Source organism: Vibrio sp. 661 (assembly GCF_033339315.1).
Lineage (GTDB): Bacteria > Pseudomonadota > Gammaproteobacteria > Enterobacterales > Vibrionaceae > Vibrio > Vibrio alginolyticus.
This window is the reverse complement of record NZ_JAWOUJ010000017.1, coordinates 1-57671: the sequence shown is the minus strand read 5'-3', so window position 1 is coordinate 57671 and position 57671 is coordinate 1. Positions and strand designations below refer to the sequence as shown.

59 protein-coding genes, 1 tRNA gene and 1 other RNA gene are annotated in these 57671 nt (G+C 45.2%); 32 read left to right on the top strand and 29 right to left on the bottom strand.

Annotation, left to right across the window (positions count from 1 at the left end):
* Positions 1-55: 55 nt before the first annotated feature.
* Entirely contained in the window at positions 56-2854 is a 2799-nt protein-coding gene (gene barA / locus R7P69_RS20750; protein ID WP_033907441.1) for a two-component sensor histidine kinase BarA, read from the top strand.
* Positions 2855-2923: 69 nt separating this feature from the next.
* Here barA and acpS read toward each other — a convergent pair whose 3' ends face one another.
* The 11 genes from acpS to rpoE all read right to left on the bottom strand — a co-directional run bounded on the left by acpS (position 2924) and on the right by rpoE (position 12163).
* A complete protein-coding gene (gene acpS / locus R7P69_RS20745; protein ID WP_005380927.1) occupies positions 2924-3304 on the bottom strand; it encodes a holo-ACP synthase in 381 nt (126 codons plus the stop codon).
* A 10-nt stretch (positions 3305-3314) separates the two neighbouring features.
* Positions 3315-4049, bottom strand: a complete 735-nt coding sequence (pdxJ, locus tag R7P69_RS20740; protein WP_005380929.1) for a pyridoxine 5'-phosphate synthase — start codon at positions 4047-4049, stop codon at positions 3315-3317.
* Positions 4046-4777: a DNA repair protein RecO gene (recO, locus tag R7P69_RS20735; protein WP_005384578.1), complete on the bottom strand. Its 732-nt coding sequence runs from the start codon at positions 4775-4777 to the stop codon at positions 4046-4048. The genes pdxJ and recO overlap by 4 nt, the downstream gene beginning before the upstream one ends.
* 115 nt (positions 4778-4892) lie before the next feature.
* Positions 4893-5855, bottom strand: a complete 963-nt coding sequence (era, locus tag R7P69_RS20730; RefSeq protein WP_005380931.1) for a GTPase Era — start codon at positions 5853-5855, stop codon at positions 4893-4895.
* On the bottom strand, positions 5848-6525 hold the full coding sequence (gene rnc / locus R7P69_RS20725) for a ribonuclease III (protein ID WP_005380932.1): 678 nt from the start codon (positions 6523-6525) through the stop codon (positions 5848-5850). The genes era and rnc overlap by 8 nt, the downstream gene beginning before the upstream one ends.
* A 21-nt stretch (positions 6526-6546) precedes the next feature.
* Complete coding sequence (lepB, locus tag R7P69_RS20720; RefSeq protein WP_005380933.1) at positions 6547-7446, bottom strand: signal peptidase I; 900 nt, start codon at positions 7444-7446, stop codon at positions 6547-6549.
* Between the two features lie 104 nt (positions 7447-7550).
* A complete protein-coding gene (gene lepA, locus R7P69_RS20715) occupies positions 7551-9344 on the bottom strand; it encodes a translation elongation factor 4 (protein ID WP_005380934.1) in 1794 nt (597 codons plus the stop codon).
* A gap of 158 nt (positions 9345-9502) precedes the next feature.
* Positions 9503-9973: a SoxR reducing system RseC family protein gene (locus R7P69_RS20710; RefSeq protein WP_005384575.1), complete on the bottom strand. Its 471-nt coding sequence runs from the start codon at positions 9971-9973 to the stop codon at positions 9503-9505.
* Positions 9974-9975: 2 nt separating this feature from the next.
* Positions 9976-10935, bottom strand: coding sequence for a sigma-E factor regulatory protein RseB (gene rseB / locus R7P69_RS20705; RefSeq protein WP_005380941.1), 960 nt, complete (start codon positions 10933-10935; stop codon positions 9976-9978).
* Positions 10932-11558 carry a sigma-E factor negative regulatory protein gene (locus tag R7P69_RS20700; RefSeq protein ID WP_005380944.1) on the bottom strand — a complete coding sequence of 209 codons (627 nt, stop codon included), beginning with the start codon at positions 11556-11558 and terminating at the stop codon, positions 10932-10934. Before R7P69_RS20700 ends, rseB begins: the two co-directional genes overlap by 4 nt.
* A 26-nt stretch (positions 11559-11584) precedes the next feature.
* On the bottom strand, positions 11585-12163 hold the full coding sequence (rpoE, locus tag R7P69_RS20695) for an RNA polymerase sigma factor RpoE (protein ID WP_005380946.1): 579 nt from the start codon (positions 12161-12163) through the stop codon (positions 11585-11587).
* A gap of 554 nt (positions 12164-12717) precedes the next feature.
* Between rpoE and nadB the strand changes: the two genes are divergently transcribed.
* Positions 12718-14331 carry an L-aspartate oxidase gene (nadB, locus tag R7P69_RS20690; protein WP_005380947.1) on the top strand — a complete coding sequence of 538 codons (1614 nt, stop codon included), beginning with the start codon at positions 12718-12720 and terminating at the stop codon, positions 14329-14331.
* Positions 14332-14353: 22 nt separating this feature from the next.
* Here the strand turns inward: nadB and R7P69_RS20685 are convergent, their stop codons facing one another.
* A complete protein-coding gene (locus R7P69_RS20685; protein ID WP_230623489.1) occupies positions 14354-14815 on the bottom strand; it encodes a protein YgfX in 462 nt (153 codons plus the stop codon).
* Entirely contained in the window at positions 14784-15044 is a 261-nt protein-coding gene (locus R7P69_RS20680) for a succinate dehydrogenase assembly factor 2 (protein WP_318121679.1), read from the bottom strand. Before R7P69_RS20680 ends, R7P69_RS20685 begins: the two co-directional genes overlap by 32 nt.
* Before the next feature lie 189 nt (positions 15045-15233).
* Here R7P69_RS20680 and ygfZ point away from each other — a divergent pair, with 189 nt between their 5' ends.
* From ygfZ to R7P69_RS20665, 3 genes are all read left to right on the top strand, one after another.
* On the top strand, positions 15234-16202 hold the full coding sequence (ygfZ, locus tag R7P69_RS20675) for a tRNA-modifying protein YgfZ (RefSeq protein WP_025768842.1): 969 nt from the start codon (positions 15234-15236) through the stop codon (positions 16200-16202).
* Entirely contained in the window at positions 16195-16668 is a 474-nt protein-coding gene (locus R7P69_RS20670) for an aminoacyl-tRNA deacylase (protein WP_005384562.1), read from the top strand. The genes ygfZ and R7P69_RS20670 overlap by 8 nt, the downstream gene beginning before the upstream one ends.
* Positions 16669-17306: 638 nt before the next feature.
* Positions 17307-17513: a DUF1107 domain-containing protein gene (locus R7P69_RS20665; protein ID WP_005380970.1), complete on the top strand. Its 207-nt coding sequence runs from the start codon at positions 17307-17309 to the stop codon at positions 17511-17513.
* Between the two features lie 65 nt (positions 17514-17578).
* On the opposite strand, the gene R7P69_RS20660 is transcribed toward R7P69_RS20665, so the two are convergent.
* The 3 genes from R7P69_RS20660 to R7P69_RS20650 are packed head-to-tail and all read right to left on the bottom strand — an operon-like array spanning position 17579 to position 20599.
* A complete protein-coding gene (locus R7P69_RS20660; protein ID WP_025768841.1) occupies positions 17579-18787 on the bottom strand; it encodes an FAD-dependent 2-octaprenylphenol hydroxylase in 1209 nt (402 codons plus the stop codon).
* Positions 18788-18818: 31 nt separating this feature from the next.
* On the bottom strand, positions 18819-19997 hold the full coding sequence (gene ubiH / locus R7P69_RS20655; RefSeq protein WP_005380974.1) for a 2-octaprenyl-6-methoxyphenyl hydroxylase: 1179 nt from the start codon (positions 19995-19997) through the stop codon (positions 18819-18821).
* A 23-nt stretch (positions 19998-20020) separates the two neighbouring features.
* On the bottom strand, positions 20021-20599 hold the full coding sequence (locus R7P69_RS20650; RefSeq protein ID WP_033907447.1) for a YecA family protein: 579 nt from the start codon (positions 20597-20599) through the stop codon (positions 20021-20023).
* 249 nt (positions 20600-20848) lie between these two features.
* On the opposite strand from R7P69_RS20650, the gene R7P69_RS20645 reads away from it, so the two are divergent.
* The 5 genes from R7P69_RS20645 to serA all read left to right on the top strand — a co-directional run bounded on the left by R7P69_RS20645 (position 20849) and on the right by serA (position 24172).
* Complete coding sequence (locus R7P69_RS20645; protein WP_005384553.1) at positions 20849-21157, top strand: cell division protein ZapA; 309 nt, start codon at positions 20849-20851, stop codon at positions 21155-21157.
* An 8-nt stretch (positions 21158-21165) separates the two neighbouring features.
* A non-coding RNA gene (ssrS, locus tag R7P69_RS20640) (6S RNA) lies at positions 21166-21350 on the top strand.
* Positions 21351-21355: 5 nt separating this feature from the next.
* Positions 21356-21955 (top strand): 5-formyltetrahydrofolate cyclo-ligase, encoded by a 600-nt coding sequence (locus R7P69_RS20635; RefSeq protein WP_213916170.1) that lies wholly within the window; start codon positions 21356-21358, stop codon positions 21953-21955.
* 53 nt (positions 21956-22008) lie between these two features.
* The gene (gene rpiA, locus R7P69_RS20630; RefSeq protein WP_005380982.1) at positions 22009-22665 is read left to right on the top strand and encodes a ribose-5-phosphate isomerase RpiA; all 657 of its coding nucleotides are present in this window, start codon (positions 22009-22011) and stop codon (positions 22663-22665) included.
* Between the two features lie 274 nt (positions 22666-22939).
* Positions 22940-24172 (top strand): phosphoglycerate dehydrogenase, encoded by a 1233-nt coding sequence (serA, locus tag R7P69_RS20625; protein ID WP_017821632.1) that lies wholly within the window; start codon positions 22940-22942, stop codon positions 24170-24172.
* A gap of 71 nt (positions 24173-24243) precedes the next feature.
* On the opposite strand, the gene R7P69_RS20620 is transcribed toward serA, so the two are convergent.
* Entirely contained in the window at positions 24244-24936 is a 693-nt protein-coding gene (locus R7P69_RS20620; RefSeq protein ID WP_005384550.1) for an oxidative stress defense protein, read from the bottom strand.
* A gap of 208 nt (positions 24937-25144) precedes the next feature.
* Positions 25145-26041: a LysR family transcriptional regulator ArgP gene (locus R7P69_RS20615; RefSeq protein WP_238952119.1), complete on the bottom strand. Its 897-nt coding sequence runs from the start codon at positions 26039-26041 to the stop codon at positions 25145-25147.
* 147 nt (positions 26042-26188) lie between these two features.
* Here R7P69_RS20615 and R7P69_RS20610 point away from each other — a divergent pair, with 147 nt between their 5' ends.
* Positions 26189-26818, top strand: a complete 630-nt coding sequence (locus R7P69_RS20610; protein WP_025998531.1) for a LysE/ArgO family amino acid transporter — start codon at positions 26189-26191, stop codon at positions 26816-26818.
* Between the two features lie 26 nt (positions 26819-26844).
* The gene (locus R7P69_RS20605; protein WP_005380994.1) at positions 26845-27327 is read left to right on the top strand and encodes a YbaK/EbsC family protein; all 483 of its coding nucleotides are present in this window, start codon (positions 26845-26847) and stop codon (positions 27325-27327) included.
* 47 nt (positions 27328-27374) lie between these two features.
* Here the strand turns inward: R7P69_RS20605 and mscS are convergent, their stop codons facing one another.
* The 5 genes from mscS to R7P69_RS20580 form a co-directional block, all read right to left on the bottom strand.
* Complete coding sequence (gene mscS / locus R7P69_RS20600) at positions 27375-28241, bottom strand: small-conductance mechanosensitive channel MscS (RefSeq protein WP_005384548.1); 867 nt, start codon at positions 28239-28241, stop codon at positions 27375-27377.
* A gap of 424 nt (positions 28242-28665) precedes the next feature.
* Positions 28666-29742, bottom strand: coding sequence for a class II fructose-bisphosphate aldolase (gene fbaA / locus R7P69_RS20595; RefSeq protein ID WP_005380996.1), 1077 nt, complete (start codon positions 29740-29742; stop codon positions 28666-28668).
* 154 nt (positions 29743-29896) lie between these two features.
* Positions 29897-31057, bottom strand: coding sequence for a phosphoglycerate kinase (locus R7P69_RS20590; protein ID WP_005384547.1), 1161 nt, complete (start codon positions 31055-31057; stop codon positions 29897-29899).
* A 151-nt stretch (positions 31058-31208) separates the two neighbouring features.
* Positions 31209-32246: an erythrose-4-phosphate dehydrogenase gene (epd, locus tag R7P69_RS20585; RefSeq protein WP_053306782.1), complete on the bottom strand. Its 1038-nt coding sequence runs from the start codon at positions 32244-32246 to the stop codon at positions 31209-31211.
* A 135-nt stretch (positions 32247-32381) separates the two neighbouring features.
* On the bottom strand, positions 32382-34340 hold the full coding sequence (locus R7P69_RS20580) for a ligand-gated channel protein (protein WP_053306783.1): 1959 nt from the start codon (positions 34338-34340) through the stop codon (positions 32382-32384).
* Positions 34341-34480: 140 nt separating this feature from the next.
* Here R7P69_RS20580 and R7P69_RS20575 point away from each other — a divergent pair, with 140 nt between their 5' ends.
* Positions 34481-35374: a LysR family transcriptional regulator gene (locus tag R7P69_RS20575; protein ID WP_053306784.1), complete on the top strand. Its 894-nt coding sequence runs from the start codon at positions 34481-34483 to the stop codon at positions 35372-35374.
* Positions 35375-35465: 91 nt separating this feature from the next.
* On the opposite strand, the gene tkt is transcribed toward R7P69_RS20575, so the two are convergent.
* Complete coding sequence (gene tkt / locus R7P69_RS20570; protein ID WP_005381028.1) at positions 35466-37460, bottom strand: transketolase; 1995 nt, start codon at positions 37458-37460, stop codon at positions 35466-35468.
* A gap of 315 nt (positions 37461-37775) precedes the next feature.
* Between tkt and metK the strand changes: the two genes are divergently transcribed.
* The 8 genes from metK (at position 37776) to ruvX (ending at position 44503) form a co-directional block, all read left to right on the top strand.
* Positions 37776-38930 carry a methionine adenosyltransferase gene (metK, locus tag R7P69_RS20565; protein ID WP_005381027.1) on the top strand — a complete coding sequence of 385 codons (1155 nt, stop codon included), beginning with the start codon at positions 37776-37778 and terminating at the stop codon, positions 38928-38930.
* Positions 38931-39331: 401 nt separating this feature from the next.
* On the top strand, positions 39332-40129 hold the full coding sequence (locus R7P69_RS20560; protein ID WP_053306785.1) for a DUF2189 domain-containing protein: 798 nt from the start codon (positions 39332-39334) through the stop codon (positions 40127-40129).
* A 68-nt stretch (positions 40130-40197) separates the two neighbouring features.
* Positions 40198-40695 carry a SprT family zinc-dependent metalloprotease gene (locus tag R7P69_RS20555; protein ID WP_005381025.1) on the top strand — a complete coding sequence of 166 codons (498 nt, stop codon included), beginning with the start codon at positions 40198-40200 and terminating at the stop codon, positions 40693-40695.
* 150 nt (positions 40696-40845) lie between these two features.
* Positions 40846-41541, top strand: coding sequence for a deoxyribonuclease I (endA, locus tag R7P69_RS20550; protein ID WP_053306786.1), 696 nt, complete (start codon positions 40846-40848; stop codon positions 41539-41541).
* 113 nt (positions 41542-41654) lie between these two features.
* A complete protein-coding gene (rsmE, locus tag R7P69_RS20545; RefSeq protein ID WP_053304141.1) occupies positions 41655-42386 on the top strand; it encodes a 16S rRNA (uracil(1498)-N(3))-methyltransferase in 732 nt (243 codons plus the stop codon).
* A 13-nt stretch (positions 42387-42399) separates the two neighbouring features.
* Positions 42400-43350, top strand: coding sequence for a glutathione synthase (gene gshB, locus R7P69_RS20540; protein ID WP_005381021.1), 951 nt, complete (start codon positions 42400-42402; stop codon positions 43348-43350).
* Positions 43351-43478: 128 nt separating this feature from the next.
* Positions 43479-44042 carry a YqgE/AlgH family protein gene (locus R7P69_RS20535; protein WP_005381020.1) on the top strand — a complete coding sequence of 188 codons (564 nt, stop codon included), beginning with the start codon at positions 43479-43481 and terminating at the stop codon, positions 44040-44042.
* 35 nt (positions 44043-44077) lie between these two features.
* Positions 44078-44503: a Holliday junction resolvase RuvX gene (gene ruvX, locus R7P69_RS20530; RefSeq protein ID WP_005381017.1), complete on the top strand. Its 426-nt coding sequence runs from the start codon at positions 44078-44080 to the stop codon at positions 44501-44503.
* A gap of 62 nt (positions 44504-44565) precedes the next feature.
* Here ruvX and R7P69_RS20525 read toward each other — a convergent pair whose 3' ends face one another.
* Positions 44566-45672: a PilT/PilU family type 4a pilus ATPase gene (locus tag R7P69_RS20525; protein WP_005381016.1), complete on the bottom strand. Its 1107-nt coding sequence runs from the start codon at positions 45670-45672 to the stop codon at positions 44566-44568.
* Between the two features lie 30 nt (positions 45673-45702).
* Positions 45703-46743, bottom strand: coding sequence for a type IV pilus twitching motility protein PilT (locus R7P69_RS20520; protein ID WP_005381015.1), 1041 nt, complete (start codon positions 46741-46743; stop codon positions 45703-45705).
* A gap of 28 nt (positions 46744-46771) precedes the next feature.
* Between R7P69_RS20520 and R7P69_RS20515 the strand changes: the two genes are divergently transcribed.
* From R7P69_RS20515 to hemW, 7 genes are all read left to right on the top strand, one after another.
* Complete coding sequence (locus tag R7P69_RS20515; RefSeq protein WP_005384521.1) at positions 46772-47473, top strand: YggS family pyridoxal phosphate-dependent enzyme; 702 nt, start codon at positions 46772-46774, stop codon at positions 47471-47473.
* 159 nt (positions 47474-47632) lie between these two features.
* Positions 47633-48451, top strand: a complete 819-nt coding sequence (gene proC / locus R7P69_RS20510; protein WP_054579062.1) for a pyrroline-5-carboxylate reductase — start codon at positions 47633-47635, stop codon at positions 48449-48451.
* A 52-nt stretch (positions 48452-48503) separates the two neighbouring features.
* A complete protein-coding gene (locus R7P69_RS20505; protein WP_005381012.1) occupies positions 48504-49061 on the top strand; it encodes a YggT family protein in 558 nt (185 codons plus the stop codon).
* Complete coding sequence (yggU, locus tag R7P69_RS20500) at positions 49061-49351, top strand: DUF167 family protein YggU (protein ID WP_005393980.1); 291 nt, start codon at positions 49061-49063, stop codon at positions 49349-49351. Before R7P69_RS20505 ends, yggU begins: the two co-directional genes overlap by 1 nt.
* A 129-nt stretch (positions 49352-49480) precedes the next feature.
* Complete coding sequence (locus tag R7P69_RS20495; RefSeq protein WP_005381010.1) at positions 49481-49912, top strand: DUF4426 domain-containing protein; 432 nt, start codon at positions 49481-49483, stop codon at positions 49910-49912.
* Between the two features lie 118 nt (positions 49913-50030).
* Positions 50031-50633: an XTP/dITP diphosphatase gene (locus tag R7P69_RS20490; RefSeq protein WP_005381009.1), complete on the top strand. Its 603-nt coding sequence runs from the start codon at positions 50031-50033 to the stop codon at positions 50631-50633.
* 18 nt (positions 50634-50651) lie between these two features.
* On the top strand, positions 50652-51830 hold the full coding sequence (hemW, locus tag R7P69_RS20485; protein WP_017635577.1) for a radical SAM family heme chaperone HemW: 1179 nt from the start codon (positions 50652-50654) through the stop codon (positions 51828-51830).
* Positions 51831-51920: 90 nt separating this feature from the next.
* Here the strand turns inward: hemW and glsB are convergent, their stop codons facing one another.
* From glsB to trmB, 3 genes are all read right to left on the bottom strand, one after another.
* A complete protein-coding gene (gene glsB / locus R7P69_RS20480; RefSeq protein ID WP_005381007.1) occupies positions 51921-52841 on the bottom strand; it encodes a glutaminase B in 921 nt (306 codons plus the stop codon).
* Between the two features lie 98 nt (positions 52842-52939).
* Entirely contained in the window at positions 52940-53968 is a 1029-nt protein-coding gene (locus R7P69_RS20475) for a TRM11 family SAM-dependent methyltransferase (protein WP_053304146.1), read from the bottom strand.
* 17 nt (positions 53969-53985) lie between these two features.
* Positions 53986-54705 carry a tRNA (guanosine(46)-N7)-methyltransferase TrmB gene (trmB, locus tag R7P69_RS20470; protein ID WP_238952120.1) on the bottom strand — a complete coding sequence of 240 codons (720 nt, stop codon included), beginning with the start codon at positions 54703-54705 and terminating at the stop codon, positions 53986-53988.
* Between the two features lie 203 nt (positions 54706-54908).
* On the opposite strand from trmB, the gene mutY reads away from it, so the two are divergent.
* From mutY to R7P69_RS20450, 4 genes are all read left to right on the top strand, one after another.
* The gene (mutY, locus tag R7P69_RS20465; RefSeq protein ID WP_213971886.1) at positions 54909-55985 is read left to right on the top strand and encodes an A/G-specific adenine glycosylase; all 1077 of its coding nucleotides are present in this window, start codon (positions 54909-54911) and stop codon (positions 55983-55985) included.
* 19 nt (positions 55986-56004) lie between these two features.
* Positions 56005-56277: an oxidative damage protection protein gene (locus R7P69_RS20460; protein WP_005381002.1), complete on the top strand. Its 273-nt coding sequence runs from the start codon at positions 56005-56007 to the stop codon at positions 56275-56277.
* Positions 56278-56354: 77 nt separating this feature from the next.
* Positions 56355-57494 (top strand): membrane-bound lytic murein transglycosylase MltC, encoded by a 1140-nt coding sequence (mltC, locus tag R7P69_RS20455; RefSeq protein ID WP_005381001.1) that lies wholly within the window; start codon positions 56355-56357, stop codon positions 57492-57494.
* Positions 57495-57594: 100 nt separating this feature from the next.
* Positions 57595-57670 (top strand) — tRNA-Phe (locus R7P69_RS20450).
* The last annotated feature ends 1 nt before the right edge of the window (position 57671 follow it).

Below are 57671 nucleotides of genomic sequence, written 5' to 3'. Positions count from 1 at the left end.
CTTGAGAAATAATGCGTTATTTTCCCATATCCAGACTCCGATGTAATTAGATAACATGACCAGATATGGCTTACGAGCACGTGTAATTACACTAACTCTCGCTCCCACTCTCATTATTGGTTTATTACTGAGCGGCTTTTTCTCATTTAACCGCTACCAAGACCTTGAGAAACAAGTTATCACCACTGGTAACAGCATTATTGAGCCGCTGGCGATTGCCAGTGAAACTCATCTACTATCAGAAAGCCGAGAGGCGGTACGTCGCTTGATAAGCTACGCGCACCGCAAAAACTCCAAACTGGTTCGTAGTATCGCGGTATTTGATGAACATCATGAGCTCTTTGTGACCTCTAACTTTCATCCTAATTTTGAAGCCTTGATGTTTCCCAAAGATAAACCGATCCCGCAACTGGGTAATTCGGAAATCTACGAAAACTCACTGATATTGCGTGTCCCCATTTTGTCAGAAGGTCACTACTTAGCGGAGTTGTCGAACGAAAGCCAAGGCACAAAAGCGATTGGTTACATCGCCGTCGAGTTAGATCTCTCCTCCTTGAGGCTGCAACAGTATCAAGAAGTCTTCTCTGCGTTTTTAGTTCTGGTTCTCGGTCTTGGCTTAGCAAGTGTGTTTGCTTCACGTCTAATGCACGATGTGACCCAACCTATCACCCACATGAAGAACGTTGTTGACCGTATTCGTCGTGGTCACCTTGATGTGCGTATCGAAGGCAAAATGCACGGTGAGTTAGACCAGCTAAAAAATGGCATCAACGCCATGGCGGTATCGTTATCAGAATATCACGTGGAGATGCAGCACAGTATAGACCAAGCCACGTCCGACTTACGTGAAACGCTTGAGCAGCTAGAAATTCAGAACGTTGAGCTGGATATCGCGAAGAAACGCGCGCAAGAAGCGGCCAGGGTTAAGTCAGAGTTCTTGGCGAACATGTCGCACGAGCTGCGTACTCCGCTCAATGGGGTGATTGGCTTTACTCGTCAAATGCTTAAAACGCAGCTTTCTAACAGCCAAACGGATTACCTACAGACGATTGAGAAATCGGCGAACAACTTGCTGAATATCATCAATGACATTCTCGACTTCTCGAAACTTGAAGCGGGTAAGCTGGCGCTAGAAAACATTCCTTTTGATTTCCGAGAAAGTTTAGAAGAGGTAATTAACCTACAAGCCACAAGTGCACATGAGAAAGGGTTAGAAATCACCCTAAAAGTGGACCCTAAAATTCCACCAGGTTTAGTTGGGGATCCACTACGTATCCAGCAAATTTTGACGAACTTAGTCGGTAACTCAATCAAGTTTACCGAGCGAGGCAACATTGATGTTAGCGTAGAAATGCGCTCTCAATCAGGAGACTCCGTCGAACTGCAATTCATGGTGCGTGATACCGGTATTGGTATCTCTGAGCGTCAGCAAGCGCAGTTGTTCCAAGCCTTTAGCCAAGCAGATGCAAGTATTTCACGTCGTTACGGCGGTACTGGTCTTGGTCTGGTTATCACTCAGAAACTGGTGAGCCAGATGGGCGGCGAAATCAGTTTAACCAGCCGTCTACACCAAGGTTCAACCTTCTGGTTTACGGTGCGCTTGCACTCAACCGAGATGCCAATGAGCGAACTGATTGAAGTGGAACTTCTGACTGGGAAGCAGTTACTGCTGATTGAACCAAACATGCAAGCCGCATCCGTAACCCAACAGATTCTAAGTCAGGAGGGTATTTTAGTAACCTACCGCTCTTCGCTACCAAACAACGAAGAACAATATGATTATGTACTGTTGAATTTAGCGGCCAACCAGACTCACGATGCGGAAGTTATTACACCTTGGATAGAACAAGCGAAACGCATGGCTCCGAGTGTTCTCCTAGGGACACCGAGCACCGAATTGGCGCTTGCGGACCAAATAATGACAGAGCATCACGTCCAGTGCCTGACGAAGCCATTGTCTCGCCGTAAATTGCTACAAAGCCTGATTAGCGAACATGTAGAATCGCCACCGGTATTAAGCGCTCCAATTACGCCAAGCGAAGGGGACCGTTTACCTCTCACTGTACTAGCAGTGGATGACAACCCTGCAAACTTGAAGCTGATCTCTGCACTGCTCCGCGAACGAGTAGAAACCGTCACAGCCTGTAGCAATGGCCAGCAAGCGGTGAACCTGGCGACAGAGAAAAAGTACGATTTAATCTTCATGGATATCCAAATGCCACAAATGGATGGTGTGACCGCTTGTAAGCACATTAAAGAGTTGGAGCTAAATAAAGACACGCCAGTGATTGCGGTAACGGCGCATGCCATGGCAGGGGAACGAGACCGCTTGCTCTCGGCAGGAATGGATGACTACTTGACCAAACCTATTGAAGAGCATGTGCTACAACAGGTTTTGGTTCACTGGAACCCAAATGCTTGTACAGAGAGCATTGGCAAAGTCGCCCCTTCATACGTTGATGAACCTGAAGGAAGCGCACCACAATCCGTCTCTTCACCTCAACAGGATGTAATTATTGATTGGCAAGCGGCCTTGAAACAGAGCGCGAATAAAGAGGATCTCGCCAAAGATATGCTGCGCATGTTGATTGAGTTCATCCCTGAAGTAGAAGCAGTCGTTGACCAAGCTCTGGAGCAAGAAGATATCTCTCGTGATGACCTAATTCATGTCATCCATAAGCTGCACGGCAGTAGTTCATATTGTGGCGTTCCAAGGCTGAAGTCACTCTGTGCGACGCTTGAGCAAGCACTGCGCTCAGGGATCAGTCTTGAGGAGGTTGAGCCTGAAATGTTCGAGCTGCAAGATGAAATGATTAAAGTAACAACAACCGCAAAGTTATACCTTGAACAGTGATCTATTGAAGAGAAACAAAAGCCAGAGCAAATGCTCTGGCTTTTTAGTATTTTGTTTAAGACTTACAAGCTAGGATTCAAAAATGACCGTCGCCACAGCGTAATGACGCTCATCGGAAATGGACAGGTGAATGTGGTTAACACCCATCGCATCCGCTATTTGCTTGGCTGTGCCCGTCAATGCGAGTACTGGTTTTCCAAGCTCATCGTTCGAGATGGAAAAGTCGTGAAACGTGACCCCTTTTGCGATCCCTGTCCCCAATGCTTTTGAGGCCGCTTCTTTAACAGCAAAGCGCTTAGCAAGATAACGACCTTGCAGCTTAAGCTGTGAGAATTTGGCCATTTCTTCTTCTGAAAGAATCCGCTGAGCAAAAGGTTCACCACTACGAGCTAACGCTTTTTCAATACGCTCAATTTCTGCAATGTCGGTCCCTAACCCTATAATCGCCATCTAGATAGCCCTATGACTGGCGAGCCTCAATCATCAGTGCTTTCATGTCAGCAACCGCTTTATTTAAACCATCAAATACCGCGCGACCAATGATTGAGTGACCAATGTTGAGTTCGTAAATTTCTGGTAATGCAGCAATTGGTGCGACATTGTGATAAGTCAGACCATGCCCGGCATTAACAATAATACCTAGATCATGTGCATAACTCGCACCAGCGGCAATCTTCTTCAGTTCAGCTTGTTGTTCGTCTTCTGTCGTCGCATCTGCATAGTGGCCAGTATGTAGCTCAATAAACGGAGCACCACACTTTTTCGCAGCTTCAATCTGTTGACGGTCAGCATCAATAAAGAGCGAAACTTTAATTCCCGCATCTGTCAGCTTTTTCGTCGCAGCTTTAATTTTTTCAAGCTGCCCTACTACATCTAAGCCACCTTCCGTCGTCAGTTCTTCACGCTTTTCAGGCACTAGACACACAAACTCTGGTTTAGTTTGCAGCGCAATCTCAATCATTTCGTCAGTCACTGCCATCTCTAGATTCATACGCGTTTGAATGGTTTCACGCAGAATACGTACATCACGATCCAAAATATGGCGACGGTCTTCACGTAAGTGGATAGTGATACCGTCCGCGCCTGCACGCTCTGCAATTTCAGCAGCGTGAACAGGATCCGGGTATTTTGTACCACGTGCATTACGTAGAGTGGCAATATGGTCGATATTGACGCCTAAATAAATTGAGCTCATTTTCCGTTACTCCGTGCTCTGGGGGTCTGAATGAAAAATTCACGACTTTTTAAAGGTTTGCCGCCAAGATACGGCTTTAAGGCTATACGTGTAAAGCGTTTTGCCGCTTTTAGCTGCTCTTTAGTGACGAACCGCCGCTCACTGATAGCAATCAGTTCATTCCCTAAAAACGTGAGGTTATCGCGCCTAACCGAAGCAATAAACCCTTTCTGTTCCCGGTAACGATAGGTCATTTCTGGATCGACGGGCTCGCCGGTACCTGCACAATGCAAAAAATCCACGCCATACCCCATCGCAGACAGCAAGGCTAACTCAAAACGACGCAGTGCAGGCTCAGGGTTCTCGTTGTGCGCCAACTCGGTTAACGCATGCAAATAATCATGAAATAGTGCTGGCATCGGCACTTCAGCCATCAAAATACGGCCAATCAGTTCATTGACGTACATGGCTGAGTAGAGATTAATGCCCGTTAACGGCAAACCTAGACTTATCGGCTCGGCTTGACGCAAAGTTTTCATTGAGCCTTTCCCCGACCATTTAAGTAATAGCGGGGTAAAAGGTTGCAATGCGCCTTTTAAGTTCGAACGCTTACTGCGCGCGCCTTTGGCCATTAAAGTCATTCGGCCATATTCCTCACTAAATACATCAAGGATTAAGCTCGATTCACTGTAAGGGCGTCGGTGCAATACAAAACAGCGCTGTAAACCTTCGGAAGACAGATTACTCATCTAAGTCATTGTGCCTAAAAAGTGTGAAATAAAAAATAAGGAGCCGAGCGGCTCCTTATTTTAATCGATACTGATTTTTCATCGATGTTGGAGCGAAGCACCTTCGCAGCCAAGATTATAAATCGTCTATATAACCCAACGAACGCAACGCTCGTTCGTCGTCTGCCCAGCCAGATTTCACTTTTACCCAGGTTTCTAGGTAAACTTTACGACCGAACAATTCTTCCATATCCAAACGCGCTTCGCGACCAATGGTTTTAATCTTCTCGCCGCCTTTGCCAATCACCATTTTCTTCTGACCATTACGCTCAACAAGAATCAAGGCATTGATGTGGAAACCGTCGGTTTCGGGGTTGTAATCAAAACGTTCAATTTCAACCGTTACTGAGTATGGCAGCTCTTCACCAGTAAAGCGCATCAGCTTTTCACGCACAATCTCAGACGCCATAAAACGCTGAGAACGGTCAGTCACGTATTCTTCTGGGAAGTGATGCGTTGCTTTAGGTAAGTGATTACGCACGTGCTTACGTAGTACGTCAATGTTCTTACCTTGCTTGGCAGAGATTGGCACAACATCCACGAAGTCCATCTTCTTCGACATCTCCGCCATGTGTAGCATCACGTCGTTACGATCTTGTACGTTGTCGACTTTGTTTACACAAAGCACAACTGGGAAGTTCGATTTTTGAAGTTTGGTCAGTACCATCTCATCGTCTTTAGTCCAATGCGTACCATCGACTAAGAAGAACACAAGGTTTACATCACTCAATGACGAGTTAGCAGCACGGTTCATCAAACGGTTGATCGCACGCTTTTCTTCAATGTGAAGTCCAGGCGTGTCGACGTAAATCGCTTGGTAATCGCCGTCCGTATCCACACCCATAATACGGTGGCGTGTCGTTTGCGGCTTACGAGAGGTGATCGAAATCTTCTGACCCAAAATCTTGTTCAAAAGTGTCGACTTACCTACGTTTGGACGACCAACAATAGCAATAAAGCCACAGTGTTGGTTTTCTGGCGAGCTTGGCTCACCTTGTGATGCGAAAAACGCATCGATATCGAATTCGTTATCAGCCATTTGTTAATTGCTCAAGTGCTGTTTCAGCAGCCGCTTGTTCTGCCTTGCGGCGGCTGGTGCCTTTACCGATTACAGGCTTATCCACACCTGCTACTTCGCACTCAACCGTGAACTCTTGGTTGTGCGCTTCACCTTTAATATTAGTCACTGTGTAGACAGGCAGCGGTTTTCTTCTGCCTTGTAGGAACTCTTGTAGGCGAGTTTTCGGATCTTTCTGTGAAACGCCTGGTTTAATGGCTTCAAGGCGTGACTGATACCAACTCAGTACAATGCCTCGCACAACTTCAAGATCACTGTCTAGGTAAATTGCGCCAATAATGGCTTCAACCGCATCGGCTAAAATAGAGTCTCGGCGAAAACCGCCACTCTTCAATTCACCTGGACCTAATTTTAAATAATCTCCTAGATCGAATTCACGACCCAGTTCCGCCAATGTATGTCCGCGAACCAAAGTAGCACGCATGCGGCTCATGTCACCTTCGTTCACTTTTGGGAAACGATGGTACAGATCATCAGCGATGACAAAACTTAAAATTGAATCGCCCAGAAACTCAAGACGTTCATTGTGCTTACTGTTGGCGCTGCGGTGCGTCAGCGCCAAATTGATAAGCCCGGCATCTTGAAACTGGTAGCCGAGCTTTCTCTCTAGTTTATCAATTGGAGAATTCATACTCTCTCGATATTTGAATGGTTAGTGAATGCCACCGATGCGGTTAAAACGCACACCAGTTGGAATCCATGAAGGTAGAACACTATCTGCGCCACGATCAAACTCGAAGCTGATCCAGATCGCGACAGCTTTACCGACTAAGTTTGCTTCTGGAACAAAGCCCCAGTAACGGCTGTCAGCACTGTTGTCACGGTTATCACCCATCACAAAATACTGACCTTGTGGTACAACCCACTCTGTCGTGCCGCTGCGTGGGAAATATTGCTCCACGCGGTTACGCACAAGAGGGTTAACCAAAATATTGTGCTCAACGTTACCCAATTTTTCATCCAGTTGGATCATTGGAATACCGTTCGAGCTAAACTGACTTTCTTCAACATTGCTCAGTTTAACTGGCTTACATGCCGATTCGCCTTGGCTTTGCACGCAAAGCTGCTTATCACTTGAATAACGCACGATATCACCAGGTAAACCAACTACACGCTTAATGTAGTCCACACTTGGTTGTGGTGGGTATTTGAATACCACGATATCACCACGCTCAGGCTTACCAGTTTCCACTAGCTGAGTACGCCATACTGGGTCTTTTAGACCGTACGCGTACTTCTCAACTAAAATGAAATCGCCAACCAGCAAGGTAGGCATCATTGAGCCTGATGGGATTTGAAATGGTTCGTAGATAAAAGAACGTAATACTAAAACGAACGCGATCACAGGAAAAATAGAGACGCTATTTTCAACCCACCAAGGCTGACGCTCAACTTTTTGCAAGGTCACTGCATCCAAACCATTAGACGTCTGAGCTTGAATCTCAGCCAGTTTTTCCTGACGCTTTTTCGCGAAAACCAGCTTTTCCAATAGCCAAACCACGCCAGTTACCAAAGTCGCAATAACCAACATCAGTGAGAATGTATTCGCCATTAAATTCCCTTATCTAAAAATACGAAAGTGAAAGAGCCGAAACCCTTTCACTTATTTTAATATCTAACGTCTTAAGACCGACAAGTGTGAGACAAAGTTCAACTTTAGTCTTTACCTACGTGAAGGATGGCTAGGAACGCTTCTTGAGGCAGCTCAACGTTACCGATCTGCTTCATGCGTTTCTTACCTTCTTTCTGTTTCTTCAGAAGTTTCTTCTTACGACTTACGTCACCGCCGTAACATTTCGCAATAACGTTCTTACGCAACTGTTTTACCGTTGAACGAGCGATAATGTGGTTACCAATTGCCGCTTGGATTGCGATATCAAACATTTGGCGAGGGATGAATTCTTTCATCTTCTCTACCAACTGACGACCGCGAGTCTGAGACTGATCTTTGTGTGTGATCATCGCCAATGCATCAACAGTGTCACCGTTAAGAAGAACGTCTACACGTACCATGTTCGAAGCTTCAAAACGCTGGAAGTTGTAATCCAAAGATGCGTAACCGCGTGATGTTGATTTCAGACGATCGAAGAAGTCCAGTACCACTTCAGCCATTGGAATATCGTAAGTCACAGCGACTTGGTTACCGTGATAAACCATATCAACTTGACTGCCTCGCTTTTCAACACACAGGGTGATTACGTTACCTAGGTACTCTGAAGGCACAAGGATATTACAACGTGCAATCGGTTCACGAATTTCTTCAATATCATTGATCGCTGGTAGTTTTGCTGGGCTATCAACATACAGCAGATCGCCATCCGTCTTCTCAACTTCGTAAACTACCGTTGGTGCTGTGGTGATAAGATCCAAGTCGTATTCACGCTCTAGACGCTCTTGGATGATTTCCATGTGCAACATGCCAAGGAAACCACAACGGAAACCAAAGCCAAGTGCCGCAGAGTTTTCTGGCTCGTAGAATAGCGATGCGTCGTTAAGGCTTAGTTTGCCTAGTGCGTCACGGAAGTTCTCGTAATCGTCAGAAGATACAGGGAACAGACCTGCGTAAACCTGAGGTTTAACTTTCTTAAAGCCTGGTAGCGGTTTATCACAACCATTCTTCGCTAGAGTCAGCGTATCACCAACAGGGGCACCAAGAATGTCTTTGATGCCACAAACAACCCAACCTACTTCACCAGTACGAAGGGTATCGGTATCTACTTGTTTTGGCGTAAAGATACCAAGGCGGTCTACACCCCAAACTTGGCCCGTACTCATCACTTTGATCTTATCGTTCTTCTTCAGTTCGCCGTTTTTAATACGCACTAGAGAAACAACGCCAAGGTAGTTATCAAACCATGAGTCAATGATCAGCGCTTGTAGTGGCGCATCTGGATCACCTTCCGGTGCTGGAATCGCTGACACAATGTTCTCTAGAACGTCGTCAACACCGATGCCTGTCTTCGCAGAACAGCGAGTTGCTTCCATTGCATCGATACCAACGATTTCTTCAATTTCTTCCGCTACACGCTCAGGATCAGCTGCAGGTAGGTCAATCTTGTTTAAGATTGGCACAACCTCTAGATCCATTTCGATCGCGGTGTAACAGTTAGCCAGTGTTTGAGCTTCAACACCTTGACCCGCATCCACAACCAATAGCGCACCTTCACAAGCCGCTAGAGAACGTGATACTTCATATGCAAAGTCAACGTGCCCCGGAGTATCGATGAAGTTCAGCTGATACGTCTCACCGTCTTTAGCGGTGTAGTTTAGCGTCACACTCTGAGATTTGATGGTGATGCCACGCTCACGTTCAAGATCCATAGAATCCAGAACCTGTGCGGCCATTTCACGATCGGTTAACCCGCCACAAACTTGGATTAGACGGTCTGATAGGGTCGACTTACCATGGTCGATGTGGGCGATAATCGAAAAGTTACGAATGTGCTTCATAGATTTAGGGTGACTAACTCTTTACAAATAGGGACAGTAAGAAACGCCATCTACTGACGGCATTTCAATCAAGTTGGCAGATTCTACCGAATTTCGTTAACGGGCGCACGTAATTTAAAGTACATACCCAAATAACCTTTAGTGGAGGGGGACAACACTTACTGGATTGGCTCTCCAAGTACCCTAACGAGGGTAACTTGGCGCTTAGATTCATCTTCTAACGGACGAGAAACACGTTTTGCGATCCACATTCCACCAGCGGCAAACAATACCGATGCCAATATGATGATGCCTTCCCCGCCGGCTGTCAGCGGCGCTAATAGGAAGTGACCAAACATCGCACCGATAATCAAACCAAACAATGGCAGTAAATAAACCGCCATTGCTGATTTTATTAGGCTCGACTCAGGAAAACCAATCTCGACGACTTGACCTATTTTCACCGATTTATCCGTGCGCAGGTGCCAAGATAAACTCTTGTTACCAATGGCTTTAGTAACAACGCCCGTTCCACAGCTTTTCTGTGAAGAGCAACTACTGCAACTGGTCTGCTGTTCGCAACTTAAATCAATTTCGTATTGCTTGCCGCGACGATGCACGTCTGTCACGGTAGCCAACGCGGTCATCATTGTTATTTACTCTTTGTTACATTAAATGTGACTGATTGGGCGATACGCTGTGCTGTGGTCGGTGGAATGTCTCCTACAACAGAGATTTCATGTTGACCGCTCACAAAACTGTGTAGCGTTCTTCTGCCTTGGCGAACCAACTGCCCTTTTAACGAATGCTCATCCTTGTTTGCTACGTAAACAGAGAAGCTAAACAGACCATCAGAATACAGCTGGCTCTCCACCATTTGGTTAGTAACGGCCATACGATAGCGGTTGAGCTCGTTCGGCTCGAAACCCTCAGGGATCCAACCAACCTGCCAATTACTGGTCCCAATATCGCCTTTTGGCATGGTGAGAACAGCAGGTAATTGAACATCTTGCAGGCCACTCATTAACTCTGCGATTTTTGGGTTTACCGTGTAAGAAATAGTGCGATATTGTTCAAGCATTTCACCATCGCGGTCCACAAGGTCGGCACGCAACGGCAATTTACTCTTTTCATCGATCCATAGTACGTATGAATAGCGCAGACCGTCTTTAGGAACAATACGCAGCACTTGTGTTGCCACACCAGCTTCACGAGCTCTACCCACTTTTACATAGTCGTAATACAAGTTTAGCTCATCGATATTGGTGTTGAGCATAGGCATAGTCGGAGCGACCATTTTACCTGACTCAATGGTGAACGGTTCTAAACCCGTTTCGATATAACTTACTTCAGTTCCGCGACGAATCACTTCACGCACAGGGCCACTTAAGTAGACAAGATGAGCATATTGATCGTCACCATGCGTGGCATGACGATACAGCAACGGCTCAATGCTGTTCTTTTTGATAAGGATATAAGAGAGTTCGTAACTTAAATTCTTACTCGCCTCGCTCATTTGATGCAATAAAGCCTCCGCTGGCTTGTCACCAGCAAAGGCTTGAGAAGACATCATACTGAACAGAGCGCAAGCGCTGATCAGAAATTTTTTCATTCAATATCCGGATTCAGATTTGCATCTTGTTGAGATGCATCACTGTTAATTCGTAACTGCAATTCGTAGTCTCGCAGCATAGCATGAACACGCTTGCGCTGCTCTTGCATATTTGCCTCGCCTACAGAACGTTCTACAGACTCACGAGTCAAACTCACTGGTTCTGCGCTGCCAGCAAACGGAACCGTCTGCAATACAGGTAATTGATCTGTTTGCGGCGACATTGAATCGCTACCACCGTACTGCTGTACACCTAAAATAACAACAAGCGATACACATGCAGCAACAGCAACTTGACCAAACTGCGTCAACCAACCTGGCAACTGACGTTTTGCTTTTTGCGGTTCTGGTTGCGACTCTTTTGGCGTATCCGCAATTGAGATAACATTTGCACTGTGCGAATCAAACGCACGGTGTGCAGGTTCATCTTCTAACGCTAACGCCACGCTTTCAGCAATATTCCACTCAGGTTTTGCTGGCGCTTCGCCTCGCATCACATCACCAATCAGGTGATAGTTCTGCCAAGCATCACGGCTCTCTTGGTCTTGCTCTAACTCTTGAATTAAAGCCTTATCGACCAATTCTCCATCCATGAGAGCTGAAAGTTTTTCTTTGTCAGCCATTATTTTCACCATAGTTATTACTTGTACTAGCGTTGCAAAAGAGGTCTGATTTTCTTTTCCACCGCCTCACGAGCACGGAAGATACGCGATCGTACCGTTCCTACCGGGCAATCCATCACTTCTGCAATTTCTTCATAACTCAAGCCATCGAGCTCTCGTAATGTCATTGCGGTTTTTAAATCTTCAGGTAAAGCTTCGATTGCACTGAACACCACCCGTTGCAATTCTTTGGACAACGTTAAGTTCTCAGGGTTCGATATTTCTTTAAGTGCACTACCTGTTTCGTAAAATTCAGCATCTTCAGCATCGACATCTGTCGCTGGAGGTCTACGCCCTTGAGCAACAATGTGATTTTTCGCAGTATTCACTGCAATGCGATACAGCCACGTATAAAACGCACTTTCCCCACGAAAGCTAGGGATAGCTCGGTAAGCTTTAATAAACGCTTCTTGTGCTACATCTGGTACATCGCCAGGATTACTAACGTATCTGGAAATAAGATTACATACCTTATTCTGGTACTTTGTTACCAACAGGTTGAATGCTTGCTTATCGCCATTCTGAACTCGCTCAATCAATACTTGATCGGTCAGCTGCTCGTTCATTCGAGCGGATACTCCTATTTGTTATGCCCCTACTCTTCTCAGATATGGGTACTAATTATGCAAAACGTAGTATTGACACCACTGCTTACTTGAGCACTATTGTGACCCTAACGTGAATGAGAAAGTTCCATGGTTTCTCAAGTTTTTTGTCATTGTTTTTTCACAATGTGATGTCTGTACCCAAATGACCACCGCTGCCTGACTTTAGTCTAAGTTTGACAAGCGAGCATCTTGGAGGGAAATGGGTATAATGAATGATCTCTGTCCCAGATTGTGCTGGGTCGGGCATGGAAAAGCAATGGCATTGACAAACTATTACTTTTCATTTGCATGGCTAATGGCTATCTGAACACCGCGTTACAAATTATAACTTAGGAAGCATGCTAATGCTCTGCATGAAAAAGAAGAGTGGCTCAGTCACCGCCGTAACACGGACGTCGATAGGTCTCCCAACTTAGCCCTTAGCGACAGATGTCGCGATAATGGAATGCACATGGTGTGCAAATAATACACAAGGTAACTTTGTTACCTTAGCTTGGGATTATAAAAGTTATATGAACACAAATCGTGAACATGAGTGTGATGTATTAGTGGTAGGGAGTGGCGCGGCAGGTTTGTCGTTGGCTTTGCGCGTTGCTAACCACTGTAAGGTGATGGTGCTGAGTAAAGGACCACGCAGCGAAGGGGCGACCTACTATGCTCAAGGCGGTATCGCTGCCGTATTTGATGAGTCAGACACCATTGATTCACACGTTGAAGACACGCAAATCGCCGGGGATGGTATTTGCGATGAGGAGACCGTAAGGTTCATTGCTGAGCATTCAAAAGAGTGTGTACAGTGGTTGATTGACGGTGGTGTCCCATTTGATCGTGAAGAAGATGACTCTGACGATGAACCTCGCTACCACTTAACTCGTGAAGGTGGTCATAGCCGTCGTCGTATTCTTCACGCGGCAGATGCGACAGGTATGGCGATGCAAACCTCCCTGCAAGATAACGCTCATAACCATCCAAACATTCATGTTCTCGAACGTCACAATGCTCTGGACTTAATCACCGAAGACAAAATTGGCGGTGATAAAAACAAAGTTATCGGTGCTTATATTTGGAACCGCAACGAAGAGCATGTCGAAACCGTGCGAGCCAAATTTGTGGTTCTCGCTACAGGTGGTGCTTCAAAGGTTTATCAATACACCTCTAACCCAGATGTGTCGTCTGGTGATGGTATTGCGATTGCTTGGCGTGCAGGGTGTCGTGTGGCTAATATGGAATTTAACCAGTTCCATCCGACGTGTTTATATCACCCAGAAGCACGTAACTTCTTGCTAACTGAAGCGTTACGTGGCGAAGGTGCTTACCTGCGTCGTCCAGATGGTTCTCGCTTTATGCCAGATTTCGATGAACGTAAAGAGCTTGCTCCGCGTGACGTCGTGGCTCGTGCTATCGACTTCGAAATGAAGCGTTTAGGTGCCGACTGTATGTATCTCGACATCAGCCATAAGCCTGCTGACTTTATTACGAAACACTTCCCAACCATTTATTCTCGTTTGATGGACTTGGGCATTGACATGACTAAAGAGCCAATCCCAATCGTACCTGCTGCACACTACACTTGTGGCGGTGTCATGGTGGATAGAAATGGCTGCACCGATCTGAAAAATTTGTATGCGATTGGTGAAGTTAGCTACACCGGGCTGCATGGTGCTAACCGCATGGCATCAAACTCACTTCTCGAATGCGTGGTTTATGCTTGGTCTGCGGCAAAAGATATTCTAAAACATCACACTAACGTTGAGCTACCTTCACAGGTGCCATGTTGGGATGAAAGCAAAGTAACCAATAGTGATGAAGAAGTGATCATTCAGCACAACTGGCACGAGCTTCGTCTGTTTATGTGGGACTACATGGGCATTGTGCGAACTGACAAGCGTTTAGAGCGCGCCTTACGCCGTATCCAACTGTTGCAACAAGAAACACACGAGTACTACAGCAATTTCCGAGTGTCGAACAACTTATTAGAACTGCGTAACCTTTTACAAGTAGCAGAGTTGATGGTTCGTTGTGCGATGCAGCGTAAAGAGAGTCGAGGTTTGCACTACACGCTTGATTATCCGAACCAACTGGAAAACAGCGGACCAACGATTTTGGTTCCAGCTAAACAGCTTTAACTCTACCGAGTAAACTATTCCATCAGCAGGGAGCATTAGCTCCCTGTTTCATTTCCCATTGGCGTAATACCAAAGATAGTTGACGATACTGCTCATCGTCACAGCTATCACGCCAAATCGTAACACTACGGCCAGATTGCAATTGGAATGTTATCTTGAATGGTGATGCCGATGTATCGACTCGCTGTAAATGACCCTTTTCGGACTCAATATCTTCCGAGTATTCGCCATATTCAAGGGCATCAAACCTAACCGAGCCATCGCAGTGCACATACCAATGCCCATGACTTGTAGGTTGAACAAGGCCTTGGCTTGAGAGAGCCTTAACAATCAGTAATAACAAATAAGTCGATAATACGAGCGGAATGCTAGAGAAGATAACAGCCCAAGTCATCAATAAGAAAAGTACAACATTGAGGACTCGGGCAGTCAGAGAGGGAGAAGCAGTAAAATTAACGAACTTTGCTGAGGTTATGGGCGACAATTTTATCAACCATTGCTGCATGACCTAAATTTTCGCTACGGCCATGCCCCATTAGCCAAGTAAACAGATCAGGATCATCGCATTCAAGTAAAGAAACAAAGTCACGCTGCTCTTGTTCACTCAGAGTATCAAAGCACTCTTCAAAAAACGGCATAATTACTACGTCAAGCTCAAGCATGCCTCGACGACAAGCCCATTTAATACGCGCTTTTTCTTCCGGAGTGTACATTCACTATTCCTTCATAGATGTCTTGTTGTTAGTGCGGAGTGTAACAAGGGATGTGCTACGTCACTAGTGTGCGGGTCACAATACGATAGTGAAAGCAGACAAATGTTGATTCGTAAATCGCTCCCCTAGTATCTCAAGGTTATTTGGGTATAACATAGCGGAAAAATATCTTCAAAAGGCATTGTAATTATGGAATGGCAAACTCGTTTTTCAGCATTACCTCTCTCAACTCAAGACGCACTTCCAGAGTTATCTATCTCACTGCTGGATAACTTCGGCATGATCACCATGATCGGTGACGATAAAAAATCATACTTACAAGGTCAGGTTACCTGCGATGTTGTTTCTTTAGAACAAGACCAATCAACACTGGGCGCACATTGTGATGCGAAAGGCAAAGTGTGGAGCGTGTTCCGCCTTTTCCATCATCATGATGGCTACGGCATGATCCAACCAAAATCGGCGATTGACGTAGAACTTAGTGAAATAAAGAAATACGCCATTTTCTCTAAAGTAACGATTGAAGCTTCTGATGACGTTATCTTAGGTGTCGCTGGCGTCAAAGCCGATGAATTCATTTCAACAATGAGCAAGACAACTGGCAGCGTTCGCCCAGTTGACGGTGGCACAGCAGTGCAAGTTGCACAAGATCGCTGGTTACTGATATTAAGTGCGCCAGAAGCACAGCAAATCGTTGAAACTACCGACGCTGTCTTTACGACAAATGAGCTTTGGAATCGTTTCGATATTGAGGCAGGTTTACCATTTGTCTCTGCATCCGCGCAGAATGCTCACATTCCACAAGCACTTAACGTGCAAGCTTTAGGAGGCATAAGCTTCACAAAGGGCTGCTACACGGGACAAGAAACGGTAGCACGAGCGAAGTATCGCGGTACCAATAAACGTGCGATGTATATCGTAAAAGGTGCAACTTCTGCTCCATTCAGTGACGAACCAATTGAGCTCGAACGCAGCGTAGGTGAAAACTGGCGTTCAGTAGGTGCTTTATTAAATCACTACCAGTTCAGTGACAATCACGCGATTGGCCTGATCGTGCTGCCTAATAATCTCGATGAGGACACTCGTCTTCGTTTGGTTGCGCAACCAGAATGTGAATGGACAATCGAATCACTGCCTTACAGTCTTGATGATGAGTAATACAATCAATACTCCTTTGATGCAATTTCTCACAGACCAACACATTCCGTTTCGTCTGTTACCGCATCAAAGACCAGCAACCACCATTGAGGATGCCGCGCACCAACGCGGCATTCGCCCCTCTCAAATGGTGAAAGCAATCTTGCTACGAGACATGGGTAATCAATATGCACTCGCCTGTGCGCCAGGTGATCGTAGCGTTGATCCCAAAAAAGTGCGCTCGTTACTGAAATGTCGCCGGATGACTTGTGTTGATCAAGCCGATGTTGAGTCCATCACTGGTTACAAAATTGGTACTGTCACTCCTCTGCTACTAAAACGTCATATGCCAATCGTGTTCGACCCTAGCTTACTAGAAGAACAGGAAGTCACGATCAGCAGTGGCGATCGCATGGCTGGACTGGCGCTTTCTATCCAAGATCTTATCCAATTGTGTCAGCCGACCGTAGCTGAGATCTGTCGTTAATCGTCTAAAAACAATGTAATGACACGTAGTGTTTCTATCACTGCGTGATCTCGCTCATATCTACAAAAATAGACATGAGAATTTTTAATCACATATAAAACATAAATAGTCACAAAGATAAAACTCGTATATGCTGAATTTGTTGGTTAAGTTTCAAACAAGCACTTAACCAATATAAAGTGAGTCAGCTAGCTGAGTGACAGCATTCATGCAGTTAGTTATCCACTTTTGTGTAATGCATCTGTGACTATTCGCCCGCTGAAGCGGGCTTTTTTTTACGTGGAACTTTTTCTCTTTCATTTCCTCTAATCGTTAGAACGTAAAGTGTGTTACGCGAAGCACGACCTTAATAGAAACAACTAGCAAACAACCGTTTTCGTTCTATTCTTAATTCTGTAACAAAACTATTGCTTAATGCGTCACGTAAAAAGGAGTGTATTGGGTAAGGGTTCCTTTAGAGAGGTTATTTTTGGGGTAATCCTCACGCTATTTAAGAGATGACACTGTCAAATTGTCTAAGACAACACAATTCTCTGACGCAACACCCTACATCTGTATTTAATACTATTGCTGTCACAATAATTTTCGCGTCCAGAACGTAGAATACCTAGGCTAGGTTAGATAAAAGGAAAGTAAATATGAGACTGTTTAAGCGCTATACACCAAGTATGATTGCTAAACATATAAGTCGTCTTTTTAAAGGAAGAATTTATATTTACGGGGTCGGTAGATTCGAGTTTGATAACGGTAAGTTAATACTGCCGGAGAAAGCAGAGCAACGCCATTTCCGAGCGGTCAAAGAGATCAATCAAGAAATAATGAAACTCCGATGCGCATATGCTTAGCAAAATGTTGATAAAACAAAGGCTGGATTAACCAGCCTTTTGTGTATTTGAAGTTCGCTTTGCACTTACTGACGCGCCAGATCCGGCAAGTGTCCCTTTAAACCAAGCGCGCGCTTCATGATCTCATCTTTCGCTCCCGGCAGTTGCCCCGCTAAACTTAAGCCAATGCCACGAACGAGCTTCTTAGCTGGGTTCTCGCCAGAGAACAAATCTCGAAACCCTTGCATAGTAGCGATCATCTTTGCCGCTTCCGCTTTTCGCCAACGCTCGTAGCTTCTTAGGTTGCGTTTACTGCCGATATCTTGACCCTGCTTCCAAAGTGCTAATACTTCTTGAGCAAGACTGGCCGCATCTAATAAACCTAAATTCACACCCTGCCCCGCTAATGGGTGAATGGTATGGGCCGCATCACCAACCAGCGCGACTCGCTCGACAACAAAATCTCGCGCATAGCGCATTTTCAAAGGAAACGCAGCACGCTCTCCCACTACTTCACATAGACCAAGTCGAGCATCAAACTCACTCGTCAACGCTTTATTGAAATCATGTTCACTCATCGCCACTAACTGCTCTGCTCGATTTGGCTCCGTGGACCAAACAATAGAGCACATATCTGGTTGCGACATTGGCAAAAATGCCAACGGTCCGTGAGGAGTAAATATCTGGCGCGCAATGCTGTTGTGTGGCATGGCAGTTTTGACATTCGCGACCAAAGCATGATGACCATAGTCCCAATGCGTTAATGGAATATCCATTTGATGGCGAAGCCACGAATTCGCCCCATCGGCTCCGACCACTAATTTAGCGGTCATGGCTTGGCCATTATCGAGCGTCAGCCAGCTTTCTTGCTCACCGACCGCGAGAGTCGCGCAACGTGCAGGCATAAACATAGTGACGTTATCGAGCTTTTGGACTTGTTCAAGCAGCGCAAGTTGAATCACACGATTCTCAACAATATGTCCTAAATCAGGTTGTGCCATACTTTGTGCATTAAATTCAATGCTGGCAAAGCTATCTTGTTCCCATACTTCCATGCCATGGTAAGGCGAAGCTCGGCGCTGTTCTATGCCCTGCCAAGCACCAAGTTTACGCAAAATCGTCTCACTAGAGCGGCTCAACGCAGACACACGAACATCGGGTAATTCTTTCAACGAATCATCTGGCACTTTACCTTCAATAATGGCGACACGCAGATCACTGTCTTTGAACGCGGCAGCAAGTGCCAACCCAACCATCCCTCCGCCGATGATGGCGATATCTACACTTTGCATCATTGCTTTTTATTACCTAATTCAGTGCGGCCGTTCATCGTTTTACCAAGCCAAGAGTATGGCGTAGTAGCGGCTGCTTAAAAATAGAAAGGTTATCCATCGCTGCTAAGGCAGTATTTCGGCCAATTCGCATCGCGGGTAAATCATTTGAAAAAACATGCACCAAGGCACTGGTTAGCCAAATAGTTTCGCTTCGATCTGCTTCTCTACGTTGACTAAAGCGCATCAGGCCTTGATAAAGACCCACATCCTCACTTTGCTGCACAATTTCTTCTGCTAGTGAGACTACATCGCGAATACCGAGATTAAAGCCTTGTCCAGCTATCGGGTGCAGCGTTTGCGCCGCATTTCCAACAATCGCAAAGCGATGTGAAATATTTTGCTTTCGATGGCGAAGAAGCAATGGGTAACTTGCACGGCGACCCACTTTTTTCATCGCGCCTAAACGCCAACCAAAATCGTTCTGTAAACGCTGGAGAAATGCTTGATCAGATAACTCAAGAACGGCTTGGGCTTCTTCAGGGTGCAAACACCAAACTAAGGACATTCGATTGTCACTCATTGGCAATAAAGCAACAGGGCCATTTTCAGTAAAACGTTCAAAGGCTCTACCTTGATGAGGTTCTTGAGTCACAATATTGGCAATGACAGCCACTTGTTCAAAATCTTGCTCAGAAAGTTCTAGACCAATTTTCTGACAACAGGTCGAAACAGCACCATCTGCAGCTACCAACAGTTTTGCTTCAAGTTGCTCACCACTTTTCAACGTCACATGGGTACAGTTTTGCTCGCGCTCGATATCGGTAACGGAGTCAGGACAAAACAGCGTAATTGATTCGCTGCTGTCTAATAATTCTTGATATACACGCCCAACATCGGCTAATTCTACAACATACCCTAGAGCTTCAACCCCAACCTCTTGCTTGGTAATCTCCGTCATCCCAGCATGAGAACGGTCAGAAACGTGGATATGTTCAATGGGGGTGACAAACGGTTCTACTGACGTCCAGAGCTGTAGTTGACGCAACAGATTGACAGTACCGTAAGACAATGCGATTGAGCGAGAGTCAAAACCAGGGTGCATATCTGATTGTGCTTTAAAAGGCTCAACGACTGCAATGCGGAGCTTTCCCTGAGACAAATGGTCAATCGCCAATGCTAACGTTGCACCAGCCATGGCACCACCAGCAATGACTACATCATATTGCTTCATACTAACCTCTGGACAGTCTACGATTAGTGAATAGTAGGTTTTTTGTCGCTGCTTTCAGGACGAACACCAAATTCAGCATGAATTGTTAGTACGCAAGCTTTGATGTGCTCAATCACTTGCTCTAGCAATTGCGCTTGTTCACCAAGATCGTCATCTTCATCGATGCCTAATTTGGCAATCTCTTCTAAGTCAGCCAGTGCTTCTTTAGCGTCATCAGATGCTTTATTAAGAGCAACGCCTGCTAGACCTAACCCAGAAATAAAGTGGTTTACAAAGTCGGACACACTGTCGGCTAATGCGAATAAGCCTTCTTCGCCCGGCTCATCTGGCAATAATAAAGACAGCTCCATCGACGTGCCAGTTAGTTCATTGACAGTAACAGTGAATACGCTTTGAGCAAAAGCTAGCGCGGTAGAAGGCCAACCCATACCATCATTGGTGTAGTCAAACAGAATAGGCTGCCAAGTTTGATCATTAATCGCCAATCCACCACTTAACATGCCGACAAATAAGCCATGTAACTCCGCCGGTGTTACTGCTAGGCTTGCAGATTGCAGTTCAGCAGCAATAGATTGGTATTCAGGAAGGGTGATTTCACTCATAACTTGGCTCATTCTTGCGTAATAATGTATTGGTATATCCTACCATCAAGGTTAGTGGTCTGAAACGGCTATCAAATTCAATTTTGGACAGCATTTGTTCAATTTGCCCAATTCCTGTGTGATCTCGTCATCATTTCTCTTTCTGTGATGGGAAATGCTTGAATCTTAATAGCGGTTTTCCTATAGTTTGCTCCTCGGTAGTTGTATGAAGCAACACCTTAGATAGCGCGAATATAGAGTTTATTCATCATGAGCAATCAAGCGATCGACGTTGAAATATTAGGCAAACTTACACGAGTGAATTGTCCGACAGGACAAGAAGAGTCTCTTGTTGCAGCGGCAAAAGATCTGGATCGCCGATTGAAAGAAATGAGCGAACGTACTAAGGTAACCAATGAAATCCAACTGCTGACCTTTGCTGCATTGAATATTTGCTATGAGTTGCACACCAAGTCATACGAATCCAATGGTCAACAGCAAGAAATTACTGAGCGAATGGAAAAGCTCACCGCGTCTTTAGAGAACGCACTAAGCAAAGTTACGCAAGGACAGCAGTAAATACAAAATTTACCCTGGGGTGTGCGTCAGCAGGATTTAAGTCCCTGAGCCGATAAGCAATACCTAAGGGTTAGTATTTGGTAACTATTGAGCAAGCTCGGCATGCACCGAGAAGCCTACGGTTGTCATTGCTGATCCGCCTTGAACCAGCTGGTTCAAGGGCCACAATCCTCAACGGCACCCTGGGGTATTCTCTCTATGTCAGACCTCTCTCGACAAGACTTCCGCAAACTGATTCGTGAAAAGCGCAACGCTCTGTGCTGTGATACACAATACCAAGCGGGAATCGACCTTATTACTCAATTTTCCCAACTTCCTGAAATCGATCAGGCGCAACATATTGCCATCTACCTTTCTGCAGACGGTGAGCTTGATACTAAACCGCTCATTGAATGGTTATGGCAACAGGGAAAATCGGTTTATCTGCCCGTCATCCATCCCTTTTCTAAAGGTCAGTTACTGTTTCTTCAGTATATAAGTGATGAACAGCTCGTCTACAACAAGTACGGCATCTTAGAGCCCAAGCTCGATATCAGACACCTCAAACCCGTTCGCCAGCTTGATTTAATCTGCACGCCTTTAGTTGGGTTCGACAGTATCGGACACCGCTTAGGCATGGGCGGGGGGTACTACGATCGTACTCTGTCACGTTGGTTTATAACTGGAGAGGGAGCTAAACCTGTCGGTATCGCTCATGACTGCCAACATGTAGAACGCTTACCAATTGAAAGCTGGGACATTCCATTACCTAAGATCGTGACCCCAAGCCAAATATGGCAATGGGAAAGTGACAAGTAAGCCGCTATAATCACGCCCGCAAACGTTAACGAACATCTATTCAGGAGATTGGCATGACTCAAGATGAAATGAAAAAAGCGGCTGGTTGGGCAGCACTAAAATATGTTGAGAAAGGCAGCATTGTCGGTGTTGGTACTGGCTCTACCGTGAATCACTTCATCGATGCACTAGGCACTATCAAAGATGATATTAAAGGTGCAGTGTCTAGCTCTGTCGCTTCAACTGAGCGCCTTAAAGAGCTTGGTATTGAAGTATACGAGTGTAACGATGTAATGAAGCTGGATGTGTATGTTGATGGCGCAGATGAGATCAACCCAGCACGTGAAATGATCAAAGGCGGCGGCGCGGCTCTGACTCGTGAGAAAATTGTCGCAGCAATCTCTGATAAGTTCGTATGTATCGTTGACGGCACTAAAGCAGTTGACGTACTTGGCCAGTTCCCATTGCCTGTTGAAGTAATCCCAATGGCACGCTCTTACGTGGCTCGTGAATTGGTAAAACTAGGTGGTGACCCAGCTTACCGTGAAGGCGTTGTGACTGACAACGGCAACGTGATTCTGGATGTGCACAATATGCAAATTACCAACCCGAAAGAAATGGAAGACAAAATAAACGGCATCGCTGGTGTCGTGACTGTGGGTCTTTTCGCTCATCGTGGTGCAGACGTAGTGATCACTGGCACACCAGAAGGTGCAAAAATTGAAGAATAAATAACAGCCCAAAATGAACCTATCTGGTTCACTTTTCTGTTATTTCATTACATACGGTGCTGCAAGGCACCGTTTTTTATTCCTTTCTATAAGAAAATTATCTCTTATTCCGTAATTTTCTTACCCAAAGCAATTTTTTTTTGTTACTTTATTGAACAGAAGACGCACAGGGAAACGTTTGTCTTCCTACAAAACTGTTAATTATCCCCTTTTTAATAGTTTTGCCCAATGTGCGCCACATTAGCCCACCTTTCCATTTTAAGGACGAGAAAAAATGGCCAAAGTTTCACTGGAAAAAGAAAAGATTAAGATCCTCTTGTTAGAGGGACTCCACCCTTCTTCAGTTGAAGTTCTTCAAGCAGCTGGTTATACCAACATTGAATACCATAAAGGTTCCCTTCCGGAAGAAGAACTAATTGAAGCGGTAAAAGACGTGCACTTCATTGGTATCCGCTCCCGTACGAACCTATCCGAAGAGGTAATCAATGCGGCGAACAAGCTGGTTGCAATTGGCTGTTTTTGTATTGGTACTAACCAAGTAAACCTAGATGCAGCAGCAAAACGCGGTATTCCTGTCTTTAATGCACCATTCTCTAACACTCGAAGCGTGGCAGAGCTTGTACTTGGGCAAATCCTTTTACTAGTGCGTGGTATTCCTGAAAAGAATGCACTTGCACATCGCGGTATTTGGAAGAAAAGTGCAGACAACTCTTACGAAGCTCGTGGTAAGTGCCTTGGCATTATCGGATACGGTCACATTGGTACGCAGCTTGGTATTATTGCCGAAAACTTAGGTATGCGCGTTTACTACTACGATATTGAGAACAAACTGTCCCTTGGTAATGCGACGCAAGTACATACCATGAGTGAACTATTGAACAAATGTGATGTGATTTCTTTGCACGTTCCCGAAACACCGGAAACGAAAAACATGATGGGTGAAGCTGAATTTGCTCGAATGAAACCAGGTTCCATCTTTATCAACGCGGCACGTGGCACCGTTGTGGATATTCCTGCACTTTGCCATAGCTTAGAAGCTGGTCACCTTGCCGGCGCTGCAATTGATGTATTCCCAACTGAACCAAAAACAAATGCTGACCCGTTCGAGTCTCCTTTACAAAAATTCGATAACGTCATTCTCACTCCACACGTTGGTGGTTCAACGCAAGAAGCACAAGAGAATATCGGCTTAGAAGTGGCGGGCAAACTGGCTAAGTACTCTGATAACGGCTCGACACTTTCAAGCGTAAACTTCCCTGAAGTGTCATTGCCAGAACACAGTGGAGAGTGCTCTCGTCTGCTTCATATCCACAAGAACCGTCCTGGTATTCTAACTCAGATCAACACCATCTTTGCTGAAGAAGGCATTAACATTGCCGCGCAGTACCTACAAACAGCCGCTGAAATAGGCTACGTAGTGATCGACGTTGAAACTGAACGAGCAGAAGAAGCTCTAACAAAGCTCAAAAACATTGAAGGCACAATCCGTGCTCGTATCCTTCACTAAACAGTGAAACAGAAACGACAAAGGCAGGGGTTATGACTCCCTGCCTTTTGCTTTTTACTGTTTGCTAAGCCTTACTTTAGCTTATAAATGACATCGACTTGATCGCGAATGATCATAGTTGAATCTTGGTAGCTATTCGCTCCTTCTTTACTATCCATCGCCATTGAACGCATTAACACAGGCTGAACGTGCATCTGTCTGTAATTGATCTGCCATACATCGCCCAACTTTTTCTCAAAACCAGTCGCTAATGACCCTGCTTTTTCTCTTGCGTCCTTAATCGCCGCCATTCGTGCCTTTTGCTGATACTCGGCTTGGTTGCTTACCTTAAGTTGAATATTATCAACCTGATTAATTCCCGCTTCTAACGCCATATCTAGGTATTGGTTAAGGTTTTTCAGATCCGTCACCGTGACATCAATACTGCGAGATGCTCGATACCCAACAAGTTCTGCTTTTCCTGATTTAGGGTAATGGTACTGAGGAGCAAGGTATAAATTCGAGCTAGTAATATTGTCTTTTGACAAGCCGGCATCCGATAAGCTTTTTAGAAACTCTTCAACGGTTTTATCTACGGACAATTTCGCTTGTTCGGCCGTCATTGTCGTATCGACTACTTTTACAGAAAACGTAGCCATATCAGGTGTGGCCGTCACTTCGCCATACCCCGTTGTCGTAACATGAGCAAACTCTGGCGTATTCGCCAAAACTGAAGCACTGGTAAGGCTGAGTGCTGAAGCCAGCAAAAATGAATACAATTTCATTCAATAAATCCATCCATACAAAATTAAGTACTTAATCTCAGATTCCAACATCACTATCATGGCTGAGAAAGCGTGTGGTTTCATAATAGAAACTTCCGCCGATTATCCAAGCACCCATAGTGACTTCTAACACAACTTTGACTATGTAACATTGGCGTAATTTTTAAACAAAACACACTTAAGTTAACGATATGCAGCTCTGACAAACTTATTGAGGTAGATGCTCCTGCGCATACCCGACTATCGCGTGTGAGATTTCTTGTAATACCCCAGTTTCTAACTGCCAGTGGTGCCAATAAATCCGATGGGACATTAAAAAACCTGGAGTCACATCAACCAACACACCTCTGTCTAATTCGTCGGTAATTTGCAAGCGGGGGATCAAGCAATAAGCAACACCAGCTAACGCCACTTTTAGAAACGCTTCAGAACTACTGATGTTGTGATGAATAACGCTGTCAGGATTGACGTTAAAATGCTCGGTAAGAAATGTTTTATGTAGATCATCATATTGGTCATATGAAACGGCCGGTGCTTTTGCCAATGTCTGATTATTTACGCCTTTAGAAAAATAACGCTGATAGAACTCTGGGCTCGCGACACAAACATAATCGATGCGACCTAAATAGTCTGCTCTGCATCCGGGGATTGGCTGGGGCTCCAAGCTGATCGCTCCTGTCACTTCGCCACTTTTGAGTTTTTCAATAGAGCGGTATTCACCATAGATAGTCAGTTTTAGTTCAACTTGACGCTGCTTCATAACATTTTTCAGCGCTGACAGTAGCCATGTTGCAAGGCTATCTGCATTAGTCGCTAAAGAGAGTTGCACAGGTCGCGTACTGGTATCATTTTTTAGTTCGGGGAGAATTTCATGCTCTAGCAAGCGTACTCGCCGATAAAGACCCAACAATTTTTTACCAATTGGCGTTGGCTTAGGTGGCTGGCTTCGAATTAAAACAGGCTGCGCGAGAAACTTCTCTAACTGCTTGATACGTTGAGAAATGGCGGATTGAGAAACAAATAAATGCTCGGCAGCACGCTCAAAGCTACCCTGATAAACTATAGCGTCTAATGCCTCAATCCATTTGTAATCTAACCCTCGCATACCTTTCCTCTCACTCTTGATCAAACGCCTCCCGTTAAATTAGTCTATCTAATGTAAGATTAAAATCATTAATTATACTTATTTAGATAAACGCTTTATCTTTCCCTTTTCTGTAAATGTATTTGTTATTTTGAAGTGAGGTGAAGTGTGAGCTTGTGGGTTCTATTGCAAGGTTTTGGTTTAGGAGCATCAATGATCATTCCGATCGGCGCGCAAAATGCGTATGTTTTGAATCAAGGCATAAAGCGTAACCACCACCTAACAACCGCCACTATTTGTAGCGTGCTAGATATGATTTTCATCTCTCTAGGTATTTTTGGTGGTGGTGCAATTCTGTCTCAAAATGAAATCTTACTGACGTCGGTGACACTTGGTGGTATTGCTTTCTTGAGCTTCTATGGACTGCTCTCACTAAAAAGTGCTTTTAAGCCAGAGAGTGAATCGGAATCAAAAGGGGAGATCGTAGCTCGAGGTCGTCGAACGGTTATTCTAGGTGCGTTAGCCGTTACTGTGCTTAATCCGCACTTATATTTAGATACAGTCGTTATTCTAGGTTCGATCGGTGGACAATTTGAAGGCCATGATCGCATTGCTTTTGCACTAGGTACGATTATGGCTTCCTTTGTTTGGTTCTACACTTTATCGATAGGAGCCGCCAAACTAGGTCCAACACTCTCTAAACCAAAAGTGAAAAAAACCATCGACATTGCAATCGCAATGATGATGTTCACAATAGCGTATATCTTAGCGAGTGAGCTTATTGATAAGTATTGGTAATCATAAGGTAGTAAGGCAGCAAAGACATGGAGTCACTAAAACGTATTTATAACAACAATAGAGAGCGATTCAACGCGCTCTCTATTCCTTTTCGGGAATGGCAGCACGAAGCCATCTTAGACTTTGAGACAGATATACGTATTGCGAGAGAGCTTGGTTGGACGGGTACGCATACCAAAAGCCTCTTTTTAACACTCAAAGGACAAGGTTACGCGGTTTATCTGACAGATAAGGACTCGCGCCTCGATGCCAAGCAGATTAAAGCGATTACAGGTAAACGTCCCTCTATTTGTAATGACGATGAAATGGTCGAAGTGTTAGGTTGCGTACCCGGCGCGGTTTGCCCAATAGGCTTACCGGAATACATCACTATCATTGTTGATACCAATCTCTATCAACATCAAGAGTTGCTCTATACGCCTGGCTTACCTGAGTTCACATTTGGATTTGCAGGTAAACATCTAAAACGCCTCTTACTTGCTGGTCATCACACCCTTTACGAAATATAAAAAAGCGAGGCCTATTGGCCTCGCTTTTGAATATCGACTGCTTTTGATTAAGCGTCGACTTTGTTCAGGTGAACATCCATTTGTGGGAATGGAATCTCGATACCATTTTCATCCAATGCTTCTTTAATACCTTGCATTGCATCAAAGTATACGCCCCAGTAATCTGCAGTTTTCACCCATGGACGAACCACAAAGTTAACTGAAGAGTCTGCTAACGTAAGTACACCAATTGTGATATCTGGGTCTTTCAAGATACGTGGATCTTTCTCTAGCGTCTCACGAATCACTTTCTTGGTTAGTTTAAGGTCTGCTTTGTATGAAACACCAATCACTAGGTCGACACGTCGTGTCGCATGGCGAGAGTAGTTAGTAATGGCACCGCCGATAACTGAAGAGTTAGGCACAACAACCATTTTGTTGTCTGGTGTTTTTAGAACTGTTTGGAAGATTTGAATTGCTTCAACACTACCCGCTACACCACCGATTTCTACGTAGTCGCCTGATTTGAATGGACGGAACGCAACAATAAGTACGCCTGCTGCAAAGTTTGATAGTGAACCTTGTAGTGCAAGACCAACAGCAAGACCTGCCGCACCAATCACAGCAACAACAGAAGCGGTTTGAACTCCTAATCGACCAAGAGCCGCGATTAGCACGATTACAAATAGCAAGTAACGAACAAGACCGTGAATAAATTCAACGACGGCCTTATCCATGTTTTTCTTTTCTAGTACTTTAGAAACACTACCAGCGACTGCCTTAACGATAAGATTACCGATAAACAGAATAAGCACCGCAGAGATAATGTTCACACCGTACTGAACCAGTAGATCTGAATTGTTTGTCAGCCAAGTTTCAGCCTGAGTTAGACCATCCGTTAAAGTGGTATCGATACCCACCGATTCACCTGCCATAATTCTTATCCTCAAAATAAAGAGATATAAATCCAATTGCCGTTAATTTATGAACCTTGTTTTTTAAAGGCTCTTTTCTAAAACAACATCCCTATTGCTCCACTGAACAGTGTCAGATTTTTGGCACAATATCCCAACTCTGACTTTTTTCAAAGTCAGAGTTTCGCAAAGATATGCAAAACAAGACTTTATCAGAGCTTTCTGACACTGACTTGTTACAGGTTACGCAATGCACTCTGATTTCGCCACTCTTAAGACTGATATTCCCATGCTTTCTTTAAAAAAAACGTTAAAGGTGAGATATCTCACTAGCAAATACAACCTAACGCATAAAAATATCGGGAGAAAGCAGAGGGGAAGAAAATGATAGATATAAAAAAACCCGCTCAAAGAGCGGGTTTTTAAGTAACTTAATCAGTAACGATTATAGTACGTCAACTGCGTTAAGGTCAGCAAATGCTTGCTCTAGACGAGTAACCATTGAAGCTTGGCCTGCACGTAGCCATACGCGTGGATCGTAGTACTTCTTGTTTGGTGCATCTTCACCAGTTGGGTTACCGATCTGACCTTGTAGGTAATCGTGGTTTTCAGCTTCGAACTTACGGATACCATCCCAAGTAGCCCACTGTGTATCAGTATCGATGTTCATTTTGATCACACCGTAGCCGATAGATTCACGGATTTCTTCTAGAGAAGAACCTGAACCGCCGTGGAATACGAAGTTTAGAGAGTTCGCTGGAAGACCGAATTTCTCAGAAACGTGCGCTTGAGAATCACGTAGGATAGTTGGAGTTAGTACAACGTTACCTGGCTTGTATACGCCGTGTACGTTACCGAAAGATGCTGCGATAGTGAAACGGTGGCTGATTGCGCTTAGTTTCTCGTATGCGTATGCAACGTCTTCTGGAGAAGTGTATAGTTCAGACGCATCCATATCAGAGTTGTCAACACCGTCTTCTTCACCACCAGTACAACCTAGTTCGATTTCTAGAGTCATGTTCATTTTAGCCATGCGCTCTAGGTACTTAGCAGAAATTTCGATGTTCTCTTCTAGAGACTCTTCAGAAAGGTCGATCATGTGAGAAGAGAACAGTGGCTTACCAGTTTGCGCGAAGTACTCTTCACCAGCGTCTAGTAGACCGTCGATCCAAGGAAGTAGTTTCTTAGCTGCGTGGTCAGTGTGTAGGATTACTGGAACACCGTAAGCTTCAGCTACAGCGTGAACGTATTTCGCACCAGCAACAGCACCTAGGATTTGAGCTTCTTGACCTTCAAGTTTTAGACCTTTACCAGCAAAGAAAGCAGCGCCACCGTTAGAGAACTGAACGATAACTGGAGCTTTAACTTTTGCAGCTGCTTCAAGTACTGCGTTTACAGAGTCAGTACCCACACAGTTTACTGCTGGAAGTGCAAAGCTGTTTTCTTTTGCAACTTCAAATACTTTCTGAACGTCATCGCCAGAGATAACACCTGGTTTTACGAAGTCGAAGATCTTAGACATGGATGTAATCCTATTTATCTGTCGTTTTTAAACAAAACTTGTTAAGTTGAAAATCTTGCAAACGTTTGCTCACAACTGAGGCTATTCTAGCAGAGTTCCTCACACGTTGCAGCAAACAAGAAAGCGGGAGAATCACTCCCCCGCTTTGCTTTAATTACTTAGCGCGTGCTTCTAGCATTTCTACTGCTGGAAGAACTTTACCTTCTACGAACTCAAGGAAAGCGCCGCCGCCAGTAGAGATGTAAGATACATCCGCTTTGATACCGAACTTGTCGATAGCCGCTAGCGTGTCACCACCACCAGCAACAGAGAAGCCTTCAGAAGCTGCGATAGCTTCAGAGATACCTTTAGTACCTGCTTCGAAGTTCTTGAATTCGAATACGCCTACTGGACCGTTCCATAGGATAGTCTTAGCGTTTTTAAGGATTTCAGCTAGTTCAGCAGTTGAATCTGGACCAAGGTCGAAGATCATGTCGTCGTCTTGTACTTCAGAAACGTGCTTGATTTCAGCTTCTGCGTTCTCGTCAAATGCTTTCGCACATGCAACGTCAGTTGCTACTGGAATTGCACACTCGTCCATTAGCTTCTTAGCTGTTTCAACTAGGTCTGCTTCGTATAGAGACTTACCAACGTTGTGGCCAGCAGCTGCGATGAATGTGTTAGCAATACCACCACCAACAACGAGTTGGTCAGCGATTTTAGATAGAGACTCAAGAACAGTTAGCTTAGTAGAAACTTTTGAACCACCTACGATAGCAACCATTGGACGAGCTGGCTTGTCCATTGCTTTGCCTAGCGCTTCTAGTTCGTTTGCTAGTAGAGGACCAGCACATGCTACGTCTGCGTGCATGCCAACGCCGTGAGTAGATGCTTGAGCACGGTGAGCCGTACCGAATGCGTCCATTACGAATACGTCACATAGTGCTGCATATTTCTTAGATAGCTCTTCGTCGTTTTTCTTTTCGCCTTTGTTGAAGCGAACGTTTTCAAGAACAACAAGTTCACCCGCATTTAGCTCTAGGCCATCTAGGTAGTCTTTTGCTAGCTTCACTTCGCAATCTAGTGCGTCGTTTAGGTAGTTAACAACTGGTTGTAGAGAGAACTCTTCAGCGTATTCACCTTCAGTTGGGCGACCTAGGTGAGACGTAACCATTACTTTAGCGCCTGCTTCTAGGCAGTGCTTAATAGTTGGAAGAGATGCGATGATACGTGCATCCGAAGTTACTTTACCGTCTTTTACTGGCACGTTTAGGTCAGCACGGATAAATACACGTTTACCTGCAAGATCCAGGTCAGTCATCTTGATTACAGACATGATGTGTCCTCTCAAATATTTAATAATTAAAGTTTTTGAAAACTCGGCAACCCTGCCAAGCCTGTTAATTCTTCAAACTGGTTATAGATATGGAGATATTATGGATTTATTTCAAGGCTTGAAATAAAAATTCTCCATCACTTCTTCGTCATTACTGTTCCACTTGCGAAGAAGCTTGCATTGCTAAGGCAGTATCCAGCATCCGGTTAGCAAAGCCCCATTCGTTGTCGCACCAAACGAGCATTTTTACGAGTTGCCCGTTACTCACTCTAGTCTGGCTTCCATCCACAATCGCACTATGGGGGTCGTGGTTAAAGTCGATGGAAACGAGTGGCGATTCAGTATAGTCAACAATGTTACGTAATGTACACTGAGATGCGTTAACAATGGTTTGATTTACGTCATTAACTTTCACATTTGTACTAATTGTGACACTTAAATCCATTGCAGTGACGTTAACCGTTGGAACACGAACAGAAATTGCTTCGAATTTGTTGGAAAATTTCGGGAAGATTCTTTCAATCCCCTTATGCAACTTAGTGTCCACCGGAATAATAGATTGGCTTGCAGCGCGGGTACGGCGTAAGTCGTTATGATACGCATCAATTACTTGTTGATCGTTCATGGACGAATGAATTGTGGTAATGGTGCCAGACTCTATGCCGAAGGCTTCGTCTAATACTTTAATGATGGGAACGATACAGTTGGTGGTGCAAGAGCCATTGGAGACAACACGGTGCTCGTCTTTCAGAGTTTCGTGGTTCACGCCATAGATAATCGTATTATCTAGGTCGTTTGCGCCCGGGTGCGAAAACAGTACTTTCTTAGCGCCAGCTTCTATATGCGCTTGCCCATCCGCTTGCGAACCAAATACGCCAGTGCAATCCAAGACGATATCAACTTCTAAATCACGCCAAGGAAGTAATTCGATTTCGGAGAGGTGGAGAATGCGAATGGAATCATATTCACCGCTGTCATGATGAACATGCAAATGTTCTTGGTCATGGGAAATTTTTTTACCAAAGCGACCATGACTGGTGTCATATTGCAGTAGGTGTGCCATCGCCTCTGGCTGAGCTAGTTCGTTAACCACCACAACCTTGATCTGCTGGTGTTTTCCACTTTCATACACCGCTCGCAGAACATTACGACCTATACGTCCAAATCCATTGATCGCAACCTTTAGCATTTATCCTTCGCCCTACCAAAAATTTCGTGTCACAGATACTACCTGATCAGGCTGACAAACGCACCTGTTGAATCACAGTAAAGCAGGATTAAAAAAGGTCGAGACTATGCTCGACCTTATTACAACGATAGATAATTAAAATGCGACGTCTAAACCTAACCAGTAGCGACGACCATCTTCAATATATCCGTATTCTTCGTAACTGATTTCCTCGTCTAGCAAGTTATAGATAGCGCCTTTAATACGAGTATTGTCGGTTAACTGGTATGTCACACCGGCGTCCACAAAGGTATAAGCTGGTTCTACAATACTGTTTCTTGATGGGCCAGTAACCGGATCCATTTCTTTACCTCGGTACGTGACTTTCGCCCAGCTCTCTAGATCTGTTGTCGTTTGCCAAGTCACATCCACATTAAACAGATGCTTTGGTAACTGCTGCAGCGGCATGCCTTTGTATTCACCTGTTTTTTGCTCTGAGTCGGTAAATGTGTAGCTCGAGCTAAGGTAAATGGTTTCCGTTAACGGCGATGCTAAGGTCGCTTCAATACCTTGTGTGACCGCTTCATCCACGTTAATACGGTACGTTGGATCTGCGCCCCATTGGTTTGGGCCATCAGTACAGATAGTGTCTGGACAAACAACACGTGTGATCTTGTCTTTGAATTCGTTATGGAACGCAGTCAAAGAGACATCTAAGCCAGAATCACCTTGATACAAGACGCTGATTTCTTTGTTTAGCGACGTTTCAGGGTCAAGATCTGGGTTACCGTAGATATTACCGCCACCACTGACTTGCGCCCAGCCAGGAGTAATTTCACGTAATTGTGGAGAACGGAAACCTGTTGCCACGCCGCCTTTCACCGTCCAAGACGGATCAACTCGCCATACACCGTAAACACGCGGACTAAAATGCGCGCCATAGTTTTCGTCATGATCTAGACGGCCGCCAAGCGTAACGCTAAACGGATCAGCAATTCTCCATTCATCTTCAATGAAAACAGCCCACTGCGTATTCGATGTTTCAGTCTTCGATGACGCTTTGTTGGAGGTGAAATCCTCAAGCTCTGCATGAGTAGCGTCCACACCCGTCGTCAACGTATGGTTTCCAATACCAGTCACCAAGCTCGATTTGAACGTGGTGTTGGTGATCGTCATCTCACGAGATTTGTTCTCGCTCTCTTCTCGCTGTAAGTAAGTATCTGAAATTCCCACCGAATCCCAATCACCGTTGTGGCTTACCGTTACGTAATTACGACGATATTCATTCAGTGAATCTTCACACCCACCACGACACCCTGTGGTCGGCACTGAAAGGCCCACATTGCCACGACGACTTTGTGCCGACGTGCCGCCCTCTAATTGCACCGAGTGGCGATCATTAATCTGGTAAGTCAGTTTTGAAGAGATACTCTGCATATCTTTATCTTCATAACCGTATTCGATGTCATCTTCTTCTCTGGTTGTGTACTGACCATATACTTGGAGAGATAAATTTTCAGCCAACGGACCATTAACGAAAAAGTTCGCGCTCTGCTCTCCCCCTGAGCGACTATTCTCTTGTAGTACCGTGCCCAGTTGAACATTACCCGTCCACTCTAGCGCATCTTTTCGTGTGATGACGTTAATCACACCACCAATCGCATCAGAACCGTAAAGCGTCGACATTGGGCCACGAATAACTTCGATTCGCTCAATCGCTTGAAGAGGAGGTAACCAACCTTGTTCGATACCAGGGCCGTCACTATTTGGACGAGTTTCACGCGTACTTTGACGTTTACCATCGACCAGTATCAAAGTGTATTTAGAACCCATACCACGGATACTAATGTCGGTGGTATCACCACCACCTGTCACGACAACACCTGGCACACTTTTTAGTGCATCAGTCACATCGCGGTAATAACGGGAGTCCAACTCCTCACGTGAAATCACACTAATACTTGCAGGCGCGTCCGCTTGAGATTGCTCATAACTTGATGCAGTTACAACCACTGTTTCCATTTTAGAAACTGCATCATTGGCAAAAACATGAGGGACACTGACGAAGGCTAAAATACCAGTTGCGGTAATAACTGGCAGTCTAAGAGTAGACATCTACATCTCCATAATTGATAATGATTATTATTTTCGAAAGTGAATTATTCACAAATAGAATGAGATGCATAGTGAGAGTTATGGAACGGTTCTTTCCATTTATGGAACTCGTACATAACGCAGTAAGGAGTAAAAGAAATATGCACGACTTAGCATCAATTAGAGCCTTTGATGCGCTCAATCAGCATAAAAGTTTGACAGCCGCTGCTAAAGCCCTTAATCAGCCAAAATCAACGCTAAGTCGTCGCTTGGCACAATTAGAAGAAGACTTCGGTCAGGCTCTAACCGCCAGACAAGGTAATCGATTAGTTCTGACAAGAGCTGGAGAAATCTTTGCCCACTACAGCCGCCAGATTCTTGAGTTAAGCGAAGAGAGTTATGATGCACTGCAAGGTTTAACGAACCAAGTTTCAGGGCCACTGCATATTGTCTGTCATACTGCCTTAGTTAGAAGCTGGCTCGGCGGCGTACTCAATCGTTTTCTTGCTGATAATCCCGATGTTAGAGTTCAACTTACCAGTGACTTTTCTGAGGCGCATCATGACCCAGATTTGTTCATCTGGCTCGGTGAACGTAAAGAGCTAGACTGGCGAAAAGAAGTGCTGGGGGTATTTCGCTATACGCCTTTTGCCTCTCCAAATTATCTAAAACAACATGGGCCTATACCGCACCCCAAAGAACTTGAAGCACATCCATGGATCGATTTTGGTTCAGTGCAAGAAAATGGATTGATGCTAGCACACCCTCAACACGGTGAGTTCTTTTTAGAACCCTTTGTTAGTCGCTTATACAGCGACAACATAGCAATGCAAATAGACAGTATCGCGAATGGTCATGGTATTGGACTGCTGCCGACTTGGACAGCATACGGCTATGAGAAACATCACCCAGGGCGAATCACACCTTGCTTAGAAGGTTGGCTTTCTGAGCCTATTTCCATTAACTGCTATACACCAGCAGGACGACCACCACTGCGCTTATCCGTACTTTTAGACTGCATTCACCAAAGCATTCCACAAGGTTGGAAAACCTGACAAAAATAAAAAGGCCATCATAATGATGGCCTTTCTAACTTTAGCGTTTAACAATCGTCGTTTACGTTCGACTGTTTAGACGGTCCTGCAATTACGCTAGCAATTCTTTAGCTGTGTTCACTACGTTTTCAGTCGTGAAGCCAAACATCTCGAATAGCTGACCAGCAGGTGCTGATTCACCGAATGTTGTCATACCGATGATGCGACCGTCGAAGCCTACGTACTTGTACCAGAAATCCGCAATGCCCGCTTCAATAGCGATACGTGCCGTTACGTCTGATGGCAGTACAGATTCACGGTAAGCAGCGTCTTGTTTGTCGAATGCGTCTGTTGATGGCATTGAAACAACGCGTACTTTCTTGCCTTCTGAAGTTAGTTGCTCAGCGGCTTTCACTGCAAGCTCAACCTCAGAACCTGTTGCGATAAGGATTAGCTCAGGCTTACCTTCGCTATCTTTCAGGATGTAAGCACCTTTCGCGATGTCTGCGACTTGTTCAGCAGTACGCTCTTGTTGCGCTAGGTTTTGACGAGAGAAGATAAGTGCAGTTGGTGCATCTTTACGTTCAATCGCTAGTTTCCATGCAACTGCAGACTCAACTTGGTCACATGGGCGCCATGTGCTCATGTTTGGAGTTACACGTAGAGACGCCATTTGCTCAACAGGTTGGTGAGTTGGGCCATCTTCGCCAAGACCGATCGAATCATGCGTGTAAACTTGGATGTTCTGAATTTTCATCAGCGCAGCCATACGCATTGCGTTACGAGCGTATTCCATGAACATTAGGAATGTTGCGCCGTAAGGAACGAAACCACCGTGCAATGCGATACCGTTGATGATAGCAGTCATACCGAATTCGCGTACACCGTAGTGGATGTAGTTGCCAGAGAAGTCCTCCGTTTCTAGAGACTTAGAACCAGACCACATGGTCAGGTTAGAAGGCGCTAGGTCAGCAGAACCACCCATAAACTCAGGAAGCATTTGACCAAACGCTTCTAGTGCATTTTGCGATGCTTTACGTGATGCAATGTTCGCTGGGTTTGCTTGAAGATCGGCAATGATTTGGTTCGCTTTTTCTTCCCACTGTGCAGGAAGTTCGCCGTTTAGACGTCGTTTAAGCTCTGCCGCTTCAGCAGGGTAAGCTGCAGCGTATGCCTCGAATTTTTCATTCCAAGCTGCTTCTTTCGCGGCGCCCGCTTCTTTTGCATCCCACTCAGCGTAAACATCTGCCGGGATCTCAAATGGGCCGTACTCCCAACCTAGGTATTCACGAGCCGCTTGGATCTCATCGTGACCTAGTGGTGCACCGTGACAGTCGTGCGAACCAGACTTGTTAGGAGAACCGAAACCGATAATTGTTTTGGTACAGATAAGCGTAGGACGTGGGTCCGCTTTTGCTGCTTCAATTGCTGCGTTGATCGCGTCTGAGTCGTGACCATCGACTGCTGGGATTACATGCCAGCCGTACGCTTCAAAACGCTTAGGTGTATCGTCAGAGAACCAGCCTTCAACGTGACCGTCGATAGAAATGCCGTTGTCATCCCAAAACGCGATCAGTTTGCCTAGACCTAACGTCCCAGCAAGAGAGCATGCTTCATGCGAGATGCCTTCCATTAGACAGCCGTCACCCATGAACACATACGTAAAGTGGTCAACGATATCGTGACCTTCTTTGTTGAACTGTGCCGCTAGTGCTTTCTCTGCGATCGCCATACCAACAGCGTTAGTGATGCCTTGACCTAGAGGACCCGTTGTTGTCTCGATACCAGGCGCGTAGCCGTACTCTGGGTGACCTGGGGTTTTTGAGTGCAATTGACGGAAGTTTTTCAGATCGTCAATAGATAGCTCGTAACCGCTTAAGTGCAGTAGAGAGTAAATAAGCATTGACCCATGACCGTTTGACAGCACAAAGCGATCGCGGTCGGCCCACTCTGGGTTTGAAGGGTTATGGTTTAGGTGAGAGCGCCAAAGAACTTCAGCGATATCAGCCATACCCATTGGTGCGCCTGGGTGGCCTGAGTTAGCTTGTTGAACACCATCCATGCTTAGAGCACGAATTGCATTGGCAAGATGTTTACGAGACGACATGTCTGCTCCTGAGTACATTAAGCGAAACGAAAAGTAGGTCATAATTCTCTCAAAGCCCTGTTGGGTGTGCAAACGTTTTCCAGTCCAAAACCTCACAAATATTGCACCTTTCGCGCCAAATCGTTCGAAGTTCTTAAAATTATCAATAAATCAGGCAAACGTTTGGTTATAACAAAAACCAAAAAAGAGCTTGTAATTCGAGCAATCAAATTTAGAATAGACGTCTAGATGTAGATACACCTACAAAAATTAGTATTAATTTGCGCTGGAGAGTTTATCATTCCCCAGTTTTAAACCAGATATAGTGGAGCTAACATGGCTAAGCACCTGTTTACTTCTGAGTCAGTATCAGAAGGTCATCCAGATAAAATTGCAGACCAGATTTCTGATGCGGTTCTTGACGCGATTCTAGAGCAAGATCCAAAGGCTCGTGTTGCATGTGAGACTTACGTTAAAACCGGTATGGTAATGGTGGGTGGTGAAATCACGACTTCAGCATGGGTAGACATCGAAGAGTTAACTCGTGAAACCGTTCGTGAAATCGGCTACGTACATTCAGATATGGGCTTTGACGCAGATTCTTGTGCGGTACTAAACACAATCGGTAAACAGTCGCCAGATATCAACCAAGGTGTTGATAAAGCTGACCCTAAAGAACAAGGTGCAGGCGACCAAGGCATCATGTTTGGTTACGCTTGTAACGAAACTGAAGTACTAATGCCAGCGCCAATTACTTACTCTCACCGTCTTGTTCAAAAGCAAGCAGAAGTTCGTAAAAACGGCACACTACCTTGGTTGCGTCCTGATGCAAAATCTCAGGTAACATTCCAATACGATCAAGGTAACATCGTTGGTATCGACGCGGTTGTTCTTTCAACTCAACACTGTGACTCAATCTCAACTTCAGACCTGCGTGAAGCGGTAATGGAAGAGATCATTAAGCCAGTGCTACCTTCTGAGTGGATCAACAAAGAAACAAACTTCTTCATTAACCCAACCGGTCGCTTCGTAATCGGTGGTCCTATGGGTGACTGTGGCCTAACTGGTCGTAAGATCATCGTAGATACCTACGGCGGCGCAGCTCGTCACGGTGGCGGTGCGTTTTCTGGTAAAGATCCATCAAAAGTTGACCGTAGTGCAGCATACGCAGCACGCTACGTAGCGAAAAACATCGTAGCGGCAGGCATGGCTGACCGTTGTGAGATCCAACTTTCTTACGCAATCGGTGTTGCTGATCCAACGTCTATCATGGTGGAAACGTTCGGTACTGAGAAAGTATCTCACGACATCATCATTGAAGCGGTTCGTCAATTCTTCGACCTACGTCCATACGGTCTACAAGAAATGCTTAACCTTCTTCAACCTATCTACAAGAAGACAGCGGCTTACGGTCACTTCGGTCGTGAAGAATTCCCGTGGGAAGCGACAGACAAAGCTGCACTTCTACGCGATTTCGCTGGCATCAAATAATCAAGCCAAGCAAGAATCAATCAAGCCCTCGCCTATGGCGGGGGCTTTTTATTTTCAGCAACTTTTATCCAGCCATTTCGGCTCATACCGCCCTGCCCCACAAAGCAGTCCTATTTCTCCCTCATTTTTATACCGAATAAATTTTAAGCAATTATTTGTAAATTATCCCATCTCCGCCAATAGTTAAAATATTGTTAACTCCAATTTAAATAGAGACGTCGGATGCTGGCGACTGTGGAAGCAACACTTAAGTAAAGACATGAGTCGGCATCTTTATGGCCGATACCAAACTAAGCCAATGCTCAGATGTAAACTTGAAAAAGTCGCTTCAAGTTTGACTGAACAAAAACCGCTGTCAGTTGGTATAAGCGGATAATGTGGGAATAAATCAAGGAGGAGTTATGCCTCGAACTGTTAATCCATCGGACTTCCACAACAAGCGAAAGGAAGTGCCAGACAACGAATACGCCAGAACCATACCGTGCAATACGGTCAATCTTTCTGCACCTTTTCATTGGCTCGCATTAGGTCTGCATGATTTCGTGCGAATGCCGCTTATTAGTGCTTTCTATGGCATCTGTTTTATGGCAGCTGCGATAGGCATTGTTTTGCTCGTACAGTGGCAAGGCACACACTTAGTCGTCATGCCCAGTTTGATTGTTTACATGTTAATTGGTCCGTTTCTCGCGCTGGGCTTATATGATGCCAGTTGGGAGAGAGAGCGCGGACACAAAGCAAGCTTGTTCCATTCAATGAAAGCGATCGGTCGTAACTCAACATCTCAATGGGCGTTCGCCGTGTTACTCGCAGTGTGTATGATATTTTGGATGCGCATTGCCGCTCTACTTCATGCACTCTACCCTTCTGTTCAAGGGGCACCTTTAAGTGAGTTCCTACCCTTCCTTGTCATCGGCTCTTTAGTTGGCTTTGTTTTGGCTTGTGTGGTGTTTAGCATTTCAGCCTTTTCTATTCCGCTCATGATGGAGCGTCGCGTAGACATGATGACCGCTGTATTTACCAGCTTTAATGCCGTGAAATGCAACATTCCAGCAATGATTGTTTGGGCAGCGATCATCTGCGGCGGTATTCTTATCGGCTTTGCGACCTACGGGATCGGAATGTTGTTTACCATGCCAATTCTAGGCTACGGTACATGGCACGCTTACCATGCCACCATCAAGAAAAAACACACACCATAATTAACTGATGCTATGATCTAGCCCTCGCAAATGCGGGGGCTTTTTTATTTGATTTATCGAGGTGAATTGTGGATATAGAACTCAGCTATAAAGCCAAGCAAGTGATGGCGGGCTGTATCGCGATGGCGGAACAAGCTTTCAAACGTTCTTTCCCGATTCCAACAATCACCTTCGACGTCCGTGGGAAAGCGGCAGGAAAAGCCTACCTTCAATTAAATCAAGTACGCCTAAACCCTGTTTTATTTCGCGAAAACACCCAAGCATTCTTAGATGAAGTCATTCCTCATGAAGTAGCACACCTGATTACTTATCAGGTTTACGGGCGAGTTAGGCCTCACGGTAAAGAATGGAAAGGCGTCATGGAAGCCGTATTTAACGTACCAGCCAAAACCACTCACAGCTTTGAAGTAAAATCCGTTCAAGGTAAAACCTTTGAGTATCGTTGTGGTTGTATGACCTACCCTCTATCGATTCGCCGTCATAATAAGGTGCTGCGCAAAGAGGCGACGTACTCTTGTCAAAAATGCCGCCAACCACTTAACTTCACCGGTATTCAATTATCGTAGCCCTTACCTCATAGTGTTACTTGCGTTCCCAAAATAAAGATCGAGTTGATCAAAACCTTCCCTTCGCCAACTATTGTTAACTTACTCATCACTAAAGCTATTTTATGCGTGTTATCATGAATAAAGTCATACTTTATAAAGACTTTTATCATGAAATACTTACTCTCTCTGTTGCTTATCGCGCTTTCTAGCACTGCGATTGCCGCGCCACCGAGCTCATTCTCTGCTGCCAAACGTGAGGCGGTCAAAATTTATCAAGACCATCCAACAAGCTTCTACTGTGGCTGTAACATTCAATGGCAAGGCAAGAAAGGCTTACCCGATTTAGCCTCTTGCGGTTACCAAGTCCGTAAACAAGAAAAACGGGCTGCACGAATCGAATGGGAGCACGTTGTTCCTGCGTGGCAATTTGGCCACCAGCGTCAATGCTGGCAAGATGGCGGACGTAAAAACTGTAAGAAAAAAGACAAAACTTTTCGTTTGATGGAAGCAGACTTGCACAACCTAACTCCTGCTATTGGTGAAGTAAACGGTGACCGTTCGAACTACAACTTCAGCCAATGGAACGGTATGGATGGCGTGAGTTATGGTCGCTGTGAGATGCAAGTGAACTTTAAGCAGCGTAAAGTCATGCCACCAGACCGTGCGCGTGGCTCAATTGCTCGTACCTATCTATACATGAGCAAAGAGTACGGTTTCAAACTGTCGAAGCAGCAAACGCAATTAATGAGTGCTTGGAACAAAACCTATCCTGTCGATAAATGGGAATGTGAGCGTGACGAGCGCATTGCAAAAGTACAGGGCAATCACAACCCATTTGTTCAAGAAGCCTGCCGCGCACTGTAACCTCCGACCTCGAAGCGTTTCAATTACTGATATTGAAACGCTTCTTGCCCCTTGTTTTTTCGGTGCAAAGCATCCATGTTAGGGTTTAAGTTTATTCTCTTGCTGGAAATCTCATGCGTACCCCTCGAATTTATCATCCAGAAACCATTCATCAACTTGGCTCACTTGCTTTAAGTGACGACGCAGCAGGCCATATCGGTCGTGTTTTGCGCATGAAAGAAGGCCAAGACGTTCTCCTTTTTGACGGCAGTGGCGCAGAGTTCCCAGCGGTTATCAGTGAAGTCAGCAAGAAATCAGTTTTGGTTAACATCACCGAGCGCGTAGAAAACAGTATTGAATCCCCTTTAGATCTGCACCTTGGTCAAGTCATTTCACGTGGCGATAAGATGGAGTTCACCATCCAAAAGTCTGTTGAACTTGGCGTCAATACCATCACTCCTCTGATTTCTGAACGTTGTGGCGTCAAGCTTGACCAAAAGCGTTTTGAGAAAAAACTCGCGCAATGGCAGAAAATCGCCATCAGTGCCTGTGAGCAATGTGGGCGTAATGTCGTGCCCGAAATTCGTCCAATTATGAGCTTGGAAGAGTGGTGTCAAGAAGAGTACGATGGTTTAAAGCTTAACCTTCACCCTCGTGCTAAATACTCAATCAACACTTTGCCAACCCCGGTTGAAAAAGTGCGCCTACTGATCGGTCCTGAAGGCGGTTTATCGTCTGAAGAGATCGAGATGACTCGAGAATACCAATTTGAAGAAACGCTACTCGGCCCTCGCGTTCTGCGCACCGAAACAGCGGCTCTGACAGCAATTACAGCCTTACAAGTTCGTTTCGGCGATCTTGGTTAAACGGAGAAAAATAATGATCAAACTCGGTATAGTAATGGACCCAATCTCGTCCATTAACATCAAAAAAGACTCTAGCTTTGCCATGATGCTTGAAGCGCAACGACGCGGCTATGAAATCCACTACATGGAAATGAATGATCTGCATCTCGATCAAGGCGTTGCCATTGCAGATACTAAAGTGGTGGAACTAAAAGAAGATCCAAACGGTTGGTACGAGTTCAAATCAGAGCAAACTATCGAACTGTCTGAGCTAGACGCGGTGCTAATGCGTAAAGATCCTCCGTTTGATACTGAATACATCTACGCGACTTACATCCTTGAGCGTGCAGAAGAACAAGGTGCACTGATCGTTAACAAGCCTCAAAGCTTACGTGATTGTAACGAAAAGCTGTTTACAGCATGGTTCCCAGAGCTGACACCTACAACTATCGTGACGCGAAAAGCAGAGAAAATTAAAGAATTTCGTGAAAAACATGGTGATGTCATCCTGAAACCGCTTGATGGTATGGGTGGCGCGTCCATCTTCCGTGTGAAAGAAAACGATCCAAACGTCTCTGTGATCATCGAGACATTGACTAACCACGGTCAAAACTACGCAATGGCGCAAACCTTCGTGCCAGATATCAGCAACGGTGACAAACGTATCTTAGTGGTAGATGGCGAACCTATGCCTTACTGTCTAGCACGCATTCCTGCTAAAGGCGAAACGCGCGGCAACCTAGCCGCTGGTGGTACTGGTGAAGCTCGTCCGCTAAGCGAAACCGACCTCAAAATTGCGCAAACCGTTGCTCCGACACTGAAAGAAAAAGGCCTTATCTTTGTTGGCCTTGACGTAATTGGCGACAAGCTAACAGAAATCAACGTCACCAGCCCAACCTGTATTCGCGAAATTGAAGCTGCTTTTGATATCTCAATCACAGGCAAGCTGATGGATGCGATTGAGCGTCGAGTAAAAGGCGAATAACTCAAACTGTATTACAGTTAATAGAGAGCGTAGTACATTAACTTAAGCAAACTCATGCACATACCTAGATGGTAAACTGTATGATGTTTGCTTAAGGGCATTTACGAGAGTTAAGGGTCAATATGAGTATGAATCTCACAAATCACTTTTTGGTTGCCATGCCTGGGATGAAAGATCCGTACTTTCAAAACAGCGTGATCTACGTTTGTGAGCACAACGAAGACGGCGCTATGGGGCTGATGATCAATGCTCCTGTTGATATCACCGTCGGCAACATGCTCAAGCAGGTGGAAGTTCAGCCAGTACACCCGCGCCTGTTTGAAGCCAGTCTAGATAGACCAGTCTACAATGGCGGCCCAATCTCGGAAGATCGTGGTTTTATTTTGCATAAACCCAAAGATTACTACGAGTCCAGCGTCCAAATGACCGATGACCTCGCGGTAACCACTTCGCGTGATATTCTGTCGGTGTTAGGAACAGAAGCAGAACCAAGTGATTACTTAGTGGCACTTGGCTACTCCGGTTGGAGTGCAGGCCAATTAGAAAGTGAGCTGGTCGAAAACTCTTGGCTCACCATTGAAGCGACGCCTGAAATTATCTTTAATACACCAATCAACGAGCGTTGGAAGAAAGCGGTCGAAAAGCTGGGTATCGACCCAAGTCACCTTTCAGCAGACTCTGGACATGCTTAGTCCAAATATACAGTTACATTAGATAGAGACACCTTATGTCACGCACAATTATGGCTTTTGACTTTGGAACCAAAAGCATTGGTAGCGCTATTGGCCAAGAAATTACTGGTACAGCTTCCCCATTAAAAGCCTTTAAAGCCAATGACGGTATTCCAAACTGGGACGATATCGAAAAGCAAATCAAAGAGTGGCAACCAGATTTGCTAGTGGTCGGTTTACCGACCGATCTGCATGGCAAAGACCTTGAGACCATAACCCCTCGAGCACGAAAATTTGCTAAGCGTCTGCAAGGCCGATACGGATTGCCAGTTGAACTGCATGATGAGCGTTTATCTACTGCAGAAGCTCGTGCGGAGTTGTTCAGCATGGGCGGCTACAAAGCCCTATCGAAAGGTAATGTTGACTGCCAGTCAGCAGTGGTGATTCTAGAAAGCTGGTTTGAAGCCCTTTGGGGTGAGTAAACACTTCAAGCACAATGAAAAAAGGTTGGCTCCTGCCAACCTTTTTTTGTTTCTGGATTGGATTAATCCATATCGATCTTAACGTTCGCCAAACTGCCCGTAGAGAATGCTTCACCACGCTGCGTTTTCAACATCAAGCGCAGATCATTTGCCGAGTCGGCACTATGTAGTGCATCCTCTTCGCTGATCTTACCTTGCATCACTAACTTATAGAGAGATTGATCGAACGTCAGCATACCAAACTCATTTGAGCGAGCCATGGTTGACTTCAACTCATGTAAATCTCCGCGACGAATCAAATCCGACACACGTGGGCTATTTAGCAAGATCTCAAATACACCATGACGTCCCTGCCCATTTTTATCTCGGATCAACTGCTGACCAACCACGCCTTTTAGGTTCATCGACAAATCGAACAAGAATTGTTCTTTTTGATCTTTCGGTACCAAGTGAAGAATGCGCTCTAAAGCTTGGTTGGCATTATTGGCGTGCAACGTTGCCATACACAGGTGACCCGTTTCGGCGAAGGTCATCGCGTATTCCATTGTTTCACGGCTACGGATCTCACCAATCAAAATCATATCTGGTGCTTGGCGCAGCGAGTTTTTAAGCGCAACTTCATAGCTTTCCGTATCTAACCCAACTTCACGTTGAGTCACGATACAGCGCTTGTGTTCATGCACGAACTCGATCGGATCTTCGACCGTCAAAATGTGCCCGGTTTTATTGCTGTTTCGATAGCCTGTCATCGCCGCCATGGTGGTCGATTTACCCGATCCAGTAGCACCGACCACCAGCACCAAACCACGCTTAGCTATCGCCAAATCTTGCAACACTAACGGTAACTTTAACTGCTCAAAAGTAGGAATATTAGTTTCAATACGACGAATCACTGCGCCTGGTAACTCGCGTTGAAAAAAGGCACTCACACGGAAGCGACCACAATCTCTCACAATGGCAAAATTCGACTCGCGACTTTTACGAAATTCCTGACGCCGATCTGGTTCCATAGCGCTGTCGAGTAATGCAGCCACATCACTCTCGGTGAGTTTTTCCCCTTGCGGACGCAATTCGCCATCCACACGAAATAGAATTGGCGCTCCAACCGTGATGTAAAGATCCGACGCTTTCAGCGCCAACATGCCTTCGAGAAATTTATCTAGATCCATCTTCCGTATTCACCATTATCTGTATGAACGTTACGAGAATTGCTGCACTTCTAATCCGATCTTACTATCGACCTCTTCACGAGCAACCATGCCTTGCGCCATTAACTGACGAGCATTTTGCTCCATGGTTTGCATGCCGTGAGCCGCACCTGTTTGAATGATCGAATACATCTGCGCGACTTTGTCTTCGCGGATCAAGTTACGAATCGCAGGCGTTGCCATCATAATTTCATGGCATGCAATACGGCCACCACCGTTACGCTTCAGAAGCTTTTGCGCGATAACCGAACGAAGGGACTCAGATAGCATCGAGCGAACCATATCTTTATCACTACCAGGAAACACATCGATAATACGGTCAATGGTTTTTGCCGCCGAGCTGGTGTGCAACGTCCCGAAAACAAGGTGACCGGTTTCTGCCGCCGTTAAGGCAAGGCTGATGGTTTCTTTGTCACGCATCTCACCAACCAGAATAACGTCTGGGTCTTCGCGCAATGCACTACGCAAAGCATTTTGGAAACTATGGGTGTCACGGTGAACTTCACGCTGGTTGATCAAACATTTATTGTTGTTGTGAACAAATTCAATCGGATCTTCAATTGTGAGTACGTGCTTGTTGTGATTACGGTTAATGTAGTCAACAATGGCTGCTAAGGTCGTCGATTTACCTGAACCTGTTGGGCCAGTGACCAGAACTAAGCCTTTTTCAGCGTTCGCAATTTTTTTGAAGATCTCTGGCGCTTCTAGCTCTTCCAGAGTTGGAATGCTACTTGGAATGGTACGGAATACTGCCGCACAACCGCGAGATTGGTTGAAAGCGTTGACACGGAAACGGCCAACGTTATGCAACTCAAAAGAGAAATCGACTTCGAGTTTTTCTTCGAACTCACTGCGCTGGGCATCGTTCATGATTTCGAAAACCAAACGATGCACTTCTTGGTGTGTAAACGCTGGAATGCCTAGTTTTCTCACATCCCCATCAATACGAACCATTGGTGGGACACCTGCAGAAAGATGTAGATCCGAGGCATTATGTTTTACACTAAAATCCAGTAACTCAGTGATATCCATTTAAAATCCTTAAGTCTAAAGTACAGCTATGAGTAGTATTCAACAAAATATTGAACATATCACCTCTCAAATTCGATATGACGAGCAAAAATGTGGTCGAACTCCAGAGTCAGTGCAACTTCTAGCGGTAAGCAAAACTAAACCTGTCGAGGCAATTCTCGAAGCCTACCAAGCGGGACAAACCGCCTTTGGTGAAAACTACGTTCAAGAGGGCGTCAGTAAAGTTCAGCACTTTGCCGAGCATTATCCAGATAATCGAATCGAATGGCACTTCATTGGTCCGATTCAATCCAATAAATCGCGACTTGTTGCTGAACATTTCGATTGGGTTCACACCATCGATCGAACCAAGATTGCTCAACGCCTGAATGATCAGCGGCCAAGCGAACTTAAACCGCTACAAGTTCTGATTCAGGTTAACACCAGTGGTGAGGCATCTAAGTCTGGTGTCACTGAAGCGGAAGTATTCGAGCTGGCGGAGTTGATTTCTCGCCTACCCAACCTCACTTTAAGAGGGTTGATGTCGATTCCTGCCAACGTGTCTGACTACGAATCACAACTCCGTGAATTTCAGAAGTTGGCTACGTTGAAGCAAACACTCGAAGCACAGTTCCCAGAAATCGATACATTATCAATGGGAATGAGTGGTGATATGACCGCTGCAATCGAAGCTGGTAGTACAATGGTTCGTATTGGAACCGCTATTTTCGGCGCACGAGACTACAGCTAAATCAACAAAACGCTCACTCGCGACATAAGTTATGTCGTCAGTCGTTAGAGCGTAAATGCGCAATCATCTTACTCGCCAATAGGAGCAGTAAGTAACAGCGGCGCCATTATACACCTGAGCGCACAACAAATTCTAAATATCATGATGGAAATCAGACAAATGGAACATAAAAAAATCGCCTTCATTGGTGCTGGCAACATGGTGAGAGCCATTGTTTCAGGCTTGGTTGCTAACGGATACCCAGCGCAAAACATTACCGCGACAGCTCCTTCAGAGGCTCGCCGCCTTCTGCTAGAACAAGATTTTGGCATCCGTACCACCAGCGATAACATCCAAGCTGCGACCGAGGCGGATGTGGTGGTATTGTCTGTAAAACCGCAAATGATGGCTGATGTCTGTAAACCACTGCAATCGATCGATTTCACTAATAAACTGGTGATTTCTATTGCCGCAGGCATCAACTGTTCACGATTGGATGATATGCTAGCCACCAAATTGAACTTGGTTCGTGTTATGCCAAATACGCCATCACAACTTGGGTTGGGTATGAGTGGGTTATTCGCACCAATTCATGTAACCGAGCACGACAAAGCTTTTGCCGCAGAGTTAATGGAAGCGGTCGGTAAAGTATGTTGGGTTGAGCAAGAGTCAGGTATCAATAATGTGATTGCCGCAGCGGGCAGTGCTCCAGCATACTTCTTCCTGTTTATGGAAGCGATGCAAGCAGAAGCGATTGCGCAAGGCTTTGATAAAGAGACTGCTCGACTATTGGTTCAACAAGCTGCATTGGGCGCGGCCAGTATGGTGGTTAGCAACCCAGAAACTGAGCTATCGACCCTGCGTGAGAACGTGACATCGAAAGGTGGGACAACGGCAGAAGCACTACGTACATTCAACGAACATCAACTTTCAGATATTGTCGCTAAAGCCATGCAAGCTGCTGTGGCTCGCGCGGAAGAAATGGAAAAACTGTTTTAATTATTTTGATGAACTCCGTTTAGTATCATCCATCACTTGTTAAGGGTACCTTATGAATTCAATGAGTTTTCTCATCTCAACCCTATTTGACCTGTACATCATGGTCGTAATTTTGCGAATTTGGTTGCAAGCTGCACGCGCAGACTTCTACAACCCATTCTCGCAATTTATAGTAAAAGCGACTCAGCCGGTCATTGGTCCACTGCGCCGCGTTATCCCTTCCGTGGGGAATATTGACCTAGCAACCGTGTTGTTTGCCTACGTGTTGTGTGTGCTTAAATTTGTCGTGCTTATCCTAATAGCTTCGAACGGTTCCGTCTCTTTCAGCGCTGACTTCTTATTCTTGGGCTTATTATCATTAATCAAAGCCGCAGGTGGCCTATTGTTCTGGGTACTATTGATCCGTGCAATTTTGAGCTGGGTAAGCCAAGGCCGCAGCCCTATCGAGTACGTATTCCATCAACTGACCGAGCCAATGTGCGCTCCAATCCGTCGTATTCTTCCGGCTATTGGTGGTCTTGATTTAAGCGTACTGGTGTTATTTATCGGCTTGCAGTTCGCGAACTTCTTAATGGGCGATATCATTGGTCCAATTTGGTTCCAGCTATAATGTCAGCTGCAGTTTGGCAAGATGGTGAGGACATCATCCTGAAGCTCTATATTCAACCTAAAGCTAGCCGCGATAAAATCGTTGGCTTGCATGGTGAAGAGCTAAAAATCGCCATTACTGCTCCACCTGTCGATGGCAAAGCTAATGCACACCTAACTAAGTTCTTAGCCAAGCAGTTTAAAATCGCTAAGGGCTTGGTTCACATAGAAAAAGGTGAATTAGGACGGCACAAACAAATTCGGATAGAATCGCCTACCCAGATACCGACAGAAATTAAAGCCATCTTATGATGGCTTTTTATTTACGATTTTGTACCACACTTACTAATACCAACGACTGAGTACGCATTTTTTACCCCCCTGATCAAGGTAAAATTGCAGCTATGGTTGTTTTATAACAAGTGCTTTGAGGAAGTAACAATGAGCAAATGGATTACCGCATTACTGATTAGCCTGTTGTCGTTACCAAGCTTCGCCGATCAGTTTAAAAATATGAAAGATATCGAAGTACACTATGTCGCGTTTAACTCAACATTCCTAACACCCAAAGTCGCACGTAGCTACGATATCAAACGTAATGGATACCTCGCTGTGGTTAATATTAGCGTGTTAGATAGAGCTTCATTGGGTAAGCCAGCATTAGAAGCAAAAATTGCTGGACGCGCGAAGAACCTTATCGGCCAAACTCAGACCTTGACCTTTCGTGAAGTCAAAGAAGGCAATGCGATATACTATTTAGCCGAACTGCCAATTACCCACGAAGAAACTTTTACTTTCGATATTGACGTAAAAGCTGGAAACAAAGGCTCAGGTAAGCTTAAATTCACCCAGAAGTTTTATGTTGAAGAGTAATTGGGTTGTGATGTTCCAAAAGCTTTTGGATCTAAGCAGGCTAAAAACCACTTATTAGTTAAAGAATATCTAGAGGAGAACGATTTGTTCTCCTCTATCACTATTAAAAGAGATTCCCATGAAAAAAATTGTGCTAGCAACTGGTAACCAAGGCAAAGTTCGTGAAATGGCAGATTTATTGTCTGACTTCGGCTTTGAAGTATTAGCGCAAAGTGAATTCAATGTATCGGAAGTAGCTGAAACGGGTACAACTTTCATTGAAAACGCAATCATTAAAGCTCGCCATGCCGCACAAGAAACAGGGCTTCCTGCCATTGCAGACGACTCTGGATTAGAAGTCGATTTCTTAAAAGGCGCTCCGGGCATTTACTCTGCACGTTACGCAGGCGAGAGCGCATCTGATCAAGAGAATCTAGAAAAATTGCTAGCGGCAATGGAAGGCGTACCAGAAGCAGAGCGTACAGCACGTTTCCACTGTGTATTAGTCCTCATGCGTCACGAGAACGACCCAACGCCTATCGTCTGCCACGGTAAATGGGAAGGTCGCATTCTAACTGAAGCTCACGGTGAAAATGGTTTTGGCTACGACCCAATCTTCTTTGTTCCTGAAGACAACTGTGCGTCAGCCGAACTTGAACCTGCACGTAAAAAACAACTGTCTCACCGCGGTAAAGCGCTCAAGTCGTTGTTTGCTCAACTGTCTGAGCAAGTGTCTCAGTAATCACGAGCGAATTAGACCATGTTAACGCCCCCAGCACTCAGCTTGTATGTACACATCCCGTGGTGTGTGCAAAAGTGCCCGTATTGCGACTTTAACTCTCACGCGCTCAAAACCGAGATTCCAGAAGAAGAGTACATCAGTGCCCTTTTAGAAGATTTGGATACCGACATTGAGAAATACCGACTTAACGAAGCGCCACGTCCACTGCATTCAATCTTCATTGGTGGTGGTACGCCGAGTTTGATTTCGGCAGAAGGCATCGAGCGTCTACTTAAGGGCATTGAAGCGCGTATTCCGTTCAAGCCTGAAATCGAAATAACCATGGAAGCGAACCCAGGCACCATCGAAGCAGAGCGTTTTGTTGGCTACCGTAAAGCCGGGGTAACGCGTATCTCTATCGGCGTGCAAAGCTTTGAGCAACAAAAGCTTGAGCGTTTGGGGCGCATTCACGGCCAAGACGAAGCCGTCAATGCTGCTAAGCTGGCGCACCAAATCGGTTTGAACAGTTTTAACCTCGATCTCATGCACGGCTTACCTGATCAAAGCATCGAACAAGCCTTGGCAGATTTGGACAAAGCGATTGAGTTGGCACCGCCGCACTTGTCTTGGTATCAGCTGACCATCGAACCAAACACCATGTTCTACTACAAGCCACCAACGCTACCTGACGATGATGACTTGTGGGATATTTTCGAGCTCGGACACCAAAAACTTGCAGCCGCGGGTTATGTGCAATATGAAATCTCCGGTTACAGCAAGCCGGGCTATCAGTGTCAGCACAACCTCAACTACTGGCGCTTTGGTGATTACCTTGGTATCGGTTGTGGCTCTCATGGCAAACTCAGTTTTACCGACGGACGTATTATTCGAACGACAAAGGTAAAACACCCGCGAGGCTATTTAGCGGCTTATCAAAATATGGTCAAACCTTATCTGCATACGGAACATGTCGTCGCGGATGAAGATCGTCCATTCGAGTTCTTTATGAACCGATTCCGCTTAATCGAAGCCTGTCCGAAGCAAGATTACGTGGACACCACGGGCTTACCACTTAGTACGATTCAAGAAACCATCAGCTGGGCGATAGAAATGGGCTACCTGAGTGAAACGCCTACCCACTGGCAAATTACTGAAAAAGGGAAGCTCTTCCTCAATGATTTGCTCGAAGCCTTTATGGCCGAAGAAAGCGAAGAGTAACGCAACCCCAAAACAAAAAAAGCCTCTCAATTGAGAGGCTTTTTATTTAGAAACTGTGCCGTCCTAAATAAGGTTGACACATTTCTAACATTAGAAAATTGAACGGCCAATTCGCTCTGAGAGCAGCTCAAGCGCCTTAGTACCCGCAAGCGAGTTACCTGAAGGATCAAGCTCTGGAGACCATACTGAAATGGTCATTTCACCAGGTACTACCGCGATAATGCCACCACCAACACCAGACTTACCAGGCATACCAACGCGATAAGCAAACTCGCCCGCGCCATCATACAAGCCACACGTTGCTAACAGTGCATTAAGTTGTTTGGTTTGCACAGGAGAAACTACAGGCTTACCCGTTTGTACCGATGTGCCCTTGTTTGCTAAATAGCTAAACGTTTTAGCCAAATCGACGCAACTCATCTTCAGCGCACAAGCGTGGAAGTAATTTTGTAGTACTGGAATCACTTCATTTTCGAAGTTGCCAAACGAACGCATGAGATATGCAATCGCCGCATTACGATCACCATGCATCATTTCGGATGCCGCAACGACTTTGTCATACACAATATGGGTATCACCAGAAAGCTGACGCACAAATTCCAACAGGCGCTGACGAGGTGCAGATAAGCGAGTTTGTAACAAATCTGCCACTACTATCGCTCCAGCATTTATAAATGGATTACGAGGAATACCTTGCTCCATTTCTAGCTGGATTAGCGAATTAAATGCCTGCCCCGAAGGCTCTTTTCCCACTCGAGACCAAATTTCTTCTTGCTTGTACAAGCACATCGCTAACGTCAAGCTCAATGCTTTTGAAATAGATTGGATAGAGAAAGGTTCATCGGCATCACCCGCCTTAATAACCTCACCTTCGTTGGTGTATACCGCAATACCTAACTTGTTGCTGGGTACTTTTGCCAGAGCAGGAATGTAATCAGCCACTTTACCTTGGCCGATTAAAGGGCGTACTTCCGCCAAAATATCTGTCAAAATTTCCACTGTCGGTTTCATTCTCTACCTTCTATTTACAAGAGAACTCGTTGAGCTCAGAGGTAAAAAAAGCCAACGTGTCGTTGGCTTTTCCATAGGGTTCGTTCGACTCAAGTCGATTATGGTTTTACTGCCACAATAATATTGCGGTTGATAGATTGATCAACACGGTGAAGATAACCGATGTAAGGCTCTTCTGAAAGTACCTTCCAACCTTGCTCTTCAAATAATGCCGCGACATCTTTCCATTTCAATGTGAATTCATTGAAAGACAACACCACTGAACCTTGCTTTTTCAATACCACTTTCCATGCAGGCAGAGCCTCTTTTAAAAGCTCTAGTGGACTACGGTTCAGTTTGCTGTCCTTGGCATTTTTGCTGCCGTGCTGCACGCCATAAGGCAAGTCAGACACCATCACATCAACTGAGTTCTTTTTCACGACTTGATCAGCGATACGAGTATCAGCCGAATACAGCTTCATAAACTGAAGATTGCCTTGGTTGTAATCTTCTTTATTTGCTGCAGCTTCAACCACGAAACCATCCGCCACTTTCTTGCCACCCGCAGTGCGCTTTTCTTTGCTCACTTTGTGCTTAAAGCGGCCATTCTTCATGAACTTAACAATAAAGGTCTGGATCTCTTGCACCCACTTGGCGTTGATCTCAACCCCTACCACGTTCAAACCGTGGATCAAGCCTTCAAATAAGGTTGTACCTTTACCACACATTGGATCCATTAAGGTCAGTTGTTCACTTCCCGTATTGGACGCACTAATGCCGATATTCACCATCAAACGGGTAAACTGCTCGTTTGTTTTCCCGGTGTAGCGCAAAATCTGACTCATACTTTCCGGGAAAGTGTTAAATACGGGCGATTGAACTGGTCGAAGTAAACCATCTTCGCGCACTTCAAATAGCGCATAGTAAATCGAAGAGGCTGCGATTCTTCGCGCCTGCTCATCGGTTAGCGCTTCCTGACAAGAAAACACCAACGCAGCAGGTAAGCCAACGTCTTTACTACCAATTTCTGTCACATCCACGCCTTGTGAAGCTAAAATTGCTTTTAGCTCAGAACAGGCAATGGTCATTGCGCTATCAAAGTAAATTCGGTTATGACCCGGATTCGCTAATATCGCGTAATGGTACATCCCATGAACTCCTCTGGTTACGCAATACGCTTATATTTGATATCCCAAACACCGTGACCAAGACGGTGACCACGAGCTTCAAACTTCGTTAGCGGGCGATCGTCTGGACGAGGAACGAAATCACCATCTTTAGCAATGTTTTCGAAACCTGGCGCTTGGTTCATCACTTCAATCATGTGCTCTGCGTAGTTTTCCCAGTCGGTCGCCATGTGGAAAATACCTTCATTAGGGATAAGCTTCTCACGCACCATTTCCGCAAAACCTAATTGAACAATACGACGCTTGTGGTGACGCTTCTTATGCCAAGGGTCTGGGAAGAACAATTGCAGTGTCGATAAGCTGCTATTTGGGATCATGTGTTCGAATACTTCTACCGCATCGTGACACATTACACGCAGGTTAGTAATTCCCGCTTCGCGAGCATCGGCAAGACAAGCACCAACGCCTGGGCTATGAACTTCGATACCGATGAAGTTTTTCTCTGGCGCGTTCTTTGCCATTTCAACCAATGAAGCACCCATACCAAAACCGATCTCAAGCACTACTGGGTTATCGTTGCCAAATACCTCTTTCCAATCGAGAAGTTCAGCTTTGAAGTCAATACCCATCGTAGGCCAGCATTCATTCATCGCGCTCTCTTGACCTTTAGTCAAACGCCCTTCACGGCGTACAAAGCTGCGGATTTTGCGGATCAGCTTTCCGTCTTCGTTGTATTCGTTAGTGGTTACTTCACTCATTGATTTTGCCTGCACATTGATTAATCAAAGCGGGGATTATCCAAAGAATTTACTTAGGTGCAAGTATTTGTTGAGCTCTTGGTCTATGGCAACCCAAAAGCAACGAAACACCTCTTTATATCCCTACTGTTTATCCGTTGTACTTCTTGCCCATTATGTGGTGCAATTTTGCACCTAACCAATAATAGAATACAGAGCAAGTCGTGACACCTTTCGCCAGTGCCATCCTAGAATGGTATGACGCATATGGAAGAAAAGATCTTCCGTGGCAACAAAATAAGACCGCATACAGTGTCTGGTTGTCTGAAATTATGCTTCAGCAAACTCAGGTCACTACGGTTATTCCGTATTACCAACGTTTCTTGGAGCGCTTTCCAACCGTGGTCGATCTTGCCAATGCTGAGCAAGATGAAGTCCTACACCTTTGGACTGGCTTAGGGTATTACGCCCGAGCCCGTAACCTTCACAAAGCAGCACAAGAGGTCGCCTCTACATACAATGGTGAGTTTCCTCTTGATATAGAGAAAATGAACGCCCTACCGGGGATTGGTCGCTCTACTGCTGCCGCCATTTTATCGTCTGTGTATAAACAACCACACGCGATTCTTGATGGTAACGTGAAGCGCACCCTATCCCGCTGTTTCGCAGTTGCAGGATGGCCAGGACAAAAAAAGGTTGAAAACCAGCTGTGGGAAATTGCCGAAACGCATACCCCACAAACGGATGTAGATAAGTATAACCAGGCAATGATGGACATGGGCGCAATGGTCTGCACTCGCAGCAAACCCAAATGTAGCCTCTGCCCTGTTGCTGACCTGTGTGTGGCAAAACAACAAGGTAATGTGCTCGACTACCCGGGCAAAAAACCGAAGAAAGATAAACCAATCAAGCAAACTCGTTTCGTGATGCTTCACCACAACACCGAAAATGGTCATGAGGTGTGGTTAGAGCAAAGACCACAAACAGGCATTTGGGGTGGCTTATTCTGCTTCCCACAAACCGAACATGTGGATGCAGAAAGCGACATTGAATTGCTACTGGATCAACGCGGCATTCAAGCCAGCAATATCAAACAGCAGCAAACACTGATTACCTTTCGTCATACATTCAGCCATTACCACCTAGATATCACGCCAATTTTGATTGATTTATCAAAGCAACCGGACGTGATAATGGAAGGCAACAAAGGTCTTTGGTATAACTTATCTAAACCTGAAGAAGTCGGTTTAGCCGCGCCAGTAAAACTATTGCTGGAAACGCTACCCCACGAACTTCGTTAATTGAATACAAGGAGTCATTATGAGCCGCACTGTATTTTGTGCTCGACTAAAGAAAGAAGGCGAAGGTCTAGACTTTCAACTTTACCCTGGTGAACTAGGTAAACGCATTTTCGACAACATCTCGAAAGAAGCGTGGGCTCAGTGGCAACACAAACAAACCATGTTGATCAACGAGAAGAAACTCAACATGATGGATCCAGAACACCGCAAACTGATCGAAACAGAAATGGTAAATTTCCTCTTTGAAGGAAAAGACGTTCATATCGAAGGTTACACACCGCCGAGCGAATAAAGTCGCTTGAGTTAAACAATGACATCACAACCATTTGTGGTGTCATTTTTCTATTACCTTCAATAACTCTGATACTTATGAAAAAAATTGTCTTTATTGCTGCCGCACTTTTAATGGCAGGCTGTAGCCGTGAATTCGTCGAAAAGATTTATGACGTCAACTACGAGCCAACAAACCGTTTTGCCAATAACTTAGCTGAGCTACCAGGACAATTTGAAAAAGATACTGCGGCGCTAGATGCCTTAATCAATAGCTTTTCAGGCAATATTCAAAAGCGCTGGGGTAAAAAAGAAATCAAGTACGCAGGCAAGAGTAATTACGTTAAGTACATCGATAACTACCTTAGCCGCGCCGAGGTCGACTTTCGCAAAGGCGTGATCACGATAGAGACCGTATCACCGACAGAGCCCCAAAAACACCTAAAAGACGCGATTGTCACCACCTTATTAACACCAGACGATCCCGCTCACGTCGACTTATTCTCCTCTAAAGGTATCACGTTAGAGGGGCAACCATTCCTGTATAAACAAGTTGTCGACCAAGACAATAAGCCAATTCAATGGTCTTGGCGGGCAAACCGATTTGCGGAATACCTCATCGCAAATAAAATAAAAACCAAAAATGTAGATTTCAAGAAAGCGTATTACGTCGAAATTCCCATGGTTGAAGACCACTTTTCAACTCGCAGCTACCAATACGCCGATATCGTGCGTCGAGCTTCCAAGAAATACGACATTCCAGAAGACTTGATATACGCCATTATTAAAACCGAGAGCAGTTTCAACCCATACGCGGTAAGTTGGGCAAATGCATATGGCCTAATGCAAGTTGTACCTAAAACAGCGGGACGAGATGTGTTCAAACTCGTGAAAAAGCGCTCGGGCCAACCAAGCCCTGAATATTTGTTTAATCCAGAAAACAACATAGATACTGGTACTGCGTATTTCTATATCTTAAAAAATCGTTATTTAAGAGAAGTCCGCCACCCTACCTCTCTCGAGTACAGCATGATTTCAGCTTACAATGGCGGTACTGGAGGAGTTTTAAACACATTTCATCGCAGTGATCGCAAACGCGCAATGCAAGATCTTAATTCATTGCAACCCAACCAAGTTTATTGGGCGTTAACCAAGAAACACCCGAACGCAGAAGCGCGTCGCTACCTAGAAAAAGTTACAAATTTCAAAAAGGAATTTAACTCGAAGCAAACTTTGTAGTGACAGTTGAATAAAAAGCGTTCGAACAACCACTTTTTTGAAATTATTTAAAAAAAGTGGTTGACGCAACGCGGGAAAATCCGTTTAATAGCGCTCCGTTGCCCGGATAGCTCAGTCGGTAGAGCAGAGGATTGAAAATCCTCGTGTCGGTGGTTCGATTCCGCCTCCGGGCACCAC

Excerpts from the sequence above, each read along its gene's own strand:
- barA (WP_033907441.1), top strand. The coding sequence starts at position 56 with ATGACCAGATATGGCTTACGAGCACGTGTAATTACACTAACTCTCGCT.
- acpS (WP_005380927.1), bottom strand. The coding sequence starts at position 3,304 with ATGGCGATTATAGGGTTAGGGACCGACATTGCAGAAATTGAGCGTATT.
- pdxJ (WP_005380929.1), bottom strand. The coding sequence starts at position 4,049 with ATGAGCTCAATTTATTTAGGCGTCAATATCGACCATATTGCCACTCTA.
- recO (WP_005384578.1), bottom strand. The coding sequence starts at position 4,777 with ATGAGTAATCTGTCTTCCGAAGGTTTACAGCGCTGTTTTGTATTGCAC.
- era (WP_005380931.1), bottom strand. The coding sequence starts at position 5,855 with ATGGCTGATAACGAATTCGATATCGATGCGTTTTTCGCATCACAAGGT.
- rnc (WP_005380932.1), bottom strand. The coding sequence starts at position 6,525 with ATGAATTCTCCAATTGATAAACTAGAGAGAAAGCTCGGCTACCAGTTT.
- lepB (WP_005380933.1), bottom strand. The coding sequence starts at position 7,446 with ATGGCGAATACATTCTCACTGATGTTGGTTATTGCGACTTTGGTAACT.
- lepA (WP_005380934.1), bottom strand. The coding sequence starts at position 9,344 with ATGAAGCACATTCGTAACTTTTCGATTATCGCCCACATCGACCATGGT.
- R7P69_RS20710 (WP_005384575.1), bottom strand. The coding sequence starts at position 9,973 with ATGATGACCGCGTTGGCTACCGTGACAGACGTGCATCGTCGCGGCAAG.
- rseB (WP_005380941.1), bottom strand. The coding sequence starts at position 10,935 with ATGAAAAAATTTCTGATCAGCGCTTGCGCTCTGTTCAGTATGATGTCT.
- R7P69_RS20700 (WP_005380944.1), bottom strand. The coding sequence starts at position 11,558 with ATGGCTGACAAAGAAAAACTTTCAGCTCTCATGGATGGAGAATTGGTC.
- rpoE (WP_005380946.1), bottom strand. The coding sequence starts at position 12,163 with ATGAACGAGCAGCTGACCGATCAAGTATTGATTGAGCGAGTTCAGAAT.
- nadB (WP_005380947.1), top strand. The coding sequence starts at position 12,718 with ATGAACACAAATCGTGAACATGAGTGTGATGTATTAGTGGTAGGGAGT.
- R7P69_RS20680 (WP_318121679.1), bottom strand. The coding sequence starts at position 15,044 with ATGTACACTCCGGAAGAAAAAGCGCGTATTAAATGGGCTTGTCGTCGA.
- ygfZ (WP_025768842.1), top strand. The coding sequence starts at position 15,234 with ATGGAATGGCAAACTCGTTTTTCAGCATTACCTCTCTCAACTCAAGAC.
- R7P69_RS20670 (WP_005384562.1), top strand. The coding sequence starts at position 16,195 with ATGAGTAATACAATCAATACTCCTTTGATGCAATTTCTCACAGACCAA.
- R7P69_RS20665 (WP_005380970.1), top strand. The coding sequence starts at position 17,307 with ATGAGACTGTTTAAGCGCTATACACCAAGTATGATTGCTAAACATATA.
- R7P69_RS20660 (WP_025768841.1), bottom strand. The coding sequence starts at position 18,787 with ATGATGCAAAGTGTAGATATCGCCATCATCGGCGGAGGGATGGTTGGG.
- ubiH (WP_005380974.1), bottom strand. The coding sequence starts at position 19,997 with ATGAAGCAATATGATGTAGTCATTGCTGGTGGTGCCATGGCTGGTGCA.
- R7P69_RS20650 (WP_033907447.1), bottom strand. The coding sequence starts at position 20,599 with ATGAGTGAAATCACCCTTCCTGAATACCAATCTATTGCTGCTGAACTG.
- R7P69_RS20645 (WP_005384553.1), top strand. The coding sequence starts at position 20,849 with ATGAGCAATCAAGCGATCGACGTTGAAATATTAGGCAAACTTACACGA.
- R7P69_RS20635 (WP_213916170.1), top strand. The coding sequence starts at position 21,356 with ATGTCAGACCTCTCTCGACAAGACTTCCGCAAACTGATTCGTGAAAAG.
- rpiA (WP_005380982.1), top strand. The coding sequence starts at position 22,009 with ATGACTCAAGATGAAATGAAAAAAGCGGCTGGTTGGGCAGCACTAAAA.
- serA (WP_017821632.1), top strand. The coding sequence starts at position 22,940 with ATGGCCAAAGTTTCACTGGAAAAAGAAAAGATTAAGATCCTCTTGTTA.
- R7P69_RS20620 (WP_005384550.1), bottom strand. The coding sequence starts at position 24,936 with ATGAAATTGTATTCATTTTTGCTGGCTTCAGCACTCAGCCTTACCAGT.
- R7P69_RS20615 (WP_238952119.1), bottom strand. The coding sequence starts at position 26,041 with ATGCGAGGGTTAGATTACAAATGGATTGAGGCATTAGACGCTATAGTT.
- R7P69_RS20605 (WP_005380994.1), top strand. The coding sequence starts at position 26,845 with ATGGAGTCACTAAAACGTATTTATAACAACAATAGAGAGCGATTCAAC.
- mscS (WP_005384548.1), bottom strand. The coding sequence starts at position 28,241 with ATGGCAGGTGAATCGGTGGGTATCGATACCACTTTAACGGATGGTCTA.
- fbaA (WP_005380996.1), bottom strand. The coding sequence starts at position 29,742 with ATGTCTAAGATCTTCGACTTCGTAAAACCAGGTGTTATCTCTGGCGAT.
- R7P69_RS20590 (WP_005384547.1), bottom strand. The coding sequence starts at position 31,057 with ATGTCTGTAATCAAGATGACTGACCTGGATCTTGCAGGTAAACGTGTA.
- epd (WP_053306782.1), bottom strand. The coding sequence starts at position 32,246 with ATGCTAAAGGTTGCGATCAATGGATTTGGACGTATAGGTCGTAATGTT.
- R7P69_RS20580 (WP_053306783.1), bottom strand. The coding sequence starts at position 34,340 with ATGTCTACTCTTAGACTGCCAGTTATTACCGCAACTGGTATTTTAGCC.
- R7P69_RS20575 (WP_053306784.1), top strand. The coding sequence starts at position 34,481 with ATGCACGACTTAGCATCAATTAGAGCCTTTGATGCGCTCAATCAGCAT.
- tkt (WP_005381028.1), bottom strand. The coding sequence starts at position 37,460 with ATGTCGTCTCGTAAACATCTTGCCAATGCAATTCGTGCTCTAAGCATG.
- metK (WP_005381027.1), top strand. The coding sequence starts at position 37,776 with ATGGCTAAGCACCTGTTTACTTCTGAGTCAGTATCAGAAGGTCATCCA.
- R7P69_RS20560 (WP_053306785.1), top strand. The coding sequence starts at position 39,332 with ATGCCTCGAACTGTTAATCCATCGGACTTCCACAACAAGCGAAAGGAA.
- endA (WP_053306786.1), top strand. The coding sequence starts at position 40,846 with ATGAAATACTTACTCTCTCTGTTGCTTATCGCGCTTTCTAGCACTGCG.
- rsmE (WP_053304141.1), top strand. The coding sequence starts at position 41,655 with ATGCGTACCCCTCGAATTTATCATCCAGAAACCATTCATCAACTTGGC.
- gshB (WP_005381021.1), top strand. The coding sequence starts at position 42,400 with ATGATCAAACTCGGTATAGTAATGGACCCAATCTCGTCCATTAACATC.
- R7P69_RS20535 (WP_005381020.1), top strand. The coding sequence starts at position 43,479 with ATGAATCTCACAAATCACTTTTTGGTTGCCATGCCTGGGATGAAAGAT.
- ruvX (WP_005381017.1), top strand. The coding sequence starts at position 44,078 with ATGTCACGCACAATTATGGCTTTTGACTTTGGAACCAAAAGCATTGGT.
- R7P69_RS20525 (WP_005381016.1), bottom strand. The coding sequence starts at position 45,672 with ATGGATCTAGATAAATTTCTCGAAGGCATGTTGGCGCTGAAAGCGTCG.
- R7P69_RS20520 (WP_005381015.1), bottom strand. The coding sequence starts at position 46,743 with ATGGATATCACTGAGTTACTGGATTTTAGTGTAAAACATAATGCCTCG.
- R7P69_RS20515 (WP_005384521.1), top strand. The coding sequence starts at position 46,772 with ATGAGTAGTATTCAACAAAATATTGAACATATCACCTCTCAAATTCGA.
- proC (WP_054579062.1), top strand. The coding sequence starts at position 47,633 with ATGGAACATAAAAAAATCGCCTTCATTGGTGCTGGCAACATGGTGAGA.
- R7P69_RS20505 (WP_005381012.1), top strand. The coding sequence starts at position 48,504 with ATGAATTCAATGAGTTTTCTCATCTCAACCCTATTTGACCTGTACATC.
- yggU (WP_005393980.1), top strand. The coding sequence starts at position 49,061 with ATGTCAGCTGCAGTTTGGCAAGATGGTGAGGACATCATCCTGAAGCTC.
- R7P69_RS20495 (WP_005381010.1), top strand. The coding sequence starts at position 49,481 with ATGAGCAAATGGATTACCGCATTACTGATTAGCCTGTTGTCGTTACCA.
- R7P69_RS20490 (WP_005381009.1), top strand. The coding sequence starts at position 50,031 with ATGAAAAAAATTGTGCTAGCAACTGGTAACCAAGGCAAAGTTCGTGAA.
- hemW (WP_017635577.1), top strand. The coding sequence starts at position 50,652 with ATGTTAACGCCCCCAGCACTCAGCTTGTATGTACACATCCCGTGGTGT.
- glsB (WP_005381007.1), bottom strand. The coding sequence starts at position 52,841 with ATGAAACCGACAGTGGAAATTTTGACAGATATTTTGGCGGAAGTACGC.
- R7P69_RS20475 (WP_053304146.1), bottom strand. The coding sequence starts at position 53,968 with ATGTACCATTACGCGATATTAGCGAATCCGGGTCATAACCGAATTTAC.
- trmB (WP_238952120.1), bottom strand. The coding sequence starts at position 54,705 with ATGAGTGAAGTAACCACTAACGAATACAACGAAGACGGAAAGCTGATC.
- R7P69_RS20460 (WP_005381002.1), top strand. The coding sequence starts at position 56,005 with ATGAGCCGCACTGTATTTTGTGCTCGACTAAAGAAAGAAGGCGAAGGT.
- mltC (WP_005381001.1), top strand. The coding sequence starts at position 56,355 with ATGAAAAAAATTGTCTTTATTGCTGCCGCACTTTTAATGGCAGGCTGT.